Source organism: Weissella koreensis KACC 15510, assembly GCF_000219805.1.
GTDB lineage: Bacteria > Bacillota > Bacilli > Lactobacillales > Lactobacillaceae > Weissella > Weissella koreensis.
In genome coordinates, this window is sequence record NC_015759.1 from 692,057 (window position 1) to 749,727 (window position 57,671).

Consider the following 57,671-nt stretch of genomic DNA (forward strand, 5'->3'; position numbering starts at 1 on the left):
CCTTTGGCCATCATTTGTCACCCGAACTTCAACAGTAGTATCTGAAATCAAAGAAGCTGACAACTCAATATAAGTTGCACCTTCTCCGTACTTAAAAGCATTTGAGATTAAATTCATAAAGACTCGTGCTAAACGATCTTGATCTCCAGCCATTTTAATAACTTCTGGAACTGTTTGAGCGCGAACTTCCATATGGTGTTGCTTAGATTCAAGTTCATAATTAGCAACCAATTGACTTAACATTGCTGATAAATTCAAAGGCACCATATGCAATTGCATTTTAAAATTATGATCATTAACTTGAACATATTCATACAAATCTTCAACCAACGTCTTCATATGTTCAGCTTTATCATACGCAATATTGACATACTTTTCTGTTTGTTCCCCCTCGGGATCCAATTTGACTAATCCTAAATAACCGATCAAAGCCGTTAAAGGGGTTCTTAAATCATGTGAAACATTGCCAATCATTTCATCTTTGGAATTCTCTATATTTTTAACTTTTAATTCGGCCATTTGTGCCGCTATAAAATTATTATTCATACTTTGAATTAAAGGCCTCAAATGAACAAAGAACATTTTATGTAGCAATGAAAACTCTCGGTCGTTAAATAAATTTTCATTTCGCTGATCTATTTGAATCGCTAACAATTCCATTGCCACATGTTCAAGCAAAGTATGCATCAACCACAACCACAAAACAAACGCACCTAAAGTAACAATTACAAATATTCCTAGATGGTGCTGCTGTATTAATTGAAGTTCTTTCAACCAATCTTGGGTTTCAAAATGACTTTGTGTCATTAATAGTGCCCCAATTTCTAAGAAAGCAATCGCTAATGTACCCGCCAACATTTTCAGCACCAATTTAATCCAACCTTGGACTGATAAATTCATAAGATCTATAATACCTCAATCTTGTAACCAACACCCCAAACTGTTTGCACAACTTGATTACCATCGGTCGCTTCTTCTAATTTATCTCGCAAGTGTGAAACATGAACCATCACTGTTTTAGCACTGACCACGGACTCTTGTTGCCAAACTCGTTCGAAAATATCATCCGCACTAAATACTCGATTTGGATGTGAGGCAAGCAAATATAAGATTCCAAACTCCAACGCCGTCAAATTCACTGTTTCTCCATCAGCAGTTTTCACCTCATGGCTATCTTTATTAATCGTCAATGGTCCAATATCTAAAATTTCTTGAATTGGTTGTTGTACTCCATTTTGCGAACGGCGTAACAATGCTTTAATTCGCGCCATCACTTCTAATGGATTGAACGGCTTAGTAACATAATCATCAGCCCCAGTAATTAAGCCCTGAATCTTATCCATCGCACCAGATTTAGCTGATAAAATTAAAATTGGGACTGGATTATCCTTTCGGACTTCCTTCACGACTTCTGTTCCATTCATTTCTGGCATCATCACATCTAATACCACCAACCCAATATCAGGATTAGTTCGTAATTTTTTCAATGCTTCTTTGCCATCAAAGGCCAACACTGGTTCATGGCCTTCATTTTTGACATAAATTTCTAGTAACTCAGCAATTTCATGATCATCATCAACAATTAAAATCTTCATTGCTCATTCTCCTAAAATTCTTTATTTTTTGTTACTTACTTGAGATCCGCCCATGAATCCACCAACAATTCCTGTCCGCTTACGCAAGTAGCGGAATCCAGCAAATGCTGCTACAGCAACAATCAGATAAATCCAACCTGGCAAAACAGGATTGATCACCTTTGGAAGTACTGAAGCAAGCATGTAGATTAAGAACCACAAAGCAAAGGCTAGGATGGCTGAAATAACACGCAAAATTCTTCCTAGATCACTACGCGCCATAATCTTAGTAATCAAGGCAAAGAGTAATCCTCCGCAAATTGAAGTTAACGCCAAAGCCAAAATTCCAGCAGCGCCAGCATTTACTGAAGCATCTTTTTGGAATAATAGTGTAATTCCAAACATCGCTGAGAATAACATTAAGAATGTTAGCATATTGTCAAAAGCTAAATCCCAATACCCAAAATCACTATAAACGGTTCCTTGATTTTGTTGATTGTGGGCTTCAACTTCCATTCCTAAAGCGGCAGCAGGTGTACCATAAATTTGTTTCGCCGTCTTTCCTACTTTTTGGCCTTCTAACAAATCACTTTGCATTTTTTGAATCAATGGTAAATATTGTTTATCATTTTCAACTAACTCAATAGCTTGATATACGAATTTTTGATTTCTATTACTCAAACCAGATTCTGCTAAATCAGCATGCGTTGGCATTTCAGTTACTTCCGTTTCAGTCGCTTCCATTCCGGTTGCTTCCATTTCGGTTACCTCCGTTTCGCTAACTTCACTTACTGGCTCTTGTGCCTTCATTTCTTCCGTCATTAAACCATCTCCTCCGTAAATTCATTTTAAACGTTAAACAAGAACTCCATAATGTCACCATCGGAAACCACATACTCTTTTCCTTCAGATCGTAACCGGCCGGCCTCTTTAACTGCCTTTTCATTACCATATTGATCCAAATCTTCATAGCTCATTGTCTCAGCACGAATGAATCCACGTTGGAAGTCAGAGTGAATCACTCCGGCCGTTTCTGGCGCTTTAGCTCCAGATTTGAAAGTCCAAGCACGTACTTCTTTTACTCCGGCCGTAAAGAATGTGCGCAAATTCAACAAGTCATATGCTGCCCGAATCAACACATTCAGGCCAGGTTCTTCGACCCCTGACATTTCCAAAAATTCAGCTTGATCTTCTTTTGGCATCTCTGCAATTTCTTCTTCAGCCCGCGCTGATAAACCAACAACCTGTGCTCCTTCTTGAGCAGCGTATTCTTGGATCATTTGGAAATACTTTGAAGCCTCAGGATCACTCATATCATCTTCACTAACATTTGCTACATATAATGTTGGCTTTGTTGTTAGTAAGAATAAGTTTCGTACAATTTTTTCTTGTTCTTCCGTAAATTCTGCTAATCGTGCTGGCTTTCCAGCATCTAATAAAGGCTTAATCTTATCTAACACTTCAAATTCAGCCTTAGCTTCCTTGTCTCCACCTTTAGCTGCTCTAGAAACTCGATCATAACGTTTTTCAATTGATTCCAAATCAGATAAAACTAATTCAGTATTAATAGTTTCAATATCATCAATCGGATCAACCGTTCCATTGACATGCACAATATTATCATCATCAAAAGCGCGAACAACGTGCACAATCGCATTTACTTGACGAATATTTTCCAAAAATTTATTTCCTAATCCCTCACCTTGTGAAGCACCTTTAACAATTCCCGCAATATCCGTGAATTCAAAGGTAGTTGGAATAATTTTATTACTTTTCACAATTTCAGCAATTCTAGCTAAACGAGCATCAGGAACTTCAACCATCCCCACATTTGGCTCAATCGTAGCAAAAGGATAGTTCGCCATTTCAGCTCCAGCCTTTGTGATTGCATTAAATAAAGTTGATTTCCCAACGTTTGGAAGTCCAACAATTCCAGCTGTTAATGCCATATTTAATTTCCTTCTTTTCTATTAATTTTATTAGTTAGCTTTTTCCAAAACCTTTTTAAAGCGACGATCAAAATCATGTCGTGATAACATTACCACTCGTTCACATCCTTGACACTTAATTTTCATATCTGCACCAATGCGAATAATCGCCCAGCGATTAGTTCCGCAAGCATGTGGTTTTTTCATTTCAATAATATCCGAAAGTTCATACATATGTATCACCTCGTTTTTTAATCGTTGAGATCTAGTCCTAATGCGTTAATAATACGATTCAAATCTTGATCTGATCCATAATTAATTTCAATTTTACCAGCACCACGTTGATTATGCTTGATCGCAATTTTGGTAGCTAATTTATCCGACAAAGCTTTTTCCGTTTCCTTCAACTCTGCTGAAATTTGTGGTGTAACTTTTGAAACCACTTTATTTTCATTCATTTCATTAACTAAACGTTCCACTTGCCGAACCGTCAAACGCTCTTGCATTACTCGTTTAGCTAAATTCAAAATTTGGCGCTTATTATGCAACCCCAATAAAGTTCTTCCTTGCCCCATTGATAATTCACCTGTTTGGATCCAATCTTGAACCTCTTGCGGTAAAGTCAATAAACGAACGGTATTTGCGACAACGGAACGTGCCTTTCCCAAGCGTTTAGCAACTTGGACTTGCGTAAGATGCAAAACATCCATCATCTGCTTATAAGCCAAAGCTTCTTCAATTGGTGACAAGTTTTCTCGCTGTAAATTCTCCAAAACAGCCGCCTGCATCATCGTTGCATCATCATATGCACGAACGACTGCTGGAATCGTTTCATTCCCAGCTAGTTGAGTTGCACGCCAACGTCGTTCACCAGCTAAAATTTCATATTTATCTTTAGATTCTTTAGCCACGCGAACAATAATTGGTTGTAAAATACCATTTTCTTTAATTGAGTTAGCCAACTCACGTAAAGCGTTTTCATCAAAGCTATGGCGTGGTTGAAAAGGATTAGCAATAATAAAATTTACATTTAAATTTTCTATAGCATCCCCTTTGTTTTCATCTACATCTACATCAATTCCTTGTTGCCCAAAGAGTGCATTTAATCCACCACTGACAATGTTATCGCCTAGAACGCTTTTTTTCTTAGATGTTGTCATGAGCTGCTAAAACCTCCTCTGCCAACTTACCATATACTTCTGCTCCCCGTGACTTAGGATCATAATCAATGATCGCTAATCCATGACTAGGAGCTTCTGATAGACGGACATTCCGAGGGATTACCGTTTTATATACTTGATCTGTAGTGAAATAGTTACGGACGGCATTTTCAACTTCATTTGAAAGATTAGTCCGGGCATCCACCATCGTTAACAAAACACCTTCAATATCTAAATTAGGGTTTAACAAACTCTTAATTTGCGTAATTGAATTCAATAGTTGACCCAACCCTTCCAAGGCATAATATTCAGCCTGTACTGGAATTAAGATGGAATCAGCTGCAGTAAAGGTATTAATGGTAATTAATCCTAATGAGGGTGGATTGTCGACCAAAATATAGTCGTATTCGTCAGAAATTAGATTCAAAGCTTCTTTCAAACGTGTTTCTCGAGCCATCACTGGAGCTAATTCTAGTTCTGCTCCGGCCAAACGAATTGTAGCAGGAACAATTTCTAAATTATCATGACTAGTTGGAATAATCACATCCGCAAGAGAAACTCCATGCACCAAAACGTCATAAATTTCATGTTCTGGTTCGATCGTTGATTTTTTAATTCCTAATCCTGAAGTAGCATTTCCTTGTGGATCGGCATCAATTATTAATACCCGATGTCCTAAACTAGCAATCGCGGCTCCTAGATTAACCGTAGTAGTGGTTTTACCAACCCCACCTTTTTGATTGGCTAATGCAATAATATGTGCCATGAACTTACCTTTCTCTTCTTACATACTTAGTCAACATTTAGGTTAACTTTTATAACGTTTTATTCTTAATATCACTAAATTTTCTTGGATATTTGGCTGGTGTTTTTTTGACTTTTTTAATAACCACAATTTCTCGAGCATCACCATTAGGTAAATCAACTTTAATTTGATCTTCAACAGCCCCTCCAACGGTCGGAATAGCAACTTTGGCATCCTGAATTTCTTCAGCGGCTCGACTACCTTTCATCGCTAATAAGACTCCCCCTCGCTTGACCAATGGTAGTGTCATTTCAACTAACATCGGCATAGCTTTTAATGCACGGGCAGTTGCAACATCAAAAGTTTCACGAGTTGGTGCATTTTTATCTCCAAAAACCTCAGCTCGTTCATGAATAGGCTGAACGCCTGTCAGATCTAACTTTTCAATTAATTGGTTCAAAAAATTAATTCTTTTTTGTAGCGAATCTACAATTACTATTTCTAATTGCGGGAAGGCAATCTTAAGTGGCAATGATGGAAACCCTGCTCCAGCACCAACATCGACTAGTTTTAATGGCTCAGTTTGTAAGGCTGGGTAAGCCCAAGCTAACGTTAATGAATCAAAAAAATGTTTTAAATATACTTCGTTTTTTTCAACAATATTGGTTAAATCCATTACCTGATTTACTTCGATTAAGTAATCATAATAAATCTGATACTGCTCTAATTGGCGCTCATCTAATTTAATACCTTTTTTCTCTAAGGCAGTCTCAAATTCTTCGGGATTCATCTATTTTCCTCCATGTAAACAATTACATTAAGAATAACCCAAAAAACAAGGTGTTTCAATACTTTTCATTGCGTTTCACGTGAAACATATACTTAAACCTAATTTTAATATCAAACTTTCTGGTTAAAGCTTATTAATATGTTCCACTCTATCCATTTAAAATCAAATCTATCTGGTATTTTCCTACCATACCTATAAAATTCATTAGTCATTTTTAAGCTTGTCAAAATCACCAAATATATTTATAGTAGTAAAGATTATAATAATTAGATAATAATTATTAAATTCGAATTTTAAATAATATAAGAACTAATTTGAAAGGACATGTTAATTATGATTAAAGCTAAATCTCAATACTGGCAAAATATTATTGATCAAGCTCAAATTCCGGGACAAGATAAAGTCCCATTTTTCACTCTCGCTCCGATGGAAGCAGTGACTGATACTGTCTTCCGACGAGTTGTCGAACAAGCAGCCGGACCAGATGCCTATTATACCGAGTTCACTAATGCTCGCAGTGTCGCCCATCCTAAAGCTAAATTTTCAGTTCAAGGCCGTTTAGCAGTCGCTGAAAACGAACGAATGCCAATTGCTCAAATTTGGGGTGATCGGCCTCAGGATTTCGTTTCATCGATCAATGACTTAAAAGAGCGCGGTTATCAAGCTGTCGATCTCAACATGGGTTGTCCCGATGGTACAGTCATTAAAAATGGCGGTGGTTCTGATTTAATTCGTAATCCCGAAACTGCCGCAGCGGTGATTGCCGCAGCCAAAGAACCTGGACTGCCTATCTCTGTTAAAACACGCCTTGGTTTCAACCATCTTGATACCTATAAAACTTGGCTGCCGTTTTTGCTAGAACAAGACATTCAAGTTCTAACCGTTCATTTACGAACACGTAAAGAAATGTCAAAAGTCCCTGCTCATTTTGAATTAATTGACGAAATTTTAGCTATGCGTGATGAAATTTCTCCTAATACTTTAATTCAATTTAATGGTGATATTAAAAATCGAGCAGAAGGATTAGCATTGGCTCAAGCTCATCCTGGTATTGATGGTTTAATGATTGGCCGTGGTATTTTTGAAAGTCCTTGGGCTTTTGAAAAAGAACCGGTTGACCATACCTTAGAAGATTCTTTGGTTCTCTTAAACCTACAATTAGATTTACATGATGAAGTAACTAAATTATATGGTCCACGCCATTTCCAAAAATTGAAGCGCTTCTTCAAAATATATGTCCGTTCTTTCTCATATGCTTCCGATCTTCGAATGGCATTAATGGAAACAAATACTACTGATGAAGTTCGCCAAGTTTTGGCTGAATTTGATCAACAATATAAAGAACACATTGAGCAAGATTAAGTTTTTTCAAAAATTTATTTTTATCCCGCAGTGATGACGATCAATCTAATCTGGGGGTTTTATTTTATAATAAAAGAGGCTGGATAAAATTTTTATCCAACCTCTTTATAATTTAAATATCTTTCAAGTCTCTAATCTTTATTACGATGACGCCATTCATCCTGATTATCTAATAAAAAGTTTTTAAAACTTAAAACTGTTGATATCAAATCTGGTAAAACAAAGAGGATAAATGCCAAAGTTCGCATTATAAATCCAGTTGGCTGCAATAACCAAATAAATAAATAATCCATTGCGATGGTTAATATTAACGTTGACGGCGTAGCATGAACATACCCATCCATAAATCGTTTCTGCATTTTAACCCCTTTTTATTCCTAATATTTTTTGAATAAATTGTAATTTCAATTGATAATTGGTAGTATCCATAAAATCATCAATTCCATGGTGAGCTCCCTCAACTAGATGTAATTGTGCCATTTCTGGACCAATCATCTGTTGAGATGCTTCAATTAGACGAATTGTTTGTTGATAAGGGACTACTTGATCAGCCGTTCCTGCGAAACCTATAATGGGCGGCATTTGAGGAGTCAAATAATTAATCGGATCAATTTTATTCACCAAATCTGGTACATCTTGAGGAGCATTTTGTCCTAATAGCTGTCCTTCAAACGACTCATCTGTCCCAGTTTCAGCATACTTTGGTTTAGTTTTAGTAGCCGCAAACTGAGTCGGAAATTGGTCAACCTGATAAGGTCCATACATCGCAACAATTCCTTGTACTTCTTCACTAGCAGTTTGAAATTGCCCGAATGTAGAATTTTTAAATGCTGCTGTATTAGCTGTAATACCTGCCAAGACTGCCAATTGGGCACCTGATGATTCACCCATTAAAATGGTTTTATTCATATCTAAATTATATAATATGCCTTTGGATTTTAGCCAACGTATAGCTGCTTTAACTTCATAAACTTGAGTCGGAAAAGGTGCTTGCCATAACAATGAATAATCTAAACTCACTACTGCAAAACCAGCAGATAGAAATTGTAAAGCGGGCTCCAGCTTAAAAGAACTTTTATCTCCTCGCCATAATCCACCACCATAGATATCGATAATGACGGGAAAAGGCGCAGTTCCTTCATTTGGTAGGTAAATATCCAATTGATGCCTAGGACCTTCCATATAAGATAAGTCATGCCATTGATTATTAATCATTTGGACATTAGCTGGTTTAAAAGTATACCCCTGTTCAATAAACTTATTTGTCATTATCTCCTCCTCAGTAATTTAAAAAACTTTCCCTCTCCATTCTAACAATTTTATGATTAAACTGTTAGCCATCGTTTTTTTAGATAAATTGTTATATAATTAGTACTTACTTTTTAATAGTTAATTGGAGGCTATTCATGGCACAACTACACGATTTTGATTTTGCAACTTGGGACCATTATTTACAACAACAAATTGGTAAAACCATTCCCTGGCATGCCGGAGCTGATCACTTGGACCATCCCCTCTATGACTCTGAATTATTCAAAATGCTACATGAGTTCAAAGGTTCTGACTTTTATGATGCAAATTTCCAACGGACCTTAATGCAAAAAGAATTAGCCACGCCTATCACTGAATCTGACATCATTGACATTGCTAATGATTCAAATGACTTCTTCAAACTACGGGCCATTATTTCAATGATCATTGAAAACGAAAAATTTTTCGAAGGAATGTGGGCTGCAATGTTAGAAAAAGGAATTTTTAAAAAATTACTACAACGTCTACACCAAACTACACCATCTGATTTTCCTATTTGGTAAATTAAATTCCTAATCCCGTTGATGCAAACAAGCACAAACGGGATTTTTTATTTATAAAGAAAAAGCCCCTACCAAATGGTCTGAGCCTTTCTTTAAATGATATTTTCAATTAGGATACTATGCCTGTTTTGGTTTTTCGTCGCTAGTTTGTTCATTGCGATTGACAAAGAACTCCCAAAGATAAACAAAGAGGGTTCGTAAAATGGCATAGGTTGGAATAGCTAAGATCATCCCCGCTATTCCAGCCACATTTCCTGCTGCCAATAATAAAATAATTATTGTCATCGGATGAATGTTCAAACGTGAACCAATAATCCGCGGATAAATAATATTTCCATCAATCAAATGCACAATTGCCACTACTAAGACTGTGAAAAAAATTTGCCAAACACCTTGTGTCGCTGAAACAAATAGTGCTGGTACAATTCCAATATATGGTCCCAAATATGGCACAATATTAGATAATCCAGCGATAATCGCTAAGACTAAAGCATATTTCTCACCAATTAAGAAGTATCCAATTCCTGTCGCAAATCCTACAAATAACATCTCCATAACTTGACCCATAATATAGTTTGAAAGTGTGTCATTTAGTAAACTAGCAACTTCCGCCATATCATCTTTTCGTTTTGGAAACCATTGTTGAACGAATGGTAATAACTTATGGCCATCGCTTAACATATAGAAAGTCATAACAGGTACCGTTAATGCATAAACCAAATATCCAATCAAAGAACTAGCAAATCCCCCAATGCCATTGGCCATTCCATTAGCAATTTGAGTCCCATATTTTTGAGCCCCATGTTGCAATGTATTTGCATCAAAAGTTACCCCCATCCGATTAATAATAGCTAGTCGATCTTCACCTTCCATCCAATTTCGCATCTGACGCAAATATGTCGGTGCTGATTGTACAAAATTAGTGATTTGATCAATTAAACGTGGTACAACAATTGCCATTGCTAATCCAATCAAAACCATCATTAACACCACTAAAAATAATGCAATGATACTACGCGGAATCGACTTATTCTTTTTTATTTTTATTTTTTCAATAATTTTTATGATTGGATTTAGAATATAATACAACAAACCTGAAATTAAAACGGGAATAAAAACCGCCCCAATAAATTTAAAAATCGGTTCTAAAATAAAATCCAGCTGTGAAACAACCATCAATAAAAGTGCAACAATTAATAATTCAAGTGACCAAAATAATATGGATTTTGATCGGATTTTTTCTAGCATACTTATCTCCCCTAATAAATTTTAAAAGTCGTATAATCTGGATTTACTCCGACGCTTGCAATTTTAACATGGTGGACTTTAGTACCGTTAGATGGGCCAATTTCAATCTGAGTTATAAATTTACGAATATTCATTTCCTCACCTTGAGCTTCAATTGATACTGATCCGTCAGTTTCATTGATGACAAATCCTACAATCCCTAACTGCACAGCTAGACGACGAGTCGCCCAACGAAATCCAACACCTTGCACTAGACCATACACTTTCAATCGAACTGCTTGTTCCATTTTATTTCCCCCTTCTCTATTACGATTCCAATTAATTTATAAAATTAAATTTATTTTTAGTGAAATTGCCGATATTTAGCCACTAATTTAGCTGTTGTAATAATATGGTTTTCCATTTGATCATGTAGTTGATTCAAATAAAACCCTGGCTCTAAATCTAAAATAACATCTAATGCATAAACCTTTAAAATATAATTATGATCACGGCCACGAGGTCGCATCCCTCCATAGTAACTAGATGTTTCTTTGTCTTGATTATATCCCATAGGACTGTGTGAACTATTCACACCTTGAATAAATTCTGACGTTTCTTGACTTGCATTTGCCAAGACTTCAGTTGTTAATAAGTTGGCTAATGTCCAATGGATCCAAATAAACCCTTTAGTTACTTCATAGGCATCTAAATCATAGAGGACTGCTGCATAACTTTTAGCCATTTCAGGGGCTTCTTCAATTTTAAATGGTATCGAATAGGTAGGAATTTTATTTTCGTTCACATATTGACTGTAACCTCCAAAAATATCCTTAAAGTAACCATTTTCAATCCCCGTACTTGTTATTTTCATATCTTTTTACCTTCTAAATAATTAGTTACACCTTAATTGTATTTAATATCCTAATAAATGAAACAATAATCTGCAAGTCTCTAATCGATCATTTTACAATTCTAAAATTGGTGATAATTCAAGCCAAGTCGATTCGAATAAAGGGAAAATCAAATTATCATCCCATTTATTCATAAAATATGGATGATAAAAATATGTAAAAGCCATCATAATTGTGATACCTCGTTGTTGCCGAAAAGTATCCCAGCCCATGATATATTCAACTTTATTCGAAAAAGCCGTTAATTCATCATTCATAATTTCACTTTGTTGACTAATTTTTTTAACATAAAGTTGGGTTAGCGCTGGATCAGCTCTAAAAGCTGCTTGGCGCTGTTGTACCAAAGTTTGTAACCAATCATGAAGACTATCAATTCTTGCTTCTACAGGCATTCGGACAGCTTGATCTAAAATTGGCTGATCAATCTTCAATAACCAATCATTAATCAAAGCCTCAACTAGCGCCTCACGATTTTTAAAGTGTTTGTATAGAGCGGCATGCGATACATCCAAAATTTTAGCAATGGCTGTCATCCTTAATCCAGCATCCCCTTTATCCATCAACACTGTTTGGGCTGCTTCAAAAATTTGTTCATCATTTATTTTACCCATTATCTTACCCACCTGTTCTTCCGGTTATGCTTCATTATAAAGCAGTCAACCATATCTGTCCTGTATCACCCTTAAATGATTAATTATGTAGAGATTTTTAATAAAAAAAGACTAGGATAAATATCCTAGTCTTTCTTACTCAGTAATTTTGAAAATCAATATCATTCATTTAAGATCATTTCTATTAATAAAGATTATAATCTGACACTACTATCAAATTTAATAATGTAAATTAGATTAAATTGATTGTTTTGCTGGTCGAATCAAGACTTCACTAATTGCTACGTGCTTTGGTTGTTGAATAGCATAAACTACGGCGTTAGCTACATCTTCAGGGTTTAAGCTAACTCCCTCCAACTTAGATTGACCTTCAAGATAGGTTTCTATATCTTTATTTCCAACAGTTGTTAAGAGTTCAGTTGATACCATTCCAGGTGAAACAATTGTTGAGCGAATTCCTGTTTGATATTCTTCTTGGCGCAAGCCTTCCATAATTGCCCGTACAGCAAATTTAGTTCCATTATAAACTGCTGAACCAGGGTACATCACATGCCCTGCTACAGAATCAGTGGAAATAATTAATCCATCTTTTTGCTCACGCATAATCGGAAGAACGGCTCCAATTCCATTTAATACACCCATAACATTGGTATTCAACATCATCTCCCAACTATCATAATTGAGTTCAGATAAATTACCCTGTGGCATAATTCCTGCATTATTATAAAGAACATCAATATGTCCAAATTTGTTCATGGCTAAATCAACTACAGCCTTAACTTGATCACGTTTCGTTACATCAGCAGTTTGATAAAAGACATTTTCTCCCAATTGAGCTGCTAATTGACTAATTTTGTCCTCACGGCGAGCTGCAATAACTAATTTTGCTCCTTGTTCTGCCAATTTGATAGCTGTTGCTTCTCCAATTCCAGAAGACGCTCCCATAATAATAACTACTTTATTTTTAATTTCATTCATTATTCAATTCCCCTTTTCAATTTTAAATATTAATTTATGTTATATGTTTCTAGCTTGTTATTAAGCAACAACAAAGTCATAATAACATTAAAGTTCACTTTAATGTCAACCATCTATCTAATTTATAAGGAGAAATAACAATGTCATATACCATCTCACAAGTCGCTAAGGCAATGCAAATTCCAGCATCAACCCTACGTTACTATGATAAAGAAGGCTTACTTCCAAATTTATCACGCCAAGCTTCTGGCTATCGCAGCTTTTCCGATGGCGATATTGAAATGATCGATGTCATTGAATGTCTAAAAGCCACTGGTATGTCAATTAATGACATTAAAAATTATGCCGATTTGACTAAATCTGGTGACAATTCATTAGAGGCCCGTCGAGATATGTTCATTCAACAAAAAGCCCTCGTTAAACGACAAATCGCAAGTCTCGAAAATTCAATGCAATTATTAGATAAGAAATGCCAATATTATGAAAGCGCCATTGAGGCAGGTACCGAGACTATTCATTTCCCAATTCAAATGTCACTCCAAAATCGTCTGAAATTTCAAAAATAAAGTCGATGTTTTGATCTATTTATAGCCATTCAAATTAAGTATAAATGCTTTGAATTTAAATCTAAGATTACTTGATATACCTTGATATAAATCATCCCCACATTGCTTAGATCATGCTAAAATAAGATATTATTAGAAAAGGAGCTGGGGTTAACCCTTGTAGTACGAAATTATGGCATATAATCGCAACCCAAATCAGCATGATAAACCTTATCATGCTTCACGTGGAACAAATTCCGCCTCAAACAATGTCATCGTTAAAATTGGTGACAAATTACTAATTACCATTAAAAGACTTGGTATTAACGGAGAAGGAATTGGTTACTATAAACGTAAGATTACCTTTATTCCTGGTGCGTTGCCAGGTGAAGTTGTTGATGTTAAAGTTACCAACTTTACAGACCGTTTTATCGAAGCTGAAATTCGCAAATTCAAACAAAAGTCACCGGATCGGGTCGAACCTATCGACGATCAAAGTGTTGGTGGTTTTGAGCTAGAACACTTATCTTATCCAAAACAATTAGAATTCAAGCAAGATGTTATCCGACAAGCTCTTGAAAAATATAAACCTCGTGGTTTTGAAGATATTGAAATTAAGCCCACAATTGGCATGGAAGATCCTAGAGGTTATCGTAATAAAGCCCAATTCCCGATTCGTCAAATGAAGGATGGAACCATTTCTGTTGGGATGTATCAACGTAACTCCCATTTCTTAGTTGATTTACCTAAGGTGTCCACTCAACATCCTGCTACCTTAAAAGTTGTCCGTAAGGTCCGTGATATTATCGATGAGTTAGAGATTCCAATCTACGAAGAAAAGAAAAATACAGGTATCATTAAGACACTGGTTGCCCGAGTAAGTGAATCAACCGGTGAAGTCCAATTAACTATTGTGACTAATTCTGATAAAATCCCTGAACTTTCAACATTAATCGCATATATTCATGATGATTTACCAGAAGTGGTTTCAATTCATCAAAATATTAATCCCGACGAAACTTCATTAATTTGGGGTGAAAAAACTAAGTTACTTTGGGGTTCTAACTTCATTACTGAAACAATTAATGGGCGTCAATTTAAGTTGTCACCTCGAGCATTCTTACAACTAAATCCCCGTCAAACAGCGCGTTTGTATCAAGAGGCTTTAAGTGCTCTGGATCTAACCCATGCTGATAAATTAATTGATGCTTATTCTGGTGTTGGAACCATCGGAATTTCCCTAGCTGATAATGCTGGTGAGATTCGTGGAATGGATACTGTTCCAGAGTCAATTGCTGATGCTAATCAAAACGTTTTGGATAATAATGTTACAAATACCAAATACTTTGTTGGCGCTGCTGAAGATTTGATTCCACAATGGACCGCAGCTGGTTGGATCGCCGATGCAATTGTCGTTGATCCTCCCCGGACTGGTTTAGATATTAATTTACGAAATACAATTTTGGCTCATGCGCCAGAAAAATTTGTTTATATTTCATGTAATGAATCAACATTAGCTCGTGATTTAGTCGATCTTCTTAAAGTTTATGATGTCGAATATATTCAACCAATTGACATGTTCCCTCAAACTGCTCGTTGGGAAGGAATTGTTAAGTTCACAAAACGTTAATCAAAAAATTTAAAAAGGCGTCTAATCTAGGTATTTACCCTGATTAGACGCCTTTTTCTTTTAAATCAGATTAATTAATCGCCTAACAAAGGGCAGAATCAACAAACTTAAACTAATTAAAATAACTCCCTCTAATAGATTAAATGGAACCACTGCCAACAACAGATAATTAAAAATACCAAAGACCTGACCAATATTAAAATTAGCAAATTGCGCATAAAGCGGAATCGCATAAAAATAGTTCATCAAGACCATCATAACTGTTAATGCAACAGAACCAAGTACGATTGACATGCCTTTTTGAATCCAAGGTCGCCATTTATTTTTGGTCAAGCAATAATACAAAACTGTCATTAAAATCATGAATCCCAAAATATTCATTGGTAAACCAATATAATCATTTACCCCAGCATTATTAAGTAATAATTTTAACAATGACCGAATCAGTAAAATTAGGTACCCACTTTTCAAATCAAGTAACATCATTCCCATAAAGATCGGAATAAACGATAGATCAATTTTTAAAAAAGGCATTGTTGGAATTAATGGCACCGAAATAAAAACCATTAAAATCACCGATAAAGCCGAAAAAAGGGCAATAAGACTTAATTTTCTAGTCTGCATCATTTTCGTACTCCATTCATTTTTAATTAAATTAAAAAAATCCCCTGAGTTTAAAACTCACGGGACTATCAAAGACACTTAAAAGCACTATTCTTATATGATCATAATATCCCCTTTAAAAGATATTAAGGCCACTAAAAAAGCTCCTTTAATTCTTCTCCCATCCAGACTTTAACTGTCGGTGCTAGATTCACACTAGCTCAACCATTTAAAATGGCTCACGGACTTTGATATAGACATCATTTACCGTCGGTCGGGAATTACACCCTGCCCCGAAGAATTTATTTAATTTAAAATCATTATATACATAATTTTTATTATTTGCAAAAGCGTCATCATTCATATAATTTATATTATTGTCTTTTAAAATCGAACATTAATTTATAATAAACGTCCAATTAGCGATAACAATTTATCAAAAGCAGATTTACCTTTAAAATTATGGTATTCTCTCGTATAATTAAAACATTCAATTTAATTTAGGAGGACTATGATGGCTGAACTCAAGCAACAAGAAAGCATCCTCGTTCTCGACTTCGGTTCACAATACAATCAATTGATTGCCCGCCGAATTCGAGAAATGGGAGTATACTCAGAACTTAAGCCACACACCATTACAATAGAGGAAATTAAAGCAATTAATCCAGTGGGGTTAGTCTTTTCTGGTGGACCTAATTCAGTTAACGACGAAGGGGCCTTTACCATTGATCCTGAAATCTATAACTTAAATATCCCGATTTTGGGAATCTGTTATGGTATGCAACTCATGGCCCATCAACTCCCCGGCGGAAAAGTAGCACCTGCTAATAATTCATCCGAATATGGCGAGACTGAGATGGAAGTTACTGATCCTGAAGCAGTACTATTTAAGGGAACACCAAAAAAGCAAGTTGTTTTGATGTCCCATGGTGATTACGTGGACCAAGTTCCTGACGGGTTTACGGCTGTAGGAACTTCTGACAACACACCAATTGCTGCAATGCAAAATCCGGATAAGAATCTTTATGCAATCCAATTTCATGCTGAAGTTCAACACACCGTTTATGGTCACCAAATTATAGAAAACTTTATCAACGCTACTCGTGCTAAGCGCAATTGGTCAATGGATGATTTTATCGACCAGCAAATCGAAGAAATCCGTTCTACAGTTGGTGATAAGAAGGTATTGCTTGGTCTCTCTGGTGGTGTAGATTCTTCAGTTGTTGGAGTTTTACTACAACGTGCCATTGGTGATCAATTAACTTCAATTTTCGTTGATCATGGTCTTTTACGTAAAAACGAAGCTAACGAAGTCATGGAAGCTCTTGGTGGTAAATTCGGTCTTAATATTATTAAGGTCGACGCCCAAGAACGTTTCCTTAATAAATTAGCTGGTATTTCAGATCCAGAAAAAAAGCGCAAAATCATTGGTAATGAATTTATTCAAGTTTTCGATGAAGAAGCTACTAAACTTAAGGGCATTGATTTCCTAGCCCAAGGAACGCTTTATACTGATATTATTGAATCTGGAACTGACACGGCCCAAACAATTAAGTCTCACCACAACGTTGGGGGGCTTCCTGAAGATATGCAATTCACTTTAATTGAACCTCTTAAGACACTCTTTAAAGATGAAGTCCGTGCTTTAGGTGAAAAACTGGGTATGCCACACGACCTAGTTTGGCGTCAACCATTCCCTGGTCCTGGACTTGGAATTCGAGTTTTAGGTGATATCACTGAAGCTAAACTCGAAATCGTCCGTGATTCTGATGCAATTTTGCGGGAAGAATTTGCTAACCACGGCCTTGATGCTGAAGTTTGGCAATACTTCACCGTCCTAACAGGTGTCCGTTCCGTTGGTGTCATGGGAGATGGTCGTACTTATGACTACACTATCTCCATTCGTGCCATTACTTCTATAGATGGAATGACAGCCGATTTTGCTAAGCTTCCTTGGGATATCTTGGAAGAAGTATCACGTCGAATTGTCAACGAAGTGAGTGGGATTAACCGCGTAGTCTACGACATTACAGCTAAGCCACCAGCAACTGTTGAGTGGGAATAATAAATTTTAAAAGATAATCTATGATTTAAAAAAGTCACGCTCGTTTAGTGATTACATTTAACTCTAAAAATTGAAGTTTGTTTCAATTAATTGGTCGGAAAGTTTTTAGTACTCTACTGAAAACTTTTCGACCATTTTTTAGTTGCTTTAATCGCTAATCATTCTTGGCTTAATACTTAAATATAATTTATCTTTGCACGATTAACATTTTGAATGCCTTAAATTTAAAAGAAATACAAACTGTAAAATATTTTAATCCCATTTTAGGAACTGCAGATGGAATCTTGTGACTATTTAATAAAATAAATATTACAGATGCGATTTATCACTACCGCAACTAGAAAAAAGTTCATTTAAAATATATGCAGGCGTAATAATTTTATTTTGGCTGAAGCTTATTTAGTGTAAAATTTAAAAAAGCAAAGCATCTATCAGTAACTACTGGATTATGGCGATATACCTATCAAATTTTTGAAAGTTTAGTTCACAGAGACAAAGTTACTATACATAACCAAAATAGTGGGGAATAATAAATGGAACACGTATTAAAAGAGTCACAAAACCCAAAGGAGATTCACCAACAAACTGGAATTTTAATTATTTCAACGATTGCTTTAGGCATCATAGTTGGTTTTAGTTCATTGATTTTGAGTTTATTTTTAGATAAAGTTGAACAATTTTTCTTAAGCTTCAAAGAATCAGCACTCGCGCCTAGCGCAACCATGATTGCCGGTAGTCATCGACTCATTTCAGTGATTATTGGGGGGATGTTAGCCACCATCATTTGGTATATTCTACGCACTAAATTTAAACCCATCATCAGTATCAATCAGGCCTTAAAAGGAAAACAGATGCCATGGATTGAAACCATCATTGATGTTCTAACCCAGATTATGTTTGTCGGAACTGGTGGTTCGGTGGGCCGTGAGTTAGCTCCAAGAGAAGCCGGAGCCATGCTAGCGCAACGATGGTCAAACATGATTAATAAAATAGGATTATCAAAAATAACTCCCGAAGATCAACAGTTATTAATTGCTGCTGCTGCCGGGGCCGGTTTCGCCGGAATCTACATCGCCCCCATCACGGGGATGTTTTTCTGTGTTGAAATTCTATTAAAAAAAATAACACCAAAAACGGTAACCATCAGTTTAAGTATGAGTGTGATTTCAATGTTAATAGGTTCTTTGGTTAAGGGCTTTAAGCCTTACTATTTAATTCACGATACTCATTTCAGCTTAATGATGCTACCTTTTGTTTTAATCGCGAGTCCCATTATTGGACTAGTCGGCGTTTTATTTCGTAAAGCCTTTAAATGGGCTGAAAAATTTCAAGCCAAGAATAAACAAATTTTATGGCAATTACCATTATTAGCTGTTTTAACTGGATTAATAGCAATGATATTCCCACAAATCATGGGAAATGGTCGGGCCTTAGCTCAACTGTCAATGAATTATAATCACCATTTTTTTATCGGGATTCTTATTTTGGGCGCAATCGCTAAAGCTACCGTAACAGTTTTAACGATTCGTGCTGGCGCATCCGGTGGAACGTTAACCCCATCAATTGCGATTGGATCAGCCTTAGGTGTTTTAATTGGACTAGGCTTTAATTTATTAGGCTTCCCACTTTCATTGAGTCAAGCAGCATTATTAGGTGCCGCTATTCTCTTGGCTGCCTCACAACAAGCTCCTTTAATGGCTTTATTTATGATTTTCGAAGTTAGCCATCTTGATTATTCGGCATTTTTACCTCTTGGTCTTGGTGTGGCGATCGCAGCCATCATTTCACAATTATTCTTTAAAGGTCGTTTATAGAAAGATATATATAATAGCTATTATTAATTATTTGATTTAATTATTGTGAACTTAACCCCATTAGTTGGCTAAAACTGATGGGGTTTTTATTATGTTTTAAAAAACATTCTAACTATGCTTAAATACAGATAAATTTATTTAAAGATATTTAAAAAGTTTGCACTAAATCAAAAAACACTTATAGTAAAAGAAACAAGTTATTTATAAAGTAACATGTTCTCAAATTATCAAATCAACATATCGCATCACAATGTTCATGTAGATATCAGAAATAATATTTATAAAAAAATTGATAAAGGATAAATAAAAATGAAATATTTAATTACCGGCGCAACAGGAAATTTAGGTACTCGAGTAGTCCATAATTTAATTAAATTAGTAGGATCTGAATCCATTACCGCTGCAGTTCATACACCAAGTAAGGCTAATTTGATTAAAGAACTAGGTGTAAATTTGGTATCAATCGATTATTTGAACGTTGATAGTATGGTTCAAGCCTTCAAGAAACAAGATGTAGTGATTTATATTCCTAGTAAAACTTATAGTATGTTACAGAGAATTACGGAGTTTGAAAATTCGATAAAAGCCTTAAAATTAGCCAATGTACACAATGTTGTCTTTGTTAGTTTCTACGCTGATCAAGAAAATAATCCCTTTACGATGTCTCCCTACTACGGCTATGCTCCAAGAAAACTGGCTGGTAGTGGTTTAGCATATGCTGTTATTAGAAATTCACTATATGCTGATCCATTGGTGCCTTACTTACCCGAACTAATTGAACGAAAACACTTAATCTATCCGGTCGGCGATCAAGCGATGAGTTTTATCACCCAAGATGACAGTGCTGAATCAATCGCTAAGTTGGCTATGCAACCTAATTTACGAGATCATGGACAAATCTATACTGTGACTCAAGATAATAGTTTAACTATGCCAGAACTCGGAAAAATTATGACTACTATCACTGATCATACAATTGGCTATGAGCCAGTTACTACGAAAGAATTTGGTGAAATCTATGCTCCAGATGGGGATGGCGAAGAGTTAGCTAGTATGTATGCCGCTGGTGCTCTAGGATTATTTGATCAAGTCACCAATGACTTTAAAACCATCACAGGACACGCTCCTAAGAACATGCTGAACTTCTTATCCCGCAATTATGTGGAGCGTAAATAAAAATGAAATATTCCCATAAATTAAGTGACGCCGTACATATTTTAGCTTACGTTTATATTTATGCTGATGGAGATCTATCAAGTAAAGCTATTGCTTCAAGTGTTGAAACAAATCAAAGTATGGTTAGACGGATGATGTCGAATTTAGTGCGGGCCGGTTTACTCAACAGTCAACCTGGTAAAGTAGAAGTATCTTTAGCCAAAGCCCCTCAAGACATTAGTTTGCTTGATGTTTATCTAGCAATAGAAGACAATCATAATTTCTTACACATTGATGACAAGACCAATCCGCTATGTATCGTTGGTGGCAATATTCAGGAAACTTTGAATGATGTTTATAGTAAAATTCAAAAAGATGCTGAAGCAAGTATGTCAGAACACTCATTACAAGAGATCATTGATCAAATTCTAACCCTTGAAAAAAATAAAAATCGTTAATTTACTGCTAACATATTTCAGACATAATACTAAAAAGTACATTTCCTCAAACTAGAGATAATGTGCTTTTTTATATTAATGTTTGAAGAAATTTCCAACAATGAAGAACAAAACAAATTAAACGCTGCCTTATTTTTTAACATTATTATTGGATATATCGCCCTAATGAGCACTGGTATTCAACCATCTGATGCTCAACAAATATTTATTAGAAATATTAATCGAGTATTTGATTCTTTTTAAACTTTTATTTATAAAATTTCAAAATAATGGTCGGGTTCAGTTAGTAAAATTAACAGAAAAAGGCGACGTAAAGCTGAAAAAAGTCTCTTCTATATTCGATAGTATCTTGACTATTTAGATCCCAAAGAATGGTTTGAGTTATCTAATATCCTTGATAAATTAAATGATGGTATTCGTGATAATTTAAATTTGAACGGAATTCAAAATATTGGAACACGCATTATGTTAAGCCATTTGGATTGTAAAAATGAACAAGATCCAGAAATTAATAGTAGTAAATAACCAGTCTATTAGACCGGTATTTGCGCATATAATTTTATAAATTAAAACCCTATTCGTTGAATTCAATCGACGAATAGGGCCATTTTTTATATATTATTTTCCAAAAGTGCTTGTATTCATTTTTTCACCCGATTAGTCATCATGAAAGCAGGTATTAAAATCAATAATGAAAAAATTGTAGCATATAAAAATCCATATTGATACGCGCCAATTAATTGATTTGGCTGATTGACCGGATGTATCACGGTATACCCCGTCACTACGGTTGCTAGTACTGCTGCTCCAAAAGCCGAACCTACTTGTTCAAATAATTTAGCACCAATCGATGCTGCTCCCACATCAATTTTATCAATCCCTACATAAACGTCGGCTTGCAAGGCAGACTTAACTCCAGCACCACCAATTCCGCGAATAAACATGATTAACATTAATAACCAACTAGCTGTTGTTTGACCCAAATAAACCAAGGGTAGCGTTCCAATTACGGTAATAATAACTCCCAAGATAATAACGATTCGTGCACCGATTTGATCAATCATACGGCCAATCATTCCCCGCGCCATCAACATTCCTAAACTTTGCGGAATCAAAGCTATGGCAGCAATGATCAAACTATCACCTCGAACATCTTGAAAATAAAGAGGGAATAATAGCATCGGACCAGTAGTAATAAATCCAGCTAATAAATCACCAAGCATCGCCCCTGAAAAATTATGATATTTAAATAAATGCAGTGGTAAAACCACGGTATATTTTGTCTTCAAGGCGTAAAAAACATAAATTATGCTGGCTAGTAACCCTATTCCAACTAGGCGTAAAGTTGCTATTTGAAGAAAAGTTCCTGTCATACTAGCTTTGGTAATTCCTAAAATTAGGCTTACTGCAATCACCACTAATAAAGTTATTCCTAAAAAGTCAAAATGATCTAGCCGACGCTGTGGGCTACTTTTAGGTACCATCCTAATTAAACCGATAATCGCAATCATCACAATAGGCACATTTACAAAGAACATCCATCGCCATGAACTAGTCTGGACAATGAGCCCACCAAATATCGGTCCTAGCATCGGTCCTAGAGTCATAGGCACTCCAATAATGGACATAACTTGTCCCATTTTAGCGCCTCCAAATAATTCAACTAATAACGTAAACATAACTGTAATTAATAGGCCCGAAAATAAACCTTGAATTATTCGCATGCTAATTAACATATATATATTGGCTGATAATCCAGCTAATAGTGACGCTAATCCGAATCCAATTTCAGACCATAAATAAATCGTTCTTCCCGAAAAGCGATCCACCAACCAACTTGAGAACGGAACGGCAGCCCCCATCGCTAAAATGAAACTTATCATAACCCACTGAACTAACCCTAGTGAAGCTTGGAACTCTTGACCTAGTTGATTGATGGCAATATTAACCATTGTAGAATCTAGCATCGGTGCCATTGTTCCAAGTACGAGCACCCATGCTATCGTAACTAGCTCCTTTGGAAATTTTTGTGTTTGTTTGAACATAATTCTTACCTCAATTTTTAAATATATTTGTTTTTTAATGTTTCCTAGTCAACAAAATACATATTAAACCTTTTTGTTTCTTTGTCAACAAAATTGTTAGTAAATAAAAAACGCAGGTCTTATTCTGCGTTAGTTTGAGGTATTTAATTTGTGCATTTCTTGTTCAAAATGCTGATTTAATTTTCCCGCAAAATCAAGCATTTCATTCAATTCTTCTTCTTTAAGCAGATCAAAAATTTGCTGATCACGCCTCACAATATCAGTATGTAAATCTGCATGTCTTGCAAATAAATTTTTACCAGCCTCAGTTAATTTAAAATAACGTTCTTTTTTATTATTGGGGCGTTGAAAAGAAACTACCAAATCTTTATTAACTAATTTATTCATTAATTTAGTTACTCCACCACGTGTCATACCAGTTTCATCAGCTATTTTAGTTACATTCGGTTCATCCAAATGGCCCACCAAATCAACAGTTTCAACTTCTACATGGGTATAACCCGTGAACTGATTAGTCACCACCGCCCGATTTAAGCGCATGAAATTATTCACTACTTCAATATAGGCCGACATAAATACATCTTCTCGATTTTCCATTGTAATGTCCTCTAAAATCATTATACAAAATTGTTTCCCAATAAACCAAATTTCATTATTTTAAATTACACAAATTAAACGTCAAAAAAGCCTAATACCATTTAAATGCTATCAGGCTTCTTATTTTTAATATCAATTAAATCAAACTACTAAATAAAACTACTGTTTTAACTTTATTCAGCTAAATATTGATCAAATAATTGGATATATAATTCAATGAAATCCAAATACATTTTTTGATCAACGTATTCATTAGCGGTATGCGAGGTCGTATTTCCTGGTCCAAAGACAATAAACGGAACATTATCATCCTGATCGCGCATCAAATTCGAAGCATCTGTGATTCCTGGGGATGCTAAGACTGGAATCTTCTCACCGGCATACTTTTCACCAATCGTTTGTGCCAAATGGATCAAATCATTTTCCTTGGTTGAAATCACAGCAGGTTCATCCATCATTACTTCATAGCTGATATCTGCCTGCTTTAATTCAATCGGCAACATTTTAGCCATATTTACATCATAATTTTGATTACTTTTTTGTAGTTCTTTTTTAACGATTGCGTCAAATTTATTCAATACATCTTTTCCATTAAATTCTGGAATCGTTCGAATATTGATCTGAGCTTCGGCAGATTCAGGTAATGAATTAACTTGGACCCCACCCGCTAAAATATCAGTATTTACTGTTACATTCCCTAAGACTGTATTAACGGGAATTTCAGCGGCTCTAAATTCTTCATTAACGGCCGCCAAAATACTAATCACTGGATCAAGAGCATTATAACCAAAGTTTGGCATTGAACTATGTGAAGCCGTTCCCTTCGAAGTCAATTTAATATCAATTGATCCTTTTTGGGCGTACGCAATTTGATATCCAGATGGCTCTGCCACTAGGAGAGCATCAACATCTTGCATATATCCTTTTTCAAAAAATAGTTGTGATCCTTCTTCACCAACTTCTTCTCCTAGCGTTGCTAATAAACGTAGTGTCCCACGAGCTGGCTTATTTTGTGCTTTCATTTCAATCATAGCAATGACCAAGGCTGCCAAACCGCTCTTCATATCTGAAGAACCACGGCCATATAATTTTCCATCTTTTTGTGTCAAGGTAAAGGGATCGCTATTCCAATCATCTAAATTACCAGGATCAACTACATCCATATGTCCAGTTACAGCCATTACTGGTGCGCCAGTCCCAATTTCAGCTACTAAGTTAGCTCGACTTTCACCAATCTTGATAATCTTAGCTTCAATATCATATTGCGCCAAAATTTCTGATAAATAATTTGCTACATCCAATTCATGTTCGTTAACTGATGGGATTTCCACCAATTTTTTCAAAATATCAATTCGTGCTGATTCATTTAAAAGTGCCATATTCAGTATGCCTTCTTTCTAAATTTCACTTAACGCCAAAATCCATTAACAGTTCTACACGTCCATTCTAACACTTCATTTTTTTAAATAATAGCTATCAAAAATTTACTTTCTATGTCCTTTAAAAATTTCTTTTTTTCGCAGATTCAATCCCAATGAAGCAATTGAAAAACCACAAACTAAGCCAATCGCAATCACCAATGTATTAAAGACTCCTGCCACTCCAGCATTAATATTTCCCTTGGTAAAACTGGTCACCGTTTCAAATGCCATTCCCCCTGGGACCAATGGAATTAAGGTACCCACGTAAATCATTAGTGAAGGAACCTTCTTTCTTTTAGCAAAAACTAATCCAACTACCCCAATCAAAAAAGCTGCAACGATATTCGCTAGAAAAACATTATCAATGCTTTGAACTACAAAAAGATATGTTGCCCACGAAATGGCTCCCGTGAATCCAGATGATAAAAGAGCCCGTTTTGGAACATTAGCAATTACACCATAAAAATAACTTGATAAAAAAGCTAACCCAATTGAAATATAATCCATTATTTTATCCTCCAAACACTAGCTTGATCATGAAATTACCTGCCGCTGCCCCAAGTGATAAAGCAACTAATGCAAAGATGGCATCAATCGATCTAACAATCCCCGAAATGATTTGGCCATCTACGATTTCCCGTAAAGCATTCGTGATCGCTAATCCTGGGACTAGAGGCATAATTGCTCCAAAAATAATATTATGCATTCCTAATTTTGGGAAAACACTAGCCATGACTCCTGCTAATAATCCAATCATCATACCCCCAACAAATTCACTAAAATATGTATTTAAGCTGAGTTTGTTAATTTGATTAAAACAAAAATAAGAAAATGCTCCAACTAAAAACATTGCCAAATAAGCATTGGGATTCGCCTCATTCACTAATAATGGGGTTAAAGAAACCATTCCGGCAGCGAGTACTTTTTGCCATCCTTTAAATGAAATTACTTCTTTCTTGATTTTTTGAATTTCATTTTTAAATTCATCAAAATCCATATCATGGCTAGTAAGCTTTCGTGAAAAGTTATTGACCTCATCCACAGTTTGAAGATTAAAACCTGATAATCGCGTTTTAACAACCTTTGTTGCTATGATTTGATTAGCTGAAATAGAAACTGACGTTAAAGTTACGATACATGTCACTGGCAATTCTAGAGCAGTTCCAATATATTCAATTGTTTCTTCGATCCGAAATGATTCTGCCCCACCTAGTAATAATAAAGATGCCGCATCGGCCATTACTTCCATTCTTTCCCGAATACTTTGTTCACTTTGTTTATTATCCATACCTTCATCCCCACATCGGTTTATTTCATTAATTTGAATGCTTTACTAATAATTTGATAACAGTCACTTTATAAAAATAACTTTAGTCTCCAATATATTCAGAAACCACCTTATTTTTATTTAAAAAAATGGCTAGCCAAGGCTACCCAGATCAAAACATTTTTTATATTTAGTCTCTTACAGCCTTAATTATCCCTTTCAATTAAGATTACATAATAGCTTAAAGATTCGCTTTATACCCTCCTTTTTCAGTTCTTGGAAGAATGATCAACCATATGATTTTTATTCATAATCATAAGACACACTTTTACCACTCATTAGTACCGTTTATTTTACACTTATAATATGCCATTGTTTCGTAATTTACTAGTTATGATTTTTATATTTAATTTTCTGCATTATTAATAGTCTTTTTTTCATATGGAACATATTATTTAATTAATAACCTAAAATGACGTTAGTTGTAGATTTCATTTTCTAACTAAAAATTAACCCAATGAAAAAAGTCTCTATATCTTCAATACCATTCCAATAAATTGAGTACACAATACTAGTATTTAGCACAAATTCATTAATCAATCCCAATAATCAATTTTGCCAGCTCAAAGTTTTATTTATATCGAAATAATTGAATATATTATTTTCAATCTTTCTGTTCAAAAAAACGTTTCACCCCATTGACACCGCTTTCAAAGCTGGTTATGATGAACTGATAGATTATATTACTATCTTTAAATAAGGAAAGGATCAAATCTTATGACAACTTATGCAATTACTAGTGTAACCGGCCGCTTTGGTCAGGTTGCAATTAAACAACTCAACCAACTTATTAACCCTGAGGATAAAATTATTGGGCTAGCACGTAATGTTTCAAAAGCTAAAGCTATGGTTCCCGAAAACGTTATCGTTAAAAAAGGGGATTTCAATGAACATACTACCTTGCAAGAATCATTAGTTGGGGTAGATAAACTACTATTTATTTCATCACAACCGGGACAAGCTGTTAGTCGCAGTACCCAACACCTCAACGTGGTGAACGCAGCTAAAAAGGCCGGCGTTAAGTTCATCGCTTATACTAGTTTTCCACATGCTGACACTGCTAATACTCCCTTAGCTATGGACCATCAAAAAACAGAAAAGGCGCTGCTTGATTCTGGAATTAAAACTTCATTTTTACGCAATAACTGGTACTTAGAAAATGAACTTATGACTCTTAAAACTGCTGCTGATCAAAAAACATTCGTTGATGCAACTAATAATCAACTCGTTGGATGGGCCCTAGAGAAAGAATATGCGCAAGCTGCTGCTGAAGTCTTAACATTGGCAGATCCCAAATCTATTTATGAATTATCAGGTTCTGCACGTACTTACACAGACCTCATCAATAATATGGATGCTAATATTAATGTAAAAGAAGCTTCCCTTAAACAACTTAGTTTTGAGCTAATTGCTGCTCATTATAATGAAGACCAGATTAACGGGATTATTTTTAATCAAACCCTTATCTCTGAAGGCGCTTTAGCTCAAACTTCATCAGATCTTACCGAATTATTAGGACACCCGCTAACCAATATAAAGGATGCCTTAAATCAACTATTAAATTAGTTATAAATTAAGGAGATAATTACCATGTATCAAGCAGATCCTAATCGCTATCAAGAAATGGAATACCGTCGGACTGGGCATAGTGGCCTCATGTTGCCTGCACTTTCATTTGGATTATGGCATAATTTTGGTGAAAATAATAAATTTAATAATATGCAACAATTAATTTTTACTGCATTTGATCATGGGATTACTCATTTTGATCTAGCCAATAATTATGGTCCTACTCCAGGCGCTGCTGAAATTAATTTTGGTAAAATTTTACACCAAGACCTTAAAGACTATCGGGATCAATTAATTATTTCAACTAAAGCTGGTTATGAAATGTGGGATGGGCCTTATGGAAATTGGGGTAGCCGTAAATCGTTACTCAGCAGCCTTGATCAAAGTTTAAATCGTCTGCAATTGGATTATGTTGATATCTTTTATCATCATCGCATGGATCCTGAAACACCATTGGAAGAAACAATGTTAGCTTTGGCTCAAGCAGTAAAAAGTGGAAAAGCCTTATATGTCGGTCTTTCCAACTATGATGGTCCAACGTTGCAACGGGCAACTGAACTTTTAGATGATTTAAAAGTTCCATTCATTATCAATCAGAATCGATATAATCTATTGGATCGCACAGTAGAAAAAAACGGGCTATTAAGCAGCGTTGATGATCTTCAAAAAGGTCTGATTACCTTTAGCCCACTTGCTCAAGGTCAATTAACTAATCGTTATCTCGATGGAATTCCTGCTGATAGTCGAATTGGTCATGATCCACGCTTTTTGAACGCTAAAATGTTAACATCAGACAAATTAGCTGCCATTCAAAAATTAAATACAATGGCAGTTGAACATGGAATTACTTTAGCTGAAATGTCACTAAAGTGGCTACTTCAAAAACCAGAAGTCACAAGTGTCTTAATCGGTTCAAGTAAACCCGACCAAATTATTGATAATATCGGCGTTTTAGCTATTGCTGATTTAACACCAGTAGAATTAGCAGAAATTGATCGTATTTTAGCTCCTATTATTAAATAATGGTTATCAAATTAAAAAACTTACCTAAAACGTATTTTATCTAGTGAAGTATTAATCTTCATCGGATAAGGTATGTTTTTTGATAAGTTCTAACATTTTTTTATATTTTAACGAATAAATTAATAAATTTACTTCGAAAGGTTTTATTACTAAACATAATACCAAAACCTAATAACACGATTCCTAATATCATCCAGTTCATACCATGTGGTAACGTCAGGTGCCCAAAGAAATAGCCAATAGATGTAATAACTAAGGCCCAAGCTAGACTAGAGCCTGCCGCCAAACCAATATATGATTTAAAATCCAATCCCAAACGATGCACAGTCAAAGGGACTAGCGTTCGTACGAATGGAACAAATCGACCAGCAAAGACAAATAGAAACCAGCGTCGGTGATTAAAATGATATGTTAAATTTTGAAAAATTGGTCCATTTATATGTCGTTCAATATAACCAATTCGACTAACTTGGCGTGCTAGCCATGCTCCAAAATAGTAGTTAATTGCATCACCTATCCATGATGCAATCGCAAAGACAGTGATTAACATCAATAATTCACCAATATTATGATGAATTCCGGCGATGCTTCCAGCTGTAATTAAAATTGTGTCTCCTGGGATAAATCCGGCAAAAATTGCCCCAGTCTCTACTAATATTAGAATAAAAAGAATTGAAAATTCAATCCAAGTGAATGTACCTCGGACCGCCATCATCTGATTAAACCAGTCGAGTAAGTTATTTGTCATCAGAAATGCACCTCAATTCTGGCAATTTCCTTTTATTATAATGCTAATAGGTTAAAATTAAATTAAATATGTTTTCCGAGGTGTATTAATAACTATGTATATTACAAATAATGAGACTAGGCCTTTGAAAGGGTCTGAAACAATTATTTTTTTATTGTTAGGTTTATTTTTTAATGGCTTGGGCAATGGGTTAGCAGTGGCTACTAATATGGGATCAGCCGCTTGGACCGCTGCTGCCACTAACTTACAATCCTTCACTGCTATCCCCAAAGGATATTTTTTGTTTACTTTTGGAATACTAGCAGCACTAACTTTAATTGCTTTAACTAAACAAATATCTTGGCCTCACCTTTTAGGCAATTTAATTTTTGTAAGTTGTTTTAGCTATCTAGTTAACTTTTCTAGTCAAATTTTTGCGCCAGTCATTGACGCCCCCCTCTGGCTCAGAATTATTATCGACTTAATCTCTATTGTCATGGTTGGGACAGGAGTTTCAATCACCATGCGGGTAAATGTTATTACTCATCCCCTTGATGACTTAGTTCTTTATACTCGTTTTAAGTATCTAAACGGGAATGTGTTTTTGGCACAAGTAATCAATTTCACCCTTCCAATTCTGATGTCTCTCTTAATTTGGTACATATCTGGGACTATTAAATCGGTGAATTTAGGAACATTAATTTCATTTTTTGGACAGGGAATTGTCATCGGTTGGGCTGACACCCATATGATTAAACACCTAACTTTTAGGAAAAATTTTTAAAATTACAAACAAATCAGCATAATAAAGCCGAGTTAGTTTTCAATCTAACTCGGCTTTATTTTATTAATTTAATTTACTGTAATTGATCCATTGCGTCATTTAGCAATTGATCTACTAATACATTCCCAGCACTAGTTGCATGACCCTTAACCCAAATAAATTCCAAACGTTGGGCGATCGGTTGAATTAATTGATCCACCTGTTGCCACAACTCTAAATTCGCAATTTGGCCGCTACTTTTCTTCCAACCGGCTACCTTCCAGTTGTACATCCAATTAGTGGCAGTATCCAAAACATATTTTGAATCACTCACAATTACGACCGGTATAGCTGTTTTTTGGGCTTGTTGTAAACCATGAATCAATGCTAGTATTTCCATTTCATTATTGGTACGACCAAAAAAGGCTTCCGCATCCTTAAACAAAGGATTTTTTAAATCGTTTCCTTGATAAATAGCCAAAGCCCATGCGGCTTTATCTGTCGCCTTGACGTGTCCACCGGAAACATTACCAGTATTGCGACTACCACCATCTGTAAATAAATAATATTTTTCTGGATTTGTTTCAAACTGGCCATCATAGGCAATCGTATATTGTCTTGAACTTAAATCTTGTCCTGCTTTTTGTTCCTCAAACCAAGTTTTAGCCTCAGTAGCTGTTGTAAAGCCTTTATAACGAGGTGCTGGTTTGGTTTGTGTGTACTTCTGTACAATACTCCAAGGCTTTGTATAAAGCCCCTCATATTGATTACCGATAATCGCATACGTTTTCAATTTTAAAGCTCCTATCATCTCTACTTATTAGTCTGTTTCTTTTGTAAATACTTTTCAATTGTCTTGATAACACCTGAATGCTGATTATCAGCCATCGCTGGTGGAAATTGTTCAACAATCACTGGATCTCCATTCGACATGGCATAAGGCATTTGGGCTATTTTCAACATCTCCAAATCATTCAATCCATCACCAAATGCCATGATCCAGGGCTGATCTTGCTGGTAATATTGGGCTAAAATTTGAAGTCCTTGAGCTTTATTGACCGTCGCAGCAATAACATCAATTGATCCATAACCTGATGTTGTAACATAGACTGACGATCCTACTTGATTTTGAATAAGCTCAATCAATGCTGGGACAGCCTGTGTTTCAACCCCAAAAGTTAATTTAACAATCCTATCATGAATTTCATTGACCTGCTCCACGAAATAACTTACTTGGTCCTCACGCTGAAAAGTATTTTTTTGATGGTTTAAATTTCGATGTTTTCTCAACATAAACTTATGATTCAAGCCGACAAAAATAACCCCTTTTTCAAGATGCATTTTTGAAATAACCTGCATAACTTTTTCCATAATTATAATTGGTATTACAGCTTCCTGTAATACTGTACCATTCGCTGCAATCACTACGGCCCCATTATTAGCCACAATATCAACTTGGCCCCAGACTGGTGCGAAACTTTTTTCTAACATGATCAGATCACGACCTGTTGCCAGTACAAAATGATTATCTTGAGAATTAATTATTTGAACTAATGTTTTGAATCGATCCACATCATACTCTCTTTGATTATCAAAAAACGTTCCATCTAAGTCACTTGCAAAAAAATCACCAGCCATCATCCAGCCTCCTTTTCATGTTAAAATATCTAAATTATCCAATTAAGACTTCTTCTTCTGGATATTCAATATGTATATCTTGAGCATGAACATTCAATACTGAAAACATAACAGTGTACAGACCGACTCGACCAATAAACATAACAGTCATAATAATGACCTTCCCCACACTAGAAAGATTTGGGGTCAAACCTAAAGTTAGTCCAGCCGTTGAAAAAGCAGATACCACCTCAAAGACGTAATATTCGGTTCCCCGACCCTTAGGCAAGGTTTCTGTGATACTAAGGAAAAACGATGCTAAGAAAATAAAAATAATCGCCACAATTGCCAACATTAAGGCCTTATTAACGGTCTTTTTTGAAAACTGACGATCCCTAAATCGAACCGATTCTTGCCCCCGCAAGGAAGCCCAAACCTGTGCTATTAAAATTCCCGCCGTTGTCGTTTTGATTCCTCCAGAAGTTGATCCAGGAGTCCCAACAATGAACATCAAAAAGACAAACGTCATAAAGCCGGCATTTGAAATTGTATTCATTGGTACAATTTCAAATCCTGCCGTTCGTGGAGTGATAGCAACAAACAAGGTATCAATAATCTGGTTAAACCATCCATTTGCTTGGTTAAAAGTTCCCGTTAGTGTATCTGAAATCAAGAATCCAACAAATCCGATCCCAATAAGCCACGCTGAAACTGTCAACGTCAAACGAGTGTGTAAACTAAAATTATGTCTTTTCCGTTTTGAAATGATATCTCGCCAAACTAAGAATCCTAATGATCCCGCTAAAATCAATAACATCGTTACAATTAAGACGTATGAGTCACTTTTAAATTGACCAAAAGGAGCATCGAAAAAGACAAATCCGGCATTAGCGAAGGCTGAAATCGAATGAGCAATGGAATAATAAATTCCCTTCATCCATCCAAATCGAGGAATAAAATCAAACGCTAGTAATACAGCCCCTAACGCTTGAATTATAGTTGATAAACGTAAAACATATTCAAGAATTGAGTGTACGTCTGAAAAGCTTTTTAAATTTAGGGCCTGCTGTGCAAGCATTCGTGATCGCAAATCCAATCGTCTTCCAGTCAAAGTAATTAATAATACCGCAAATGTCATAAATCCCAACGCCCCTACTTCAATCATCATTAAAATGATGATTTGTCCAGGCAGAGTCCACGTAGTAGCAGTTGGTAATGTATTTAGTCCCGTAATAGTCGTCGCTGAAACAGCAGTAAAAATGGCGTCAATCAATGGCACATGCGTATGAGAATGATGCATCCACGGCAGAGTTAACAATAGGCTCCCCATAAAAATAATTAATAAGAAACCCAATGTTAAAATTTGTGGTGGGGTCATTTTTTTAGCAATTTTTTTCATTTTCCATACCCGTTTCTAAATTTATCCTGTTCACCTAAAATTATAACCTAATTACTTTATTCTAGCTCTTTGTTAATAAATTGTGTAAAACTTTAAAATTTAGTTATCCCCACCTGTGTATAAACTGTTAATAACTGTCGATAGTTTTCAACAATCTATATTTTTAACGTGTATAATTGTGTTTTTATGTCAAATAAAGCAATATACTTTCTTTTTATAAATCCTTTTATGAAGCCATCTAAATCTTGATTGTATTTTATAATAGAGATGTTAAAAACCACATTGCTAATTTTATTTAATTCAATTTTAATGTTTTTTAATACTGTTAATAAAATGTTCAAATTTAAATATGAGATACCGCTTACAACGTTAAAACACGTTCTTTTATACTTAATATGTTAATATCGTTCGTCTTTTTATAAAGGCTATTATATTAATGCACATATTAATGATTAAATTTAACTTTATTAACCTTTACAAAGGTTGTTATAATAGGCTTCAAATAACTTTTCCACAGAGTTACTAACAACTGTGGATAATCATTAAAAGGTTTAAATTAACAAGCTATAAACCGTGTTATAATTGAAAACAATGTAAAAAACATACAATATTTATGTGTGTAAAAGTAACAAATCAACTTCTCTACAGAATATACCATCTTAAGGTTTAAATTGATTAGAAAGCGTAAAAATATATGAACATCAAAATTATCACAGTGGGAAAATTAAAAGAGCAATTTCTTAAAGATGGAATTGCTGAATATGCCAAACGTTTATCAAAATTTGCCAAATTTAATATTATTGAAGTTCAGGATGAAAAAGCACCTGAACAATTATCAGAAACGCAAATGCAACAAGTCATGGCAAAAGAGGGTGAACGAATTCTTAGCAAAATTAAAGACAAGGAATATGTTTTTGTCCTCGCTATCAAAGGAAAGGAACGAACTTCTGAAGCTTTAGCTCATGAAATCGATCAATTAGCTGTTACTGGACACTCCGATATAACTTTTGTAATTGGTGGTTCTTTGGGAACTGATCCATCAGTCAATCAACGTGCCAATACTCTAATTAGTTTTGGTAAATTTACCCTTCCACATCAGTTGATGCGCTTAGTATTAACTGAACAAATTTACCGTTCATTTATGATTAATATTGGATCCCCTTACCATAAATAGCTGCGTCTTTTTCTGCTTTAATGGGATTATTCGCCCCTAAATCCAAATTCATTAAAGCTTGGGAACCCGCGCCAAACATTGGTTGCGGGTCTTTTTTATGTCCTACTTGATCGTAATTTCAAAAGTTTATATTTTTTATATATTTAGGTGTCATGTATGACCTCATTTGATCATCACGTCTTTCAAAAAACGTCAAACACATTGGCAATTATACGTTTTAGCTTTATTTAGATCCTTTATGATTATTTTTGAGTCCTTTTCAATCAGTCTTTCAGCCAATTGTCTCGAATTACCCGTTATTTCCCGACGTTCCCCGTTAAAAATCCCGCCAAAATAAAAAAACGGGATCCCTGAAGTCTTGATATTACTGACTTCGTTCTGGATTTCCCATTTTCCCGTTTATTTTTATACTTAAATACAATTGTAGTCAACGTATTATCAAATCACTCTGGTATTAAGCTCACTTCATTTATAAATTAGAAAGCTTTAATTTATAAAGGCCTTACCTAATATATAATATTTTCATACTTAAAATTTTTTTGTTCTAAATATAACATAACCAATAAATAAAAATATTATAATATAACCAAATCCTCCATACAGCATTTGCATATTACTCAGTTTTGTCATGTTATGATATGATTCGTAATTATAATATTGAGTCGTTAAATGCGTTGCTATATTTAATGGATTCCAACGAACGATACCTATTAAAGAATTATAACGATATATAATACTATTTGATATTCCACTTCCCATAAATACAATTAAAACACTCAAAGTTGTTACAACCTCGCTAGACTTTATTAATATAGATAATAAAAATACACAACTAATTACAACCATAGTGGCTATAATATCTAAAAAACTTGTTTTTAATAAATTGATCACTAGCGGTTCATTATACTGATAAATATCTATCCATGAAAAAATACTTTTATTTAATAAAACAATAGATAAAATCATTGTGTATATGACAGCAAATAAATGTATAAATATATCGTATAAAAAAAGTACAAACACCTTGGCAAAATATGCTACATTTTTATTTTTTGATTTATACAATAACTGCCAAATAGTATTATTTTTAAATTCCATAGAAAATATTGTTGATCCAACTAAAATTAATAAAAATGGAGATATAGTATCTAACCCGAATTCACCCATTATTAATAATTTACTATAATCATTTCTAAGAGATAATCCTAAAAAAAGCATAAAAACAAACAATACTACTAATGAAACCCAAGTTATTTTTCTTTTGGACAACTTAATTATTTCTCTTTTTACATTGATAATCATTTTAATTGCCTTTCATTAATCAAATTTTCCGATTCTTAAATAAGAAATAACCCAAATAGATGAATAATATTGTATAAATTATATTTCCCAAAATTAAATTCAAACTAGATAACCCACTGACATATTTGAAATCGGGACTATTTAGTTTGCTTATTATATATATCATATTCAATGGATTCCACTTTAAAATACTATGTAGGAAGGGAATAAGTTGTTCTATAAATCCCGAAATGGTCGTTCCAATAAATCCTATAAATAAACCACAACCAACAACGGCAATATTTGATTTTAAAATAGATAATAAAAGAAAAGCCAGCGATATCATAAAAAATGAATATATTAACGTCCCAGATAAATTTATAATCAGCTTATCAATTTGATCGATATTAACTGATAGTCCAAATATATAACCAAATATCACCGTAATTATTAATGAAAATAAAATCAATAAAACACTATATATACTAGCTATAAATAATTTATTAATATAAATAGTTAATTTATTATCATACTTGTAAAATAAATTGATAATCGTTCCATTTTCATACTCCATATCAAGAAAATTTCCGGAAACCATCATAATAATAATAGTGATCCATTGAGTACTCCCAAATCCCGACTGAAAAGATAAGCTTATATTATTAGTAGTTATAGCAAAATAACTCATTAATGCTATTAACATTACGAAACCCCATCTACTCAAATTTTGTTTAAAAAACTTTTTAAATTCATTTTTTAATTTAATATAATTGTCCATGTTCATTCCCCTTTTTAGTGGAAATTAACTCAATAATTTTATCTTCAAAATTAACATCATTCTTTTCTAAGTCTATGATATATACTTCTTCCCCTATTAAAATTCTCTGAGCCAAAATAACATCATCTGTACTGATAACAAAATAATTGTCTCTTAACAAAAAATTGATACCCTTAGCTTTAAATATGTCTATTGTTCTTTTAATATCACTAGTAATAAGTTTGACATGACTATTATCTATAAACTCATCAACTGGTTTATTTAAAATGATATGTCCATGCTCAATTAAAATAATATTAGTCATGATCTTCTGTAACTCTGAAAGAATATGACTAGAGATCAAAAATGCCTTACCATTTGTCGAATAATCTTTAATAATATTTCTAATCAGTATTGTTGATTCTATATCTAAGCCATTCATGGGCTCATCGAGAATAACCAAATCAGGATTATTTATCAAAGCCATAGCAATTCCTAATTTTTGTTTCATTCCTAATGAATAATTTTTTACATTATCATAAATATAACTACTCATACCCAACTTTTCTACCAATTTAATTATCTCGACTTCTTCATCACAATATAATCGTATATTTTCATATCCTGAAAAGAATGGATAAACTGCCGGATGTTCGATTAATGCTCCAACCTTCTGCAAACCACTGTGACTATTTTCAGTAATCGGAATATCTTTGAAAGTGATTTCTCCAGTAAATTTTGTTAGCCCTAAAATAGTCTTCATGATCGTTGTTTTACCAGCACCATTAGACCCTACTAACCCAACTATTTCTCCAGGTTCTATTTTAAAAGAAACATCTTTAATTATTTTTTTCTTTCCAAAATATGTATTAATATTTTTAATATTTAACATTTTAATCTCCCAAATCACTTCACGTTAGGTTCATACGTTTCATATAGCACAGAATGAATATTATACCTTATGTATGATTTAATATATTTAAATGATTTTTTACAAACATAATAAATAACTATTATCCCTAACATTCCCAATCCAAAATATAAAAACGATTCACCTGTTTCTATAACTGTAAAACTTTGATTTTTAAAAATGAACAAATATAAATTCCAAAATGGAAAAGCAACTCCAACTAAAATAAAGAAAATAAAAATTAATAAAAAGCTTAGGATCGGAATTAAATATGGAATTAAAAAATAGTTTAAAGTTAGCACCCCAACTAATGCCATAAAATTTAATTGTTTTTTAGTAATCATCCTATTTTCTCCGATAATTCTTGAAATAGATTCATTATATAATTTTGACAAATCTACCAATGCTAAAGCGGGAGGTAACGGTTGTGCTTTTTCCCAATGAGATACTGTTTGTCGAGTCACATTTAATTCATCAGCTACTTCTTGTTGCGTCAATCCTTTTTCTAATCTAATAGACTTCAAATTATTTTCCATAAATAGCTTCTCCTCATACTCATTATATATTCCTAAAATGATAATTTGACTAGCAAATTATTTTTAACATACCTTATATAAAGGCATTTTATAACTAAATTATAAATATATTCATTTAAAAATGAAGCAAAATATATCCTAATCAGATTATATTAATATTTTAAAAGCCGCTCTATTAGTACCTATTTTTACTAATCAGTTTAGATTTATTTCGAAATATATAATTATAATGATATGAGCTTTTTTATCTCGAATTACCCGTTATTTCCCGACGTTCCCCGTTCAAAATCCCGCCAAAACAAAAAAACGGGCACGATGAAGCCTTTTTATACCTGGCTTCGTTGGCAGTTTCCCGTTTTCCCGTTTATTTTACCGATAATATATAGATATTATTTGACTATTAGATTGATCCTGATTTTAGCTGAGTTCATTTGTTTTACAATTCGTTCATATAGTCCAACGGACTCTAATGTCTCTAGTTGCCAGTTCAATCCAAAACCACGCACAAATCGAGATAATGGATGTGCAGGTTCTTTAGTATCCTGTGCTACCAATACTTTGATTTTATCGTTAGCTTCTTGATCCATTAGCCGCTCTAAAAATGTACGTAATCTAAATCGTGAAATTTCTGATTTATCAGTCAAAGCACCAGTCGCAATGACAATGTAGTCTTGTTTTAGTGCAGTTGTGACTAGTTCATCCATACTATTATCTGTATACGCTTCGCGTAATATTTTCTCATTCGCTTTATTTCCTACACTCTTTGAAAATAAATTGCCTACTACGACACCACCTCCTCCCAATTTAAAGACGGCATTTTGAATCAACATCCCAGTCATATCATCTGACACTAGCTGTTCATTAGCTGGATAGTTACTTAATATGAAATAGCTTGGTAAATCACTATCCCACTGCCTGCTTTTCCAGAATATGTGTTCGCCCTCTCTTTTTTGACTTAGCTTCATTGCGACTTTTTCAATTGTTTTAGCCATTGTTATTTACTCCTATATCCTTTTACTTTCATATGCAATATCGCCCTTATAAAGGACCACATACCCTAATATCGATCCTTTTACGTTGTAATATGTAGCTATGGTGACTATTTCATTCTTATTGATTAAGATGGTTTGAGAATTAATCTTTACTTTATCCACACCTAATAAAAAAGCTGGAACCATTGTTGGCTCCAGCTCACTTATTTCAATCAATATTTCTTCTGGTTTTAAGACTTCAATTGTATGGATATGTTCCCACCCAAATAGTTCAATTACTTGGTTCATCAATACTTTATATAGCTTATTATTCATATTTTACCTTTTTCAATTTGTTTGATTACTCCTATAATCCACCTACGGGTGTATCCATACCTTTCTGATTCTTTATTTATATCTATTTCTCCATGTTCGTATTTATCCTTCAGAATTAGTTTCATGGCTTCAGGGCTATATAGATGAACCGGCAGGTTAATCTGTTGTCCGCTAAGCTGTCTGAATATCTTCATTAAGCCAAGTTCATCGCCTTCCAACGCCATTAATATATCCATATAGACTGCATTCAATGCGTCTTTATCTATTTCATCATAATATTTAGCCTGTTTGATTCTGATCACTTCCTTATTTTTTAGTATCGCTCAAAATATTAATTAATTCTGTCGCAATTGTGATTAAGACTTTTTGACCTACTCTCATTAAAACATCCATTCTTTATCTCCTTCCTTACGTGTAGCAATTAGTTGATTATCTTTGATCAATGCCAATCCCAAAGGATTGTTTGAAGGAATATCTACAAAATTAACTACGATACTTTCAAACCCTGCACCATTATTCAATTTCAGATATGAAACCACATACTCCATAATATATTCACTGTCACTGCTGATGAAATCTGGTAGTTCTTCACATCCAAGTTCGTCCGCAAACATGACTATTGATTCCATTGGATAATCCTGCCTTGATACAATACCTTTATCATCACATATCATATTGATGCGTTCGTTCAAAATTTGTTTTAGTTTTACTTCTTCCATAGTTTTACCTCCTTTTAGGCACAAAAAAAGAGCTAAGCAAATTACACTTAGCTCTACTTCAACTTTATTAGAATATATAGATATATTCTGTATTCGTTACAATTTTTTATTGAGTTTATGAATTTCATACATTCTCATCAAATTCATTTTCCGGAACACAGAAATTTCAAAATGTCTTTATCAAAACTCATATCAAATTTATATTACTTCATACTTTCAATTTTACATTTCTGCAAATTTTCGTTCTATCTTTTTCAACCATTTTTCTCTTTTTTCAGGCTTAACCATTTTAACCATGTTGAAACTGACCCACTTAACGTTCTTCATACCTGATTTTTTAAAAGTTCCCTTTATCAGTGCTTTTTTCAAAGCATTACCATAGCTAAACTTATACATTACTTTTGGAGTATTCATTGTTGTAATAACTGTTGTAGACTTTAACTTTGGTAAAAGACTAACCATACTAAAACCATTCTTCTTGTAATCATATGTTAATCCAGGATATATGACCTTATCAATAAATCCTTTTGTCATTGCGGGCATTAATTCCCACCAAATTGGAAAAATGAAGACCAAGTGATCAGCTTGATGTATTTTTTCTGCATAGCTGATGGCCATTGGATCAACTGCTTGATGTTTTACAAAACCTAATAGATCATTAGAATTCATTACAGGATTGAAATTTTCTTTATCTAAATCGATAACTTCATACTCTCCGTAATTATTATTTATTCCTTTGATCACTGATTCTAAAATGGCATGGTTATAACTACCTTCATATGGATGATTGTAAATAATTAATGTTTTCATAATTGATTCTCCCTTATTACTTTGCACCTGTATCATAAGTTAAAATCAAATTATTGTAATTAACATAAGATAATCAATCATTTAATTCTATTTTTTATTCTACTTAAAGAAACCGGCGTAATTCCCAAGAAAGATGCTATATATTGAGCCGGTACACGTTTGATCAATTCACTGTTTTTTTCAAGCAAGGAAAGATATCTTTCTTCAGGAGATTCTTTAATTCTAGATAAAAAATACTCAGTATAAACAATAAAACGTTCAGATAGTTGATTCATCATAATTTTAAGTAGATCTGGTGAATCAATTAATAATATATCTAACTTTTCTTTTTCCAAAACTAAAACATCAGTCTCTTCGATTGTCTCGATCGAAAAAACACTAGGATTTTTCAGATAAAAGCTTTCATAAGATGATACTACCTGTCCTTCAAAGAAAAATTGGAAAGTTATTTCCTTACCATCGTCATTATTCCAAAGGCGTATTGCTCCCTTTTCAATAAAATATATTTTATCAGCTATATCTCCTTCAAAAAGCAAAGTTTTATTTGCAGCAAAACTTTTTTTATACCAATAATTTTTTTCTTTATCGTTAATTGAATTAATTATATCCATTAAATTATTCATGAATACCTCCATTTAATGTAACTTATTTACCTATTTTATTTAACATTATTAAAAGTAAAATATACGTTAATAATCATATTAGCATTTATCGAATTTCTTTATCTATTTCAATGATTATTTCTTCAAGCATAGGTTAAATACATTAATTTAAAATTTGTTTTAATCTATTTTTCTAAATCAATATTTTATCATTTTTTACAAAAAAAGAGCCAAGTGAACTGGTCCACCGACTCTCATACTATTACTTACACATTAACACCATATATTATCCAGTCATTACAAATTATTTAGTTATGAATTTCATACAATCTCATCAATTTCATTTTCCGGAACATAGGAATTTCAAAATGTTTTTATCAAAACTCATATCAACTTCATACGACCTCATATTATATTAAAATCAATCATGAATAGAGCGATACCATCAATCCAAATATAGATCCAAATACACCATCATATTATTTAGGAACTCCTTACCCTTCACCCTGCGTCTTTTTATATTTATACATAGGACTTCTTAGTACAGCTTGAATACAAATTCTCCACCAAAAAAGGGCGAACCCTTGAGTTCGTCCTTTTTATCTGCTTCTTTCAATTCGTCTACCAACTCGATCAATCATTTGGCTACATTAAATGATTATGCATTAATTTTTGGGTACGATGTTTCTGCTGTTAATAAATCATTAGATGGAATTTCAGTTGATGAATTCGAAACACATAATCCCATAATCATATCCACTTCTAGAAAATTTTTGATACTTTAGATCTTTGGACAAGTTTTGAATAAATAAAAATACACTTATGATTACCGACTGGCCTGTTCATAAGTGTATTTTTTTATTTTATCAGTCATTGAAATAGATCTTTATGAGTACCTATTCTAACTAATCTAATAATGGGGTTAGTTTTATGTGGAATGTATATTACGACTACATCTACCTGTCCATCTGATAGATGAAAATCAAGGTTACCATTATATAAGCCTCCACGATTATCTAACCCATGAGGATTATATGAATCTGGCACAGTCCCATTAATTTTTAATTCTCGTAATGCAACTTTGAATTCAGATATCAATTCAGGATTGTCTCTCTTGAATACTTGATAACCTTTTTTAAATTGTGGATCTGGTTTTAGGATAAAGTCTGACGTTCTTAATTATCGCTGCCCAAGTGATTTATCAAATCATCAACATTATCAAATTCCGGTGAATTATCTGGAATCAATCCTATTTCCCTTGTCTGGGCTTCGATTAACGCCTTATGAGTTGTCTCATTAGGTATCCCTTTTGGGACAATCACTTCAAAAGGAATCTTATTTTGAATCACAAATTGTTTAGCGGCCATTACCAAATAGTCATTTAGACTTAGTCCTACTGCTTTTAAGCGTGGTTCTAATTCATCGCGTAACTCATCATTCAGACGAATAGTTGTTGGTATTATTGCCATAATATTGCACCACTTTATTCTTTATATATTAAACCAATGACTTCATAATTTATTTTAACTTTAAGCCAATGTTATTTTGACACGTTTACCTAACGCATTAGCAATTTCAGTGAATTTATCAATCGTGACATTGTCACCTTTTTCAATGTTAGCAACCGTTTTTTGACTAGTTCCAGCAAGGTCTGCTAGTTCTGATTGAGTCAATCCTGCTTCAGTTCGCGCATTATATAAGACAATTGCAGTTTCAAATTTATCACGAATGTTCTCGTAACCATTTGCCCACTCAACATCTTGTTTTTTTTCTGCTATCAAATCATTAATTTTCATTGTCAGACCATTCCTTTCTAAGTTCAATTGCATGCTTAATTTCACGTGCTGGAGTTTTTTGTGTTTTCTTTGTAAAGCCATGTGTGATGATATATTGTCCATGTTCAACGTGAAAATAGATTGCCCGTTGAATATTTCCACCAGTCTCACTTCTCAATTCGAAAAGATTGTTATCTAGTTTTTTAATCCATTTAAGTTGCCTTGCAACCATTAAACCTTGTTCTTGCGTTTGTTCAATTGTCATAAGCATTTTTTGCTGATCACGGTCAGGTAATGCATTCAGCCATTCTAAAAATTCATCATGTCCGTTAGGTCGTTTATATGTTTCAAATTCTACATTTTCCATATCTTGATTATAACCTATTATTTCTTTTTTAACAACATACGTTATATATTTCAAAATTTTATGTAAGACGGATTAATGTAAAAAGCATGCATAAACAGTTACGTACCAGCATCTATGTGGCCACTATACTGATAATATTTGTTTAAAAAAAGCAGCCATTTCTAATAAGGATCCCCATAACTGCGTCTTTTTCTGCTTTAATGGGATTATTCGTCCCTAAATCCAGATTTATTAAAGCTTGGGAACCCGCGTCAAACATTGGTTGCGGGTCTTTTTTATGTCCTACTTGATCGTAATTTCAAAATTTTATATTTTTTATATATTTAGGTACCATGTATGACCTCATTTGATCATCATGTCTTTCAAAAAGCGTCAAACCCATTGGTACTTATACGTTTTGGCTTTATTTACGTTCTTTATGATTAGTTTTGAGTCCCTTTCAATCAGTCTTTCAGCCAATTGTCTCGAATTCCCCGTTATTTCCCGACGTTCCCCGTTCAAAATCCCGCCAAAAAAAAAAACAGGATCCCTGAAGTCTTGATATTACTGACTTCGTTCTGGATTTCCCGTTTTCCCGTTTATTTTACCGATAATATATGAATATTTTTCAATTAGTTTTTGAAGCATTATCTTTTGTATCTTTTTCCTTATGATCAGATATTAAGCAACCATCAGGTCCACAAACACCTGTTTCATTGTCTGTACCAATTATATCAAAATTATTATAACTCATAATGAATTCTCCTCTAATTGAACTTGTTTAAGGGCCTTAACAAAAACATCATATGGTTGAGCACCACTAATACCATATTTATTATTAATTACAAAAAATGGTGCCGCATGAATTCCTGATTGTTGAGCTTCAATTTCATCAGCTATTACATCTTTATGATATTTATCTGAATTCAAAACATCTAATATATCTTTTTCATCAAGTCCCGCTATGATAGAAGCATCAAATAAAATTTTATGATCAGCTATTGATAATCCATCGCTAAAGTAAGTTTTATAAAAACTACTAATAACTCTTTCAGTTAATTCTGGGTCATGTTTACTTTCTGCTAATTTAATTATTCGATGGGCATCCACCGTATTAGTTGGAACAACACTATTGATATCCATTGACAATCCATCACCATGTGCCATTGATTCAATCTGTTCCATTTGCGCCCTTGCTTGCGGTTCAAGGTCTCTATTACCATGTGTAAAATGATTAATATATCCTTCATTTGTTTCTTTGGGAGATGTTGGATCTAATTCAAAAGATTTGAATTCTAATTGAGTTTTATCGTAAATTCCGATTTCCTTCATTGCTCTCTTCATACGATTTGATCCAATATAGCAAAATGGGCAAGCAATGTCTGACCAATATTTAATTTCCATAATAAATTCTCCGGCTATTTAGTAGCTGCAAACTCATGTTTAAATTCTTCAATATACTCAAACGCATTTTGCCCAGCAATACCACCATCACCAACTGCTGTTGTGATTTGGCGTAATTTCTTCTTACGAACATCACCAACTGCAAAAATTCCAGGAATTGAAGTTTCCATTTCAGAGTTTGTTAAAATCCAACCTGAATCGTCAGTGATATCAAGGCCTTGAAACATACCCGTATTAGGTGTGTTTCCGACATATATGAATACACCTGAAGTATTAACTACTTTATCTTCACCCGTTTCAATATCGAAGGTCTTAACTCCTGTAACATGATTTCCGTCACCAATAATTTCAGTAACACTAGTGTTCCAAGTGAAATCCATTTTATCATTTGTAAAAGCACGCTCTTGAATGATTTTTTGTGCACGTAATTGCTTTCTACGATGAATAACATTAACGTTTTCAGTAATATTTGCTAAATACAGTCCCTCAGAAACAGCAGAGTCTCCACCACCAATTACGGTTACATCTTGATTTTTGAAGAAAGCCCCATCACAAACTGCACAGTATGAAACACCTCTGCCTGAATATTTATCTTCACCTTCAACATCTAATTTACGATTAGTGGAACCAGTTGCAATAATCACTACTTTAGAATCAATTATATCGTCATCAATTTGAATATGTTTAATATTATGGTTATCTACTGTAAGACTCTGAACATCGCCATAAACAAAATTTACACCTGCATTAGTTGCACTTTCGTACATTTTTTGACCAAGTTCAGGTCCTTTAATTGAACTAAATCCCGGATAATTTTCAATGTCGTCAGTATTGTTCATCTGCCCTCCATAGATTCCTCTATCCAGCATCGCCACATTCAAATTAGCGCGGGCTGCATACATAGCAGCAGTCATTCCGCCAGGTCCTGCACCAATTACTACTACATCATATTTTTTCATGCTTTAAACTCCTATTAATCGGCTATATCACTTAAAAAAGCCTCTACATCTGATTTTGATTTTCTGTCCTTGTTTGCTAAACGCCCAATCTCTGTCCCGTCTGAGTAAACAACAAAACTAGGAATCCCATAGACATTCATTTCTTGAGCTAAATCAATATTTTCATCACGATCTACTTGAATAAATTTATAATCTGAAAAATCAGATTCAATTTCTGGCAATTTAGGTTTAATAAAACTACAGTCGGGACACCATGTTGCCATAAAAACCAAAACATATTTTCCATCTTTTAATCTATTTTCCAATTGTGACTTATCTATTACTGGTAATTTTTCCATAAATATATCCTCTAATTTGTATACTGAGCTAAAATATTTTTTAGTTTATCTTTAGAATGCAATCCAACTAGTTCTTCAACCACTTTGCCATCTTTTTTAATAATTAAAGTTGGAATTGACATAATACCAAATTCGTTAGCCGTCTCAGGATTAGCGTCAACGTCCATCTTTGTAACTTTGACATTATTTCCTATTTCTTTATCTAATTGCTCAACGATAGGGCTCTGCATTTTACATGGGGGACACCAATCTGCCCAAAAATCAGTTAAAGTAATACCGGTACTAGTTTCTTGCACAAAATCTTTATCATTTAAGTTTTTAATCATTTTTTACTTCTTCCTTTGTTATAAATAATATCGAATCAATATTTCCAATTTTTCTTTATCAATAAATTTAGGAACACGCTCGACAACTTCACCATCTTTCAACAAAAGAAGGCTAGGAGCAGATCGAATATCATATTCATTAGCAAGCTTAGCGTTTTCTTCAGCGTTAATAAATTCTATATTCAATTCATTTTGATATTCTTCTTTAATTTTTTTAATAATTGGTCGTTGCGTATAACATTGAGCACACCAATCATTCTCAAAATACATTAACGTTAATAAAAATTCTTTGTCAGCTATACTACTGTACATCATGAACCCTCTTTCAGTTTTTAATCATTCAATTGATTTATTGAATAGTTTAACAATAACACTTTTTTTAAATGTGTCAAATGCAAATAATCCTTACTTAAAATAAAAAAATTACGCATGTCTTTTAAGAACATACGTAATTCATTTAATCTAATTTTATTTAGCCAAACTTAACGCTCTCCACTCTTGATAACTACTATTTAAACTAAAAGCATCAAATCCTCTTTCATTCAAATCATGAGTTGCTTGATTAGATCTACCGCAAAGTCTTCCACGACAATATACAATAATTGTCTTATTTTTTGGTAACTTATCCAAATTTTCTTCCAATTTATCTAATGGGATATTAAGGGCACCTTCGGCATGTCCAGCTTCGTATTCATCAACTGGACGCACATCTAACAATAAACTATCTTCTTTATTTCTAAATGCTTGATCTAATGAAATGGTTTTTACACCCTCGGCGCTATCAGAAAGTTGTTCGATTGATTTCATTTCAGAAAGTTCATCTTCTCCAACACTAATTAATAAGAGAATTAATTTACTTATTTTTTCCGAACTTATGCTATAAATAACCCGATTCCCATCTTTAGTATTTTTTACCAAACGGCTTTCTTTTAATACCTGTAAATGTCTTGATGTATTAGCAATACTCATACCTGTTTCTTTAGAAATAACTTCTACTGATTTAGATGACTGGGTTAAAAGATCTAAAATTTCTAATCGTTTGTCGCTAGCAAGACCCTTCCCTAATCGAGCCAATTCTTTATATAATTGATCTTTATATATTTGTATCGAATCATTCATTTTACACCTCTTGAATTCAATCCATTTATTGAATAGTTTAATAATGACATTTCTTATTGTCAATACATTTATATTTAGCAATATAATTTTCATTCCGTTATTTCCCGACATTCCCCGTTCAAAATCCCGCCAAAATAAAAAAGCGGGCACAATGAAGCCTTGTTATACCTAGCTTCATTGGCAGTTTCCCGTTTATTTTACCGATAATATATAGATATTATTTTATTATAGATGGATCTTAATTTTAGCTGATTTCATTTATTTTACAATTCGTTCATATAGTACGACGGACTCTAACGTCTCTAGTTACCAATTCAACCCAAAACCACGCATAAATCGAAAAAACGGATGTGCTGGTTTCTTTAGTATCTTGTACCACTAATACTTTGATTTTATCGTTGACTAATTATTTATCTTATCTGATTAGAACTTTCATTACTCTTAGTTGCTTGTTGGTACACTATCCTTATCTGCAGAATCATCATTTGAGATGTTCTGACTATTATTTGTATAATTGTCTTTTGAACTACTTTTACTTTCAACAGTAAATTGGCCATTTTTGTTTGCTGAATTATTTTGAATGTCTAATAACTAATCCAATAATTGTAGTACTCAACAATACATGTTTGCTAATCTTAATTCCATTGCTCCATAGTTAACTTTAAATTTCATCTAGCATATTTTTCAAAATATTCTACATCTTTAATCAAGATCAATCTCATTTTTTGTTCTATTAAGTTTTGACTGACCAATTTATTCATAATTCTAGTTACTGAACTCCTGCTTTTAATCCCACAAAAATCACCGATCGTTTGGTGTGTTATTTTATGATTAATTAATATTTCTCCATTAATATTATTTTTAACACCAAATAATTTAATACATCTATACAGAAATTCACCAACTTGATCAACCTTGCTACTACCCATATATTCCATTCGTTCTACATTTGCATTTATTCTTTGTCGATAATACATTTTTACATACTGATTTAAAATTTCATCTTTATTAACGAGTTTCCAAAACGTAAGACGATTAACTCTATAAAAAGTGGCCGTATTGGAATCAACTTTAACATCATAAGGTTGGTTAACTAATCCTTCATCCTCTTCCCTAAAAAGTGTGACAATCCCTGGTTTATTCATGTAAGAAATATTGACATTTTCTCCATTCGTCCCTAAAAGGGACATGATAACAACACCCTCAATCAAAATATAGACATGTGACTCTAAATAGCTTTCCCTGGTTAAATACATCTTTTTTGATAGTTTTACTGTTATTTTGTCATCCAGTGTTAACTTTTCCACCTCACTTAAAAGGTGATTGACATAAATTGGTTTTATATCTGTCATCCTTACAACCAGCCTCCTCGACAATAATAAATATAAGATTAAATACGTTTTTTATCGTTATTTTTATGTCTATACGGGCCATATTATAATCCTGATATCGGTTACATTTATTTCTGTTTTCATCCATATAATATGCATAATTTGTATTTTTTTGGTAACGTATGTTACCAAATTATATGAGATATTATGTTAAGATAAATTTTTTATAATTAATTAATATATTCCCATCAACTCAAATATAGATCCAAATCCACCATTATCTTATTTAGGAAGATCCTTACCCTGTATTTCTTTATATTTATACATAGGAATTATTAGTACAGATTGAATACAAATTCTCCACCAAAAAAGGGCGAACCCTTGAATTCGTCCTTTTTATCTACTTATTTCAATTCGTCTACCAGCTCGGTCAATCATTTGGCTACATCAAATGACTATTTAAAATTTATATCTACTAATTTAGCTATTAATTCTGACCATATTAGCATAACTTTTGTATCTTGATACTTATTTTTAACTGTTGCTTGTGCCTGGATGCCTAATTTATGAGTTAATTCAGGATTAGTTAATAAATAAATCATCCTTTTCACAAATAAATCCACATCCCCATTATCCACTAGATACCCATTTTCATTATTATTAATCCATTCTCTTGGTCCATACTTCACGTCAAAAGCAATGGTTGGAACTCCATACTGTGCCATTTCTAGAATAGTCAGAGGCATACCTTCATAATTAGAAGACAACACTGTAAATAACGTCCTACTCATCAAATTACGTTTGATTTCTCCATTCACATAATCATTTATAGTTACGTTATTATATAATTTGTTTTCATTAACTATTTTTATAAATGGTTGTGCAACAGAAGATTCCTCAGGTTTATTCAGTGCTCCATAGAAATTAACATGAACATTAGGAAATTGTGCTATAACAGGTGGCATAATTTGTGTTAAAAATTTAGTTATTCCTTTTTGTCGATCATTATATCTTGTAAAAATGTTGATTTCTTTTCGTAAGTTTACTTCTTTTCTAATAAAAACATTTTCAGAAATAGCATTTGGTAGATATACTGTTTTTTCTGGACGGATTAGTTGAGTATCTATCAAATCAAATTTTTGTTGTTTTGTTAAAACAATGAATTTATCAACTTCATTTTGCCTGTCAAACATATACTGATATTGCTCTTTAACCCCACCATGCAAATCCATATGATTATTGTGAATCACTTGTATTAACTTTAAATTAGTAAATATATGTTTATATAAAACTACCATTTGAAATAAACTTTTATCTTCATTAATTATGAATACCTTCTCATTTCGTTTTAAATCATTCTTTATTAAGCTAAGAAGCCAATTAGCTTGATCACTTTTTGAAAGGAATTGATCAGGTTGTAAAACACCTACTCCTTCCATCAAGCCCTTTTCTGCATGAAGATTAAATTCCAAATCTTGTTTCTTAATTTGCGTCGGTTCGATATGCACTAAATATACATTTCCTAAATTTAGTTTATATAATTCGTTAGCATGCATAAAGGAGGAAGAATTAATTCCTCCTTTATCTATTCCAATCGTTTTTTGTAAAACATAAAATGTAATCATAAATATATCTTCCGTATATTTTTAATGCTTTTTTTAATTAAGTTGATTAGGATATATTTATCCCAAATGACTCTGGATCATTTTTTGAGTCATTAGAACGATGATACCTTTCAACAGTGCCATTTTTATGGTAATAATGACCTAAAGATAATTTTTTCGCCTTAGCTAACCCTAAAAATAAGTTTATATGATCATAATATAATGTTGATTTAATTTTATTATTTACCACAAATACATTCCTAAATAATAATCTGACTGTATCTTGATGCTCAATAAGTTTCATATCATCTAATTTACCAACGAAAATAATTTCTTCATTTTCAAATCTGCTCAATAAAATCCTAGAATTCGTACTATCTCTTTCTAAATTATATGAATTATTACTCTTATAAAAATTTTGATAATACAACTCATCTAAAGTAGCGTGATATTTTTCAGTATAAAGTTTATATAATTTGCTACCAAAAAATCCATAAACTTTTTTCTTTATTTTAGGGTTGTTATCATATATATCACTAAGTCTATTTTTTATGATATATTGGGGTGTTTTATTCAGAGAGTATATCAAATATAAATAGTGGTCATATGCAAGCGATGGATTAAAATCAAGTGAATGATAAAATCTCCATAGCAATACTCCTTCTGTCCTATTCATTAAAACCGTATCTTCATCTTCAATTTGTAGATATCTTTCAAACTCACCAAAAGTTAAATTTATACTATCTTTGAAATAGTCATTATAATGTTTATTAATAATTTTTCTTTTACTTGTATTTACCATATCTTTTAATTCCTAATATTAAATATTTTATTTAATTACACTGCTAAGCCATCTACGAGAAGATCCATACCTTATTGTTTAATCACATAAATGGTTACTTAGATTTATTTAGCCTTAATAACGCACCTTCCATTGCCATCTAACGCTCTTAGAATATCAATATCTGATGGATTTAATGAATAAATTTCTAATTAATCCATATTTATCAATCATTTTCCTACATAGATAACATACAAAAGCAACAATACAATAAAATAAAATACTTAGCTAAAGCGTAAGTAATTGACATTATTAATGTCGTTTTTGGTAAGAATGACATTAATAATAAATAATATTCCTGCATATAGTTAGATATAACAACACTGTTTTATTTTAAATAGTAATTTATTTCATAAATATCAAAAAAACAACCTTGATAATCAATAAATAGTAATTAAAAATACACCTACGAATCTGCCTAAATTGGCTTTTTCATAGGTGTATTTATTTATCTAGTCTCTAAATATTTCTTTATAAGTACCTAACTTCAATAATTATTACAGTTATGTGTTTACTCATATTATTTTTTAATTAGCCTTAACCTGAGCCTTTTTATTAGATTTAAATACTGAAGAAATTACAAGTGTTATTCCAATTAATACAACCCAAAGCAAAGATTGAGTATTACCATTCCAAAATGAGTAATCATAATAAACAATTGACTTCATTCCATCCAACAAGAACCTCATTGGTAGCCATGGCATAACCCAATTAGAGTAAAATGACGTTAACATCTCTGGGGCCAAGTTAACAATTGGCATTGAAAATAGCATCAACAAAGCGAAGACCGGAATACCAGCCATACCAATCCATAGTTCAACTCCAAACATTAACAGTTGAAAGGCAAGTGAGGCAAGTGAAGCGAAGAATGCCACCGTTACAAAGCTTGAATATGAGTATCCAAGGATCTCTTGGGCACCAATTGTTGAAATAAATCCTGAAACTAATGCAATTACAATAATCACTCCAATTTCAATCAATTTTGAAGATAGCTTTGCACCTTTATTTCTATCTTCAAAACCTTTTTGAGCTAACAGCATCATGACGGTTCCCAATAACGCTCCCATCCATATAGGTTGGAAAAAACTTGAACTAGCAGTTGGTCGGTCTTTGGTACTATGAACCGTTTTAGTCGTAACATTTATTGGATTTAACAATGTTTTTTCAGTTTCGGGACTAATGTTAACATTCATCATTTGTGATTTGGTAATAACCTGGTTGGATATGTTTTGTCCAACTTTATTTGTCATCGTATTTAAAACATTTTGAACTGACGTAGCCACTGTCGCATTTTTAGCTTGATTTATAATGATACGCATCTCAGGCTTTTTTGCATTTGGCATTGGTAAATTTGTGATATCTTTTGAAAAACTCTTATCGATAATTAATGCACCATAATACTTCTGATGATCCATATCATTCCTTAAGTCTTTTTCACTATTAATTTTACTCCACTTAATCGTAGTTGCATTTTTTCCACCAGTTGAAGTTACACTGGTTAACTGCTTAACAATATTTTTAGTGACAACTGTATTATCGGTATCTACAATGGCTAACGGTAAGTTCTTAGGCGCAACTTTAGTGCTGGGAATTTGGGCAATAATTAGTAGTATACCCATTATTAAAGCCACAACTAGCGACAAAATATGAAATTTATTTTTGAACATCTCACTTCTCCTATAATAGTTAATTTAAAAGCAACATCTAGTTCTTTTTTCAACACTCTGTTGCTTTTCTTCGATTATTATTATATTTTAAAGTAAGTAATAAAGACAGAAACAATAATTTGAAAATCGTTTCAATTACAACAACCATTCATTTAATGTTCATTTTTGAAAGGAATTATTATGTATTCACATAAAACTAATCAAACAAAATCTCAAATTATCGATGCATTCATCACAATTTTAAACACCAAAGATATTTCAAAAATTACAATATCTGATATTACCAAAGAAGCAAAAATAAATAGAGGAACTTTTTACCGACATTTTGATGACAAATTTGATTTAATTAATAAAAAAGAAGATGAGATATTGGATCAGACAAAAGATATTCTTAAAAAATATCTTGATGACAATGTTACTTCATCAAGCTTTAATACGTATCGAACTGAAGTTCTTAGTGTCCTAAATAACAATTCTTCTTTTATTTCAGCTATGATAGGTGAAAACGGAGATTTGACCTTTGAGACTAAAATCCTCACAGAGATGTATACCTTCTCCCAAAACAATATAAAATATTTTGGAATTGTAATTGATCATCCTACAATTGAACAAGAAATCACATTACAATTTCTTACTAATGGGTTACTCGGCGTGATTAAAACATGGTTACAAAATACCGATATTAGTATTGAAGAACTTTCTCAAATAATAGATGACATTATTGAAAAGGGCATACTAAATACTATAAGTAATTCTAATTAAATTTAATATCTTGAATATAAAAAGAGATCATCATTCAACGATGATCTCTTTTATTGAAAAATTTTAATTCAAAAATTCATTTACTACTTTTGAAAAGTCCATTGGATATTGGAATAAAGAAGTATGTCCGGCATCAGCATAAATTTTTAGCTGCGAATTTGGAATCTGTTGCGCAATTGCATAAGAACCTTGCGTTGGTACCATTGCATCTGTATCGCCGTTCACCACTAGGGTTTCCGCATTTATTTTCGTCAAATCATCATTTTGATCATTCGCAAATTTTTTAATTGCTTTTAACTGTCTTAAATAGGCAGTTAAAGCTATTTTTTGATCTTTTACAACGACACGCTGCTTCAACCGGCCTATAAATTCACGAGCTTTTGTCTTACCTTCTGTACTGGTGGTAAAAAACAAACGTTCTTTCACATCTTGCCTGGTAAAGATGGTCTTAAGTAAAAATTGATTGGTAACTTTACCAACATCCCCAATTTTATGATCTCCCTTAGGACCCGTTCCAACGAGAATTAATTGATGAACCATTTTAGGATATTTTAGCGTGAAATCTTGGGCAATAAATCCTCCCATTGAAAGACCTAGTAAATCTACCTCTTGCAAATTCAATGCCTCTATAAAATAAGCCACTTCATCTGCCATTTCCTCAATTTTCGTTGGCACAGTCCCATTTGACAAACCAATTCCAGAATTATCAAAAACTATAATCCAACGATTCTGGCTTAATTCATCAATTAATGCTGGATCCCAATTATCTAAAGTTGCCGAAAGGTGATTCAATAAAAGTAATGGACGCCCCGTTTTGTTTCCCATTTCACGATATGCAAATTTATGGCTTCCCCTTGCCACAACAAAACGATTAGGACTCTCTAAATAATTTTCCATCAGTAATACTACTCCTTAAAATGCTTAACAATTTTACCTTATCTTCCATCAAAAGAAACTAATTTAAGGTTTCCTAACCTTCAATACAAAGTAAGGACATTTTTTTAATTTATAGAATGGTTTAATTCATCTAAATTTTTCTGAAATTTTAATTTCTCGTTTCAATTCTTTAACTTAATAAAATTATTTAATCAACTAATCTTATATTTTTCTGGAACGTTCATTCAAGTATACGATGTATTTTTCACATCGTCAATTTTTAAATTGTTTGAAATCAAACCTGTCAGCCATAATTTAAAAACATTTACGATCTAAATAAGCAGCAATTATAATCGATTTAGCGTTAATCATTCGTTCACACGTAATTAACTTTTTTTAAGTTCTGTTTCTAAAAATAAGGGTTAAGATTAAATATAGATAGTTATTCATAGTACGAATGACTATCTCATAAAAATAATTAACTGCAATCTTTTTACATTAATCACTAAGGAAGCTAAATACTATGGAATATTTTGAATTAAATAATGGTGTAAAAGTACCTAAATTAGGATTTGGAACTTATCAAATGCCTAATAGTATTACAGAAAAAAATGTTACTAAGGCGCTCGACCTTGGTTATCGTAATATCGATACCGCCCAAAATTATGGTAATGAAAAAGAAGTTGGAGCGGCAATTAACAAAAGCAGTATTTCACGAGATCAAATTTTTGTAACTTCGAAGGTCCAGACTTCTGGGTTTAATGATACTAAACGTGGTATTGATGAATCACTTCATACCGCCCAGCTAGATTACTTTGATTTAATGATTATTCATTGTCCAACGATCCACGATGAAGAAACTTATCATGCTCTAGAAGCTGCATATAAAGCTGGTAAGGTAAGGGCTATTGGGTTAAGTAATTTTAATAGTCAACAAACACAAGCAATCATCAATCAAAGTGATGTTATTCCGGCAGTAAACCAAATTGAAACTCATATATATTGGCAGCAAAAGAAAATGCATACCTATCTAAACGAACAACATATCCTGCATGAAGCTTGGGCTCCACTGGGAGAGGGTAGAACGAATATGTTGCAAGACCCGTTGCTTAAAAACATTGCAGCTAATCATCAAAAATCTGTGGCTCAAACCATTTTAAGATTCTTAACCCAAGAAGACATCATGGTGATTCCTAAGTCTACTAATCCTGAACATATTGCTACTAATTTAGACATTTTTGACTTTCAATTAAATGCTAATGAAATTAACGAGATCAGAAATTTAGATCATAAAGCCTCAACCACTTATTGGCCATCATCAATGCAAGAAGAAGCAAATTATTAATCATTTCATTTCAAAAAGCTTCCCTTAGATAGAAATAGTTTCTATCTAAGGGAAGCTTTTTTTAAACTAGACTATTTTGAGAGTCCAACATAAGAATTTCAGCGTATAAAATTTCACTATAGATTTCATGTATAAGATCAGTCTGTTCAGGAATTTGATTAGCCAGTTGATATAGATAATTGCGCTCGGCCGTAAATGCTTGAATCATCAACTGCTGACGATTACGACTTTTTAAATGATTTAAATGAGTTCCATTTGTACCAAATTGGCGATACTGTTTTAGAAAACTTCCAATTGAGTTTCTTTTACTCTGGTCACGTAAATCATAAAGTACCATTTCCTTAATTTCTGAATCAACTTTTAAATTCTCAATGGTCTTTATTCCAATAGATACTGCCTGCTCCCGAATTTTTTGGAGATGCTGTTCACGTGTATTGGGATCTGGACTTTGCGGTAGAATAATTTTAAATAGAATGGTTGGTACTAAGAAACTCAGTAAAATAATTGTTGTTTCAGTAATAATTAACCCAATAAATAAATTATTTGGCAAATAATCACTAGCTATAAAAGTCATTGCTAATGTGACTGTTCCATGAACACCACCAAAACTAAAAACGATACTTTCCCTTACAGAATATTTAAATTTACTATAAATAAAACGGCAAAGTATTAGCAAAAAGTATACTAAAATTCCCGTTCCTATCCAAAAGAACACAGGTACGAGTGCTGGGATTGGAACAGCTGTAATTTTAGCTAAAGAAATTCCTAAAATAAAGAAAACAACACTATTTAAAACTTCAGTTAAGAAAGAAATCGACTGTAACGTAAAAACTGTTTGCCGTGAAGATACAAAACGACTTCGATTCGATTCACTATTATGCGTTAATCCAGCAATAACCACAGCAATTATCCCGGAGGTATGTAAACTTTCAGCAATAAAATAAATCAAAATAGGAGTTAAAATATACAGTAAAGTTTGCGAAGAATTAACATTAAATGTTGATCGCATCAATAATTGCCT

At 33.2% G+C, this 57,671-nt stretch carries 67 protein-coding genes and 1 riboswitch (2 of these 68 running past the window's edge); of the genes, 15 read left to right on the forward strand and 52 right to left on the reverse strand.

Going from position 1 to position 57,671, the window contains the following annotated elements; translation table 11 throughout:
- The 8 genes in view from WKK_RS03350 to rsmG are tightly spaced (at most 49 nt apart) and all read right to left on the reverse strand, a layout consistent with a single transcriptional unit that may run on beyond the window.
- Window positions 1-900, reverse strand: the 5' portion of a protein-coding gene (locus WKK_RS03350; RefSeq protein ID WP_013989454.1) for a sensor histidine kinase. It extends 201 nt beyond the left edge of the window; the window shows 900 of its 1,101 coding nt (coding positions 1-900); its start codon is at window positions 898-900; its stop codon lies beyond the left edge, outside the window.
- A 5-nt stretch (window positions 901-905) separates the two neighbouring features.
- The gene (locus WKK_RS03355) at window positions 906-1,595 is read right to left on the reverse strand and encodes a response regulator transcription factor (RefSeq protein ID WP_006846108.1); all 690 of its coding nucleotides are present in this window, start codon (window positions 1,593-1,595) and stop codon (window positions 906-908) included.
- Between the two features lie 21 nt (window positions 1,596-1,616).
- Entirely contained in the window at window positions 1,617-2,396 is a 780-nt protein-coding gene (locus WKK_RS03360) for a DUF1129 family protein (protein WP_013989455.1), read from the reverse strand.
- Window positions 2,397-2,422: 26 nt separating this feature from the next.
- Window positions 2,423-3,523 (reverse strand): redox-regulated ATPase YchF, encoded by a 1,101-nt coding sequence (ychF, locus tag WKK_RS03365; protein ID WP_006846110.1) that lies wholly within the window; start codon window positions 3,521-3,523, stop codon window positions 2,423-2,425.
- A gap of 30 nt (window positions 3,524-3,553) precedes the next feature.
- Entirely contained in the window at window positions 3,554-3,736 is a 183-nt protein-coding gene (locus WKK_RS03370) for a DUF951 domain-containing protein (protein ID WP_006846111.1), read from the reverse strand.
- 17 nt (window positions 3,737-3,753) lie between these two features.
- Window positions 3,754-4,662 (reverse strand): ParB/RepB/Spo0J family partition protein, encoded by a 909-nt coding sequence (locus WKK_RS03375; RefSeq protein ID WP_013989456.1) that lies wholly within the window; start codon window positions 4,660-4,662, stop codon window positions 3,754-3,756.
- The gene (locus WKK_RS03380) at window positions 4,649-5,428 is read right to left on the reverse strand and encodes a ParA family protein (RefSeq protein ID WP_006846113.1); all 780 of its coding nucleotides are present in this window, start codon (window positions 5,426-5,428) and stop codon (window positions 4,649-4,651) included. The genes WKK_RS03375 and WKK_RS03380 overlap by 14 nt, the downstream gene beginning before the upstream one ends.
- 49 nt (window positions 5,429-5,477) lie before the next feature.
- The gene (gene rsmG, locus WKK_RS03385; RefSeq protein WP_006846114.1) at window positions 5,478-6,197 is read right to left on the reverse strand and encodes a 16S rRNA (guanine(527)-N(7))-methyltransferase RsmG; all 720 of its coding nucleotides are present in this window, start codon (window positions 6,195-6,197) and stop codon (window positions 5,478-5,480) included.
- Between the two features lie 333 nt (window positions 6,198-6,530).
- Between rsmG and WKK_RS03390 the strand changes: the two genes are divergently transcribed.
- Entirely contained in the window at window positions 6,531-7,559 is a 1,029-nt protein-coding gene (locus WKK_RS03390; protein ID WP_013989457.1) for a tRNA dihydrouridine synthase, read from the forward strand.
- 131 nt (window positions 7,560-7,690) lie between these two features.
- Here the strand turns inward: WKK_RS03390 and WKK_RS03395 are convergent, their stop codons facing one another.
- Together WKK_RS03395 and WKK_RS03400 are read right to left on the reverse strand one after the other, a co-directional pair.
- A complete protein-coding gene (locus tag WKK_RS03395; RefSeq protein WP_006846116.1) occupies window positions 7,691-7,918 on the reverse strand; it encodes a hypothetical protein in 228 nt (75 codons plus the stop codon).
- Window position 7,919: 1 nt separating this feature from the next.
- Window positions 7,920-8,828, reverse strand: coding sequence for an alpha/beta hydrolase (locus WKK_RS03400; RefSeq protein ID WP_006846117.1), 909 nt, complete (start codon window positions 8,826-8,828; stop codon window positions 7,920-7,922).
- A gap of 137 nt (window positions 8,829-8,965) precedes the next feature.
- On the opposite strand from WKK_RS03400, the gene WKK_RS03405 reads away from it, so the two are divergent.
- Window positions 8,966-9,373 (forward strand): DUF6508 domain-containing protein, encoded by a 408-nt coding sequence (locus WKK_RS03405; RefSeq protein ID WP_013989458.1) that lies wholly within the window; start codon window positions 8,966-8,968, stop codon window positions 9,371-9,373.
- Window positions 9,374-9,490: 117 nt separating this feature from the next.
- On the opposite strand, the gene WKK_RS03410 is transcribed toward WKK_RS03405, so the two are convergent.
- The 5 genes from WKK_RS03410 to WKK_RS03430 all read right to left on the reverse strand — a co-directional run bounded on the left by WKK_RS03410 (window position 9,491) and on the right by WKK_RS03430 (window position 13,103).
- Window positions 9,491-10,621 (reverse strand): AI-2E family transporter, encoded by a 1,131-nt coding sequence (locus WKK_RS03410; protein ID WP_013989459.1) that lies wholly within the window; start codon window positions 10,619-10,621, stop codon window positions 9,491-9,493.
- Between the two features lie 11 nt (window positions 10,622-10,632).
- On the reverse strand, window positions 10,633-10,908 hold the full coding sequence (locus WKK_RS03415; RefSeq protein ID WP_013989460.1) for an acylphosphatase: 276 nt from the start codon (window positions 10,906-10,908) through the stop codon (window positions 10,633-10,635).
- A 56-nt stretch (window positions 10,909-10,964) separates the two neighbouring features.
- Window positions 10,965-11,474, reverse strand: a complete 510-nt coding sequence (locus tag WKK_RS03420; protein WP_013989461.1) for a YbhB/YbcL family Raf kinase inhibitor-like protein — start codon at window positions 11,472-11,474, stop codon at window positions 10,965-10,967.
- 93 nt (window positions 11,475-11,567) lie between these two features.
- Window positions 11,568-12,125 (reverse strand): TetR/AcrR family transcriptional regulator, encoded by a 558-nt coding sequence (locus WKK_RS03425; protein WP_013989462.1) that lies wholly within the window; start codon window positions 12,123-12,125, stop codon window positions 11,568-11,570.
- Between the two features lie 237 nt (window positions 12,126-12,362).
- Window positions 12,363-13,103: an SDR family oxidoreductase gene (locus WKK_RS03430; protein ID WP_006846123.1), complete on the reverse strand. Its 741-nt coding sequence runs from the start codon at window positions 13,101-13,103 to the stop codon at window positions 12,363-12,365.
- Between the two features lie 140 nt (window positions 13,104-13,243).
- On the opposite strand from WKK_RS03430, the gene WKK_RS03435 reads away from it, so the two are divergent.
- Both WKK_RS03435 and rlmD read left to right on the forward strand, forming a co-directional pair.
- Window positions 13,244-13,669 carry a MerR family transcriptional regulator gene (locus WKK_RS03435; RefSeq protein WP_013989463.1) on the forward strand — a complete coding sequence of 142 codons (426 nt, stop codon included), beginning with the start codon at window positions 13,244-13,246 and terminating at the stop codon, window positions 13,667-13,669.
- A gap of 172 nt (window positions 13,670-13,841) precedes the next feature.
- On the forward strand, window positions 13,842-15,278 hold the full coding sequence (gene rlmD / locus WKK_RS03440; RefSeq protein ID WP_006846125.1) for a 23S rRNA (uracil(1939)-C(5))-methyltransferase RlmD: 1,437 nt from the start codon (window positions 13,842-13,844) through the stop codon (window positions 15,276-15,278).
- 60 nt (window positions 15,279-15,338) lie between these two features.
- Here rlmD and WKK_RS03445 read toward each other — a convergent pair whose 3' ends face one another.
- Window positions 15,339-15,905 carry an ECF transporter S component gene (locus tag WKK_RS03445; RefSeq protein WP_013989464.1) on the reverse strand — a complete coding sequence of 189 codons (567 nt, stop codon included), beginning with the start codon at window positions 15,903-15,905 and terminating at the stop codon, window positions 15,339-15,341.
- Window positions 15,906-16,050: 145 nt separating this feature from the next.
- Window positions 16,051-16,186, reverse strand: a riboswitch (FMN riboswitch).
- Window positions 16,187-16,395: 209 nt separating this feature from the next.
- Here WKK_RS03445 and guaA point away from each other — a divergent pair.
- The 5 genes from guaA to WKK_RS07205 all read left to right on the forward strand — a co-directional run bounded on the left by guaA (window position 16,396) and on the right by WKK_RS07205 (window position 21,616).
- A complete protein-coding gene (gene guaA / locus WKK_RS03450; protein WP_013989465.1) occupies window positions 16,396-17,946 on the forward strand; it encodes a glutamine-hydrolyzing GMP synthase in 1,551 nt (516 codons plus the stop codon).
- Between the two features lie 533 nt (window positions 17,947-18,479).
- Window positions 18,480-19,760 (forward strand): chloride channel protein, encoded by a 1,281-nt coding sequence (locus WKK_RS03455; protein WP_006846129.1) that lies wholly within the window; start codon window positions 18,480-18,482, stop codon window positions 19,758-19,760.
- A gap of 309 nt (window positions 19,761-20,069) precedes the next feature.
- Window positions 20,070-20,936, forward strand: a complete 867-nt coding sequence (locus WKK_RS03460) for an SDR family oxidoreductase (RefSeq protein WP_013989466.1) — start codon at window positions 20,070-20,072, stop codon at window positions 20,934-20,936.
- Window positions 20,937-20,938: 2 nt separating this feature from the next.
- On the forward strand, window positions 20,939-21,373 hold the full coding sequence (locus WKK_RS03465) for an Rrf2 family transcriptional regulator (protein WP_013989467.1): 435 nt from the start codon (window positions 20,939-20,941) through the stop codon (window positions 21,371-21,373).
- A 78-nt stretch (window positions 21,374-21,451) separates the two neighbouring features.
- Complete coding sequence (locus WKK_RS07205; protein WP_013989468.1) at window positions 21,452-21,616, forward strand: hypothetical protein; 165 nt, start codon at window positions 21,452-21,454, stop codon at window positions 21,614-21,616.
- A 398-nt stretch (window positions 21,617-22,014) separates the two neighbouring features.
- On the opposite strand, the gene WKK_RS03470 is transcribed toward WKK_RS07205, so the two are convergent.
- From WKK_RS03470 to WKK_RS03490, 5 genes are all read right to left on the reverse strand, one after another.
- Window positions 22,015-23,418 carry a DHA2 family efflux MFS transporter permease subunit gene (locus tag WKK_RS03470; RefSeq protein WP_013989469.1) on the reverse strand — a complete coding sequence of 468 codons (1,404 nt, stop codon included), beginning with the start codon at window positions 23,416-23,418 and terminating at the stop codon, window positions 22,015-22,017.
- Window positions 23,419-23,547: 129 nt separating this feature from the next.
- Window positions 23,548-24,015, reverse strand: coding sequence for a MarR family winged helix-turn-helix transcriptional regulator (locus WKK_RS03475; protein ID WP_006846135.1), 468 nt, complete (start codon window positions 24,013-24,015; stop codon window positions 23,548-23,550).
- 173 nt (window positions 24,016-24,188) lie between these two features.
- Window positions 24,189-25,394, reverse strand: a complete 1,206-nt coding sequence (locus WKK_RS03480) for an ArgE/DapE family deacylase (protein ID WP_013989470.1) — start codon at window positions 25,392-25,394, stop codon at window positions 24,189-24,191.
- Window positions 25,395-25,499: 105 nt separating this feature from the next.
- Window positions 25,500-25,943, reverse strand: a complete 444-nt coding sequence (locus tag WKK_RS03485) for a threonine/serine exporter family protein (protein ID WP_013989471.1) — start codon at window positions 25,941-25,943, stop codon at window positions 25,500-25,502.
- 4 nt (window positions 25,944-25,947) lie between these two features.
- Window positions 25,948-26,724 (reverse strand): threonine/serine exporter family protein, encoded by a 777-nt coding sequence (locus WKK_RS03490; RefSeq protein ID WP_006846138.1) that lies wholly within the window; start codon window positions 26,722-26,724, stop codon window positions 25,948-25,950.
- A gap of 756 nt (window positions 26,725-27,480) precedes the next feature.
- Between WKK_RS03490 and WKK_RS03495 the strand changes: the two genes are divergently transcribed.
- Window positions 27,481-28,329, forward strand: coding sequence for an NAD(P)H-binding protein (locus tag WKK_RS03495; protein WP_013989472.1), 849 nt, complete (start codon window positions 27,481-27,483; stop codon window positions 28,327-28,329).
- A gap of 24 nt (window positions 28,330-28,353) precedes the next feature.
- The gene (locus WKK_RS03500) at window positions 28,354-29,355 is read left to right on the forward strand and encodes an aldo/keto reductase (RefSeq protein WP_013989473.1); all 1,002 of its coding nucleotides are present in this window, start codon (window positions 28,354-28,356) and stop codon (window positions 29,353-29,355) included.
- Between the two features lie 100 nt (window positions 29,356-29,455).
- Here WKK_RS03500 and WKK_RS03505 read toward each other — a convergent pair whose 3' ends face one another.
- Window positions 29,456-30,103, reverse strand: coding sequence for a DedA family protein (locus WKK_RS03505; protein WP_013989474.1), 648 nt, complete (start codon window positions 30,101-30,103; stop codon window positions 29,456-29,458).
- A gap of 94 nt (window positions 30,104-30,197) precedes the next feature.
- Here WKK_RS03505 and WKK_RS03510 point away from each other — a divergent pair, with 94 nt between their 5' ends.
- Window positions 30,198-30,866 carry a DUF6198 family protein gene (locus WKK_RS03510; RefSeq protein WP_013989475.1) on the forward strand — a complete coding sequence of 223 codons (669 nt, stop codon included), beginning with the start codon at window positions 30,198-30,200 and terminating at the stop codon, window positions 30,864-30,866.
- A gap of 73 nt (window positions 30,867-30,939) precedes the next feature.
- On the opposite strand, the gene WKK_RS03515 is transcribed toward WKK_RS03510, so the two are convergent.
- From WKK_RS03515 to WKK_RS03525, 3 genes are read right to left on the reverse strand one after another with little or no spacing between them, the layout of a single operon-like run.
- Window positions 30,940-31,638, reverse strand: coding sequence for a ribonuclease H family protein (locus WKK_RS03515; protein WP_013989476.1), 699 nt, complete (start codon window positions 31,636-31,638; stop codon window positions 30,940-30,942).
- 20 nt (window positions 31,639-31,658) lie between these two features.
- A complete protein-coding gene (locus WKK_RS03520) occupies window positions 31,659-32,483 on the reverse strand; it encodes an HAD-IIB family hydrolase (protein WP_013989477.1) in 825 nt (274 codons plus the stop codon).
- Between the two features lie 34 nt (window positions 32,484-32,517).
- Window positions 32,518-33,861: a TrkH family potassium uptake protein gene (locus WKK_RS03525; RefSeq protein WP_013989478.1), complete on the reverse strand. Its 1,344-nt coding sequence runs from the start codon at window positions 33,859-33,861 to the stop codon at window positions 32,518-32,520.
- Window positions 33,862-34,555: 694 nt separating this feature from the next.
- Here WKK_RS03525 and rlmH point away from each other — a divergent pair.
- Window positions 34,556-35,035 carry a 23S rRNA (pseudouridine(1915)-N(3))-methyltransferase RlmH gene (gene rlmH, locus WKK_RS03530; protein ID WP_006846146.1) on the forward strand — a complete coding sequence of 160 codons (480 nt, stop codon included), beginning with the start codon at window positions 34,556-34,558 and terminating at the stop codon, window positions 35,033-35,035.
- 528 nt (window positions 35,036-35,563) lie between these two features.
- On the opposite strand, the gene WKK_RS03535 is transcribed toward rlmH, so the two are convergent.
- From WKK_RS03535 to WKK_RS03650, 25 genes are all read right to left on the reverse strand, one after another.
- Entirely contained in the window at window positions 35,564-36,337 is a 774-nt protein-coding gene (locus WKK_RS03535; protein ID WP_013989480.1) for an ABC transporter permease, read from the reverse strand.
- Between the two features lie 19 nt (window positions 36,338-36,356).
- A complete protein-coding gene (locus tag WKK_RS03540; RefSeq protein WP_013989481.1) occupies window positions 36,357-37,094 on the reverse strand; it encodes an ABC transporter permease in 738 nt (245 codons plus the stop codon).
- A complete protein-coding gene (locus WKK_RS03545) occupies window positions 37,078-37,965 on the reverse strand; it encodes an ABC transporter ATP-binding protein (protein ID WP_013989482.1) in 888 nt (295 codons plus the stop codon). Before WKK_RS03545 ends, WKK_RS03540 begins: the two co-directional genes overlap by 17 nt.
- Window positions 37,966-37,979: 14 nt before the next feature.
- On the reverse strand, window positions 37,980-38,519 hold the full coding sequence (locus WKK_RS07000; protein ID WP_013989483.1) for a helix-turn-helix domain-containing protein: 540 nt from the start codon (window positions 38,517-38,519) through the stop codon (window positions 37,980-37,982).
- Window positions 38,520-38,908: 389 nt separating this feature from the next.
- Window positions 38,909-39,511, reverse strand: a complete 603-nt coding sequence (locus WKK_RS03555; protein WP_013989484.1) for a DUF1643 domain-containing protein — start codon at window positions 39,509-39,511, stop codon at window positions 38,909-38,911.
- Window positions 39,512-39,523: 12 nt separating this feature from the next.
- The gene (locus WKK_RS03560; RefSeq protein ID WP_242821433.1) at window positions 39,524-39,799 is read right to left on the reverse strand and encodes a hypothetical protein; all 276 of its coding nucleotides are present in this window, start codon (window positions 39,797-39,799) and stop codon (window positions 39,524-39,526) included.
- A 23-nt stretch (window positions 39,800-39,822) separates the two neighbouring features.
- The gene (locus tag WKK_RS03565; RefSeq protein WP_158306223.1) at window positions 39,823-40,062 is read right to left on the reverse strand and encodes a hypothetical protein; all 240 of its coding nucleotides are present in this window, start codon (window positions 40,060-40,062) and stop codon (window positions 39,823-39,825) included.
- Between the two features lie 144 nt (window positions 40,063-40,206).
- Complete coding sequence (locus tag WKK_RS03570; RefSeq protein WP_013989487.1) at window positions 40,207-40,545, reverse strand: hypothetical protein; 339 nt, start codon at window positions 40,543-40,545, stop codon at window positions 40,207-40,209.
- Window positions 40,546-40,767: 222 nt separating this feature from the next.
- A complete protein-coding gene (locus tag WKK_RS03575) occupies window positions 40,768-41,355 on the reverse strand; it encodes an NAD(P)H-dependent oxidoreductase (RefSeq protein WP_013989488.1) in 588 nt (195 codons plus the stop codon).
- Window positions 41,356-41,432: 77 nt separating this feature from the next.
- Window positions 41,433-41,978: a Crp/Fnr family transcriptional regulator gene (locus WKK_RS03580; protein ID WP_013989489.1), complete on the reverse strand. Its 546-nt coding sequence runs from the start codon at window positions 41,976-41,978 to the stop codon at window positions 41,433-41,435.
- Window positions 41,979-42,827: 849 nt separating this feature from the next.
- A complete protein-coding gene (locus WKK_RS07085; RefSeq protein ID WP_081461282.1) occupies window positions 42,828-43,118 on the reverse strand; it encodes a type II toxin-antitoxin system RelE/ParE family toxin in 291 nt (96 codons plus the stop codon).
- Between the two features lie 14 nt (window positions 43,119-43,132).
- Entirely contained in the window at window positions 43,133-43,426 is a 294-nt protein-coding gene (locus tag WKK_RS03590; protein ID WP_013989491.1) for a type II toxin-antitoxin system RelB/DinJ family antitoxin, read from the reverse strand.
- A 60-nt stretch (window positions 43,427-43,486) separates the two neighbouring features.
- Window positions 43,487-43,753, reverse strand: coding sequence for a helix-turn-helix domain-containing protein (locus WKK_RS03595; RefSeq protein ID WP_013989492.1), 267 nt, complete (start codon window positions 43,751-43,753; stop codon window positions 43,487-43,489).
- Window positions 43,743-44,099: a type II toxin-antitoxin system RelE/ParE family toxin gene (locus WKK_RS03600; RefSeq protein WP_013989493.1), complete on the reverse strand. Its 357-nt coding sequence runs from the start codon at window positions 44,097-44,099 to the stop codon at window positions 43,743-43,745. The genes WKK_RS03595 and WKK_RS03600 overlap by 11 nt, the downstream gene beginning before the upstream one ends.
- Before the next feature lie 607 nt (window positions 44,100-44,706).
- The gene (locus tag WKK_RS07275; RefSeq protein ID WP_013989495.1) at window positions 44,707-44,832 is read right to left on the reverse strand and encodes a hypothetical protein; all 126 of its coding nucleotides are present in this window, start codon (window positions 44,830-44,832) and stop codon (window positions 44,707-44,709) included.
- Window positions 44,829-45,482: a DsbA family oxidoreductase gene (locus tag WKK_RS03605; RefSeq protein ID WP_013989496.1), complete on the reverse strand. Its 654-nt coding sequence runs from the start codon at window positions 45,480-45,482 to the stop codon at window positions 44,829-44,831. The genes WKK_RS07275 and WKK_RS03605 overlap by 4 nt, the downstream gene beginning before the upstream one ends.
- A 14-nt stretch (window positions 45,483-45,496) precedes the next feature.
- Entirely contained in the window at window positions 45,497-46,441 is a 945-nt protein-coding gene (gene trxB, locus WKK_RS03610) for a thioredoxin-disulfide reductase (protein WP_006846163.1), read from the reverse strand.
- A gap of 14 nt (window positions 46,442-46,455) precedes the next feature.
- Window positions 46,456-46,779: a thioredoxin family protein gene (locus WKK_RS03615; protein WP_013989497.1), complete on the reverse strand. Its 324-nt coding sequence runs from the start codon at window positions 46,777-46,779 to the stop codon at window positions 46,456-46,458.
- Between the two features lie 11 nt (window positions 46,780-46,790).
- Complete coding sequence (gene trxA / locus WKK_RS03620) at window positions 46,791-47,105, reverse strand: thioredoxin (RefSeq protein WP_013989498.1); 315 nt, start codon at window positions 47,103-47,105, stop codon at window positions 46,791-46,793.
- Window positions 47,106-47,123: 18 nt separating this feature from the next.
- Window positions 47,124-47,420, reverse strand: coding sequence for a thioredoxin family protein (locus WKK_RS03625; protein ID WP_242821434.1), 297 nt, complete (start codon window positions 47,418-47,420; stop codon window positions 47,124-47,126).
- Between the two features lie 153 nt (window positions 47,421-47,573).
- On the reverse strand, window positions 47,574-48,224 hold the full coding sequence (locus WKK_RS03630; RefSeq protein ID WP_013989500.1) for an ArsR/SmtB family transcription factor: 651 nt from the start codon (window positions 48,222-48,224) through the stop codon (window positions 47,574-47,576).
- 668 nt (window positions 48,225-48,892) lie between these two features.
- Window positions 48,893-49,576, reverse strand: coding sequence for a Crp/Fnr family transcriptional regulator (locus WKK_RS03635; RefSeq protein WP_013989501.1), 684 nt, complete (start codon window positions 49,574-49,576; stop codon window positions 48,893-48,895).
- Between the two features lie 434 nt (window positions 49,577-50,010).
- Window positions 50,011-51,180: a glycosyltransferase gene (locus tag WKK_RS03640; protein ID WP_013989502.1), complete on the reverse strand. Its 1,170-nt coding sequence runs from the start codon at window positions 51,178-51,180 to the stop codon at window positions 50,011-50,013.
- Between the two features lie 46 nt (window positions 51,181-51,226).
- The gene (locus tag WKK_RS03645; protein WP_013989503.1) at window positions 51,227-51,961 is read right to left on the reverse strand and encodes a hypothetical protein; all 735 of its coding nucleotides are present in this window, start codon (window positions 51,959-51,961) and stop codon (window positions 51,227-51,229) included.
- Between the two features lie 566 nt (window positions 51,962-52,527).
- A complete protein-coding gene (locus WKK_RS03650; RefSeq protein ID WP_013989504.1) occupies window positions 52,528-53,667 on the reverse strand; it encodes an ABC transporter permease in 1,140 nt (379 codons plus the stop codon).
- Between the two features lie 180 nt (window positions 53,668-53,847).
- On the opposite strand from WKK_RS03650, the gene WKK_RS03655 reads away from it, so the two are divergent.
- The gene (locus tag WKK_RS03655; protein ID WP_013989505.1) at window positions 53,848-54,429 is read left to right on the forward strand and encodes a TetR/AcrR family transcriptional regulator; all 582 of its coding nucleotides are present in this window, start codon (window positions 53,848-53,850) and stop codon (window positions 54,427-54,429) included.
- A 63-nt stretch (window positions 54,430-54,492) separates the two neighbouring features.
- Here WKK_RS03655 and WKK_RS03660 read toward each other — a convergent pair whose 3' ends face one another.
- The gene (locus WKK_RS03660) at window positions 54,493-55,326 is read right to left on the reverse strand and encodes an alpha/beta fold hydrolase (RefSeq protein WP_013989506.1); all 834 of its coding nucleotides are present in this window, start codon (window positions 55,324-55,326) and stop codon (window positions 54,493-54,495) included.
- A 502-nt stretch (window positions 55,327-55,828) separates the two neighbouring features.
- Between WKK_RS03660 and WKK_RS03665 the strand changes: the two genes are divergently transcribed.
- A complete protein-coding gene (locus WKK_RS03665) occupies window positions 55,829-56,650 on the forward strand; it encodes an aldo/keto reductase (protein ID WP_013989507.1) in 822 nt (273 codons plus the stop codon).
- Window positions 56,651-56,711: 61 nt separating this feature from the next.
- Here WKK_RS03665 and WKK_RS03670 read toward each other — a convergent pair whose 3' ends face one another.
- Window positions 56,712-57,671, reverse strand: the 3' portion of a protein-coding gene (locus tag WKK_RS03670; protein ID WP_013989508.1) for a cation:proton antiporter. 615 nt of this gene lie beyond the right edge of the window; 960 of the gene's 1,575 nt are visible here — the last part of the coding sequence; the start codon falls outside the window, past its right edge; the stop codon is at window positions 56,712-56,714.

Bases quoted from the DNA above. Each gene is read 5' to 3' on its own strand.
- WKK_RS03355 (WP_006846108.1), bottom strand. From the start codon at position 1,595: ATGAAGATTTTAATTGTTGATGATGATCATGAAATTGCTGAGTTACTA.
- WKK_RS03360 (WP_013989455.1), bottom strand. From the start codon at position 2,396: ATGACGGAAGAAATGAAGGCACAAGAGCCAGTAAGTGAAGTTAGCGAA.
- ychF (WP_006846110.1), bottom strand. From the start codon at position 3,523: ATGGCATTAACAGCTGGAATTGTTGGACTTCCAAACGTTGGGAAATCA.
- WKK_RS03370 (WP_006846111.1), bottom strand. From the start codon at position 3,736: ATGTATGAACTTTCGGATATTATTGAAATGAAAAAACCACATGCTTGC.
- WKK_RS03375 (WP_013989456.1), bottom strand. From the start codon at position 4,662: ATGACAACATCTAAGAAAAAAAGCGTTCTAGGCGATAACATTGTCAGT.
- WKK_RS03380 (WP_006846113.1), bottom strand. From the start codon at position 5,428: ATGGCACATATTATTGCATTAGCCAATCAAAAAGGTGGGGTTGGTAAA.
- rsmG (WP_006846114.1), bottom strand. From the start codon at position 6,197: ATGAATCCCGAAGAATTTGAGACTGCCTTAGAGAAAAAAGGTATTAAA.
- WKK_RS03390 (WP_013989457.1), top strand. From the start codon at position 6,531: ATGATTAAAGCTAAATCTCAATACTGGCAAAATATTATTGATCAAGCT.
- WKK_RS03395 (WP_006846116.1), bottom strand. From the start codon at position 7,918: ATGCAGAAACGATTTATGGATGGGTATGTTCATGCTACGCCGTCAACG.
- WKK_RS03400 (WP_006846117.1), bottom strand. From the start codon at position 8,828: ATGACAAATAAGTTTATTGAACAGGGGTATACTTTTAAACCAGCTAAT.
- WKK_RS03405 (WP_013989458.1), top strand. From the start codon at position 8,966: ATGGCACAACTACACGATTTTGATTTTGCAACTTGGGACCATTATTTA.
- WKK_RS03410 (WP_013989459.1), bottom strand. From the start codon at position 10,621: ATGCTAGAAAAAATCCGATCAAAATCCATATTATTTTGGTCACTTGAA.
- WKK_RS03415 (WP_013989460.1), bottom strand. From the start codon at position 10,908: ATGGAACAAGCAGTTCGATTGAAAGTGTATGGTCTAGTGCAAGGTGTT.
- WKK_RS03420 (WP_013989461.1), bottom strand. From the start codon at position 11,474: ATGAAAATAACAAGTACGGGGATTGAAAATGGTTACTTTAAGGATATT.
- WKK_RS03425 (WP_013989462.1), bottom strand. From the start codon at position 12,125: ATGGGTAAAATAAATGATGAACAAATTTTTGAAGCAGCCCAAACAGTG.
- WKK_RS03430 (WP_006846123.1), bottom strand. From the start codon at position 13,103: ATGAATGAAATTAAAAATAAAGTAGTTATTATTATGGGAGCGTCTTCT.
- WKK_RS03435 (WP_013989463.1), top strand. From the start codon at position 13,244: ATGTCATATACCATCTCACAAGTCGCTAAGGCAATGCAAATTCCAGCA.
- rlmD (WP_006846125.1), top strand. From the start codon at position 13,842: ATGGCATATAATCGCAACCCAAATCAGCATGATAAACCTTATCATGCT.
- WKK_RS03445 (WP_013989464.1), bottom strand. From the start codon at position 15,905: ATGATGCAGACTAGAAAATTAAGTCTTATTGCCCTTTTTTCGGCTTTA.
- guaA (WP_013989465.1), top strand. From the start codon at position 16,396: ATGGCTGAACTCAAGCAACAAGAAAGCATCCTCGTTCTCGACTTCGGT.
- WKK_RS03455 (WP_006846129.1), top strand. From the start codon at position 18,480: ATGGAACACGTATTAAAAGAGTCACAAAACCCAAAGGAGATTCACCAA.
- WKK_RS03460 (WP_013989466.1), top strand. From the start codon at position 20,070: ATGAAATATTTAATTACCGGCGCAACAGGAAATTTAGGTACTCGAGTA.
- WKK_RS03465 (WP_013989467.1), top strand. From the start codon at position 20,939: ATGAAATATTCCCATAAATTAAGTGACGCCGTACATATTTTAGCTTAC.
- WKK_RS07205 (WP_013989468.1), top strand. From the start codon at position 21,452: ATGTTTGAAGAAATTTCCAACAATGAAGAACAAAACAAATTAAACGCT.
- WKK_RS03470 (WP_013989469.1), bottom strand. From the start codon at position 23,418: ATGTTCAAACAAACACAAAAATTTCCAAAGGAGCTAGTTACGATAGCA.
- WKK_RS03475 (WP_006846135.1), bottom strand. From the start codon at position 24,015: ATGGAAAATCGAGAAGATGTATTTATGTCGGCCTATATTGAAGTAGTG.
- WKK_RS03480 (WP_013989470.1), bottom strand. From the start codon at position 25,394: ATGGCACTTTTAAATGAATCAGCACGAATTGATATTTTGAAAAAATTG.
- WKK_RS03485 (WP_013989471.1), bottom strand. From the start codon at position 25,943: ATGGATTATATTTCAATTGGGTTAGCTTTTTTATCAAGTTATTTTTAT.
- WKK_RS03490 (WP_006846138.1), bottom strand. From the start codon at position 26,724: ATGGATAATAAACAAAGTGAACAAAGTATTCGGGAAAGAATGGAAGTA.
- WKK_RS03495 (WP_013989472.1), top strand. From the start codon at position 27,481: ATGACAACTTATGCAATTACTAGTGTAACCGGCCGCTTTGGTCAGGTT.
- WKK_RS03500 (WP_013989473.1), top strand. From the start codon at position 28,354: ATGTATCAAGCAGATCCTAATCGCTATCAAGAAATGGAATACCGTCGG.
- WKK_RS03505 (WP_013989474.1), bottom strand. From the start codon at position 30,103: ATGACAAATAACTTACTCGACTGGTTTAATCAGATGATGGCGGTCCGA.
- WKK_RS03510 (WP_013989475.1), top strand. From the start codon at position 30,198: ATGTATATTACAAATAATGAGACTAGGCCTTTGAAAGGGTCTGAAACA.
- WKK_RS03520 (WP_013989477.1), bottom strand. From the start codon at position 32,483: ATGGCTGGTGATTTTTTTGCAAGTGACTTAGATGGAACGTTTTTTGAT.
- WKK_RS03525 (WP_013989478.1), bottom strand. From the start codon at position 33,861: ATGAAAAAAATTGCTAAAAAAATGACCCCACCACAAATTTTAACATTG.
- rlmH (WP_006846146.1), top strand. From the start codon at position 34,556: ATGAACATCAAAATTATCACAGTGGGAAAATTAAAAGAGCAATTTCTT.
- WKK_RS03535 (WP_013989480.1), bottom strand. From the start codon at position 36,337: ATGATTATCAATGTAAAAAGAGAAATAATTAAGTTGTCCAAAAGAAAA.
- WKK_RS03540 (WP_013989481.1), bottom strand. From the start codon at position 37,094: ATGGACAATTATATTAAATTAAAAAATGAATTTAAAAAGTTTTTTAAA.
- WKK_RS03545 (WP_013989482.1), bottom strand. From the start codon at position 37,965: ATGTTAAATATTAAAAATATTAATACATATTTTGGAAAGAAAAAAATA.
- WKK_RS07000 (WP_013989483.1), bottom strand. From the start codon at position 38,519: ATGGAAAATAATTTGAAGTCTATTAGATTAGAAAAAGGATTGACGCAA.
- WKK_RS03555 (WP_013989484.1), bottom strand. From the start codon at position 39,511: ATGGCTAAAACAATTGAAAAAGTCGCAATGAAGCTAAGTCAAAAAAGA.
- WKK_RS03560 (WP_242821433.1), bottom strand. From the start codon at position 39,799: ATGAACCAAGTAATTGAACTATTTGGGTGGGAACATATCCATACAATT.
- WKK_RS03565 (WP_158306223.1), bottom strand. From the start codon at position 40,062: ATGGATATATTAATGGCGTTGGAAGGCGATGAACTTGGCTTAATGAAG.
- WKK_RS03570 (WP_013989487.1), bottom strand. From the start codon at position 40,545: ATGGAAGAAGTAAAACTAAAACAAATTTTGAACGAACGCATCAATATG.
- WKK_RS03575 (WP_013989488.1), bottom strand. From the start codon at position 41,355: ATGAAAACATTAATTATTTACAATCATCCATATGAAGGTAGTTATAAC.
- WKK_RS03580 (WP_013989489.1), bottom strand. From the start codon at position 41,978: ATGAATAATTTAATGGATATAATTAATTCAATTAACGATAAAGAAAAA.
- WKK_RS03590 (WP_013989491.1), bottom strand. From the start codon at position 43,426: ATGGCAATAATACCAACAACTATTCGTCTGAATGATGAGTTACGCGAT.
- WKK_RS03595 (WP_013989492.1), bottom strand. From the start codon at position 43,753: ATGAAAATTAATGATTTGATAGCAGAAAAAAAACAAGATGTTGAGTGG.
- WKK_RS03600 (WP_013989493.1), bottom strand. From the start codon at position 44,099: ATGGAAAATGTAGAATTTGAAACATATAAACGACCTAACGGACATGAT.
- WKK_RS07275 (WP_013989495.1), bottom strand. From the start codon at position 44,832: ATGAGTTATAATAATTTTGATATAATTGGTACAGACAATGAAACAGGT.
- WKK_RS03605 (WP_013989496.1), bottom strand. From the start codon at position 45,482: ATGGAAATTAAATATTGGTCAGACATTGCTTGCCCATTTTGCTATATT.
- trxB (WP_006846163.1), bottom strand. From the start codon at position 46,441: ATGAAAAAATATGATGTAGTAGTAATTGGTGCAGGACCTGGCGGAATG.
- WKK_RS03615 (WP_013989497.1), bottom strand. From the start codon at position 46,779: ATGGAAAAATTACCAGTAATAGATAAGTCACAATTGGAAAATAGATTA.
- trxA (WP_013989498.1), bottom strand. From the start codon at position 47,105: ATGATTAAAAACTTAAATGATAAAGATTTTGTGCAAGAAACTAGTACC.
- WKK_RS03625 (WP_242821434.1), bottom strand. From the start codon at position 47,420: ATGATGTACAGTAGTATAGCTGACAAAGAATTTTTATTAACGTTAATG.
- WKK_RS03630 (WP_013989500.1), bottom strand. From the start codon at position 48,224: ATGAATGATTCGATACAAATATATAAAGATCAATTATATAAAGAATTG.
- WKK_RS03635 (WP_013989501.1), bottom strand. From the start codon at position 49,576: ATGACAGATATAAAACCAATTTATGTCAATCACCTTTTAAGTGAGGTG.
- WKK_RS03640 (WP_013989502.1), bottom strand. From the start codon at position 51,180: ATGATTACATTTTATGTTTTACAAAAAACGATTGGAATAGATAAAGGA.
- WKK_RS03645 (WP_013989503.1), bottom strand. From the start codon at position 51,961: ATGGTAAATACAAGTAAAAGAAAAATTATTAATAAACATTATAATGAC.
- WKK_RS03650 (WP_013989504.1), bottom strand. From the start codon at position 53,667: ATGTTCAAAAATAAATTTCATATTTTGTCGCTAGTTGTGGCTTTAATA.
- WKK_RS03655 (WP_013989505.1), top strand. From the start codon at position 53,848: ATGTATTCACATAAAACTAATCAAACAAAATCTCAAATTATCGATGCA.
- WKK_RS03660 (WP_013989506.1), bottom strand. From the start codon at position 55,326: ATGGAAAATTATTTAGAGAGTCCTAATCGTTTTGTTGTGGCAAGGGGA.
- WKK_RS03665 (WP_013989507.1), top strand. From the start codon at position 55,829: ATGGAATATTTTGAATTAAATAATGGTGTAAAAGTACCTAAATTAGGA.